At 70.5% G+C, this 43,070-nt stretch carries 39 protein-coding genes and 9 tRNA genes; 23 read left to right on the top strand and 25 right to left on the bottom strand.

All coding sequences use genetic code 11. From position 1 onward, the window contains the following. The 5 genes from ACIBCU_RS18035 to ACIBCU_RS18015 form a co-directional block, all read right to left on the bottom strand. On the bottom strand, positions 1-1,979 hold a 1,979-nt coding region (locus ACIBCU_RS18035; protein ID WP_399232273.1), incomplete at its 3' end, for a DEAD/DEAH box helicase. 239 nt (positions 1,980-2,218) lie between these two features. Further along, positions 2,219-2,776, bottom strand: a complete 558-nt coding sequence (locus ACIBCU_RS18030; RefSeq protein WP_362936192.1) for a hypothetical protein — start codon at positions 2,774-2,776, stop codon at positions 2,219-2,221. A gap of 117 nt (positions 2,777-2,893) precedes the next feature. Further along, positions 2,894-3,277 carry a CrcB family protein gene (locus ACIBCU_RS18025; RefSeq protein ID WP_362936189.1) on the bottom strand — a complete coding sequence of 128 codons (384 nt, stop codon included), beginning with the start codon at positions 3,275-3,277 and terminating at the stop codon, positions 2,894-2,896. After that, a complete protein-coding gene (crcB, locus tag ACIBCU_RS18020; protein ID WP_399232271.1) occupies positions 3,274-3,771 on the bottom strand; it encodes a fluoride efflux transporter CrcB in 498 nt (165 codons plus the stop codon). Before crcB ends, ACIBCU_RS18025 begins: the two co-directional genes overlap by 4 nt. After that, positions 3,768-4,121, bottom strand: coding sequence for a metallopeptidase family protein (locus tag ACIBCU_RS18015; RefSeq protein ID WP_015578045.1), 354 nt, complete (start codon positions 4,119-4,121; stop codon positions 3,768-3,770). Before ACIBCU_RS18015 ends, crcB begins: the two co-directional genes overlap by 4 nt. A 123-nt stretch (positions 4,122-4,244) precedes the next feature. On the opposite strand from ACIBCU_RS18015, the gene ACIBCU_RS18010 reads away from it, so the two are divergent. The 4 genes from ACIBCU_RS18010 to ACIBCU_RS17995 all read left to right on the top strand — a co-directional run bounded on the left by ACIBCU_RS18010 (position 4,245) and on the right by ACIBCU_RS17995 (position 6,152). Further along, on the top strand, positions 4,245-5,780 hold the full coding sequence (locus tag ACIBCU_RS18010) for a metallophosphoesterase (protein WP_362936183.1): 1,536 nt from the start codon (positions 4,245-4,247) through the stop codon (positions 5,778-5,780). Positions 5,781-5,860: 80 nt separating this feature from the next. Next, positions 5,861-5,933: transfer RNA gene (locus tag ACIBCU_RS18005), tRNA-Glu, on the top strand. Between the two features lie 43 nt (positions 5,934-5,976). Further along, positions 5,977-6,051, top strand: a tRNA-Asp gene (locus ACIBCU_RS18000). 27 nt (positions 6,052-6,078) lie between these two features. Next, positions 6,079-6,152: transfer RNA gene (locus ACIBCU_RS17995), tRNA-Phe, on the top strand. A gap of 191 nt (positions 6,153-6,343) precedes the next feature. Here ACIBCU_RS17995 and ACIBCU_RS17990 read toward each other — a convergent pair. From ACIBCU_RS17990 to ACIBCU_RS17975, 4 genes are all read right to left on the bottom strand, one after another. Then, entirely contained in the window at positions 6,344-6,526 is a 183-nt protein-coding gene (locus ACIBCU_RS17990; RefSeq protein WP_399232268.1) for a DUF6087 family protein, read from the bottom strand. 37 nt (positions 6,527-6,563) lie between these two features. After that, positions 6,564-6,896: a helix-turn-helix transcriptional regulator gene (locus ACIBCU_RS17985; RefSeq protein WP_362936177.1), complete on the bottom strand. Its 333-nt coding sequence runs from the start codon at positions 6,894-6,896 to the stop codon at positions 6,564-6,566. A gap of 82 nt (positions 6,897-6,978) precedes the next feature. Next, positions 6,979-7,941: a hypothetical protein gene (locus tag ACIBCU_RS17980; protein WP_399232266.1), complete on the bottom strand. Its 963-nt coding sequence runs from the start codon at positions 7,939-7,941 to the stop codon at positions 6,979-6,981. A gap of 154 nt (positions 7,942-8,095) precedes the next feature. After that, on the bottom strand, positions 8,096-8,542 hold the full coding sequence (locus ACIBCU_RS17975) for a hypothetical protein (protein WP_362936171.1): 447 nt from the start codon (positions 8,540-8,542) through the stop codon (positions 8,096-8,098). Positions 8,543-8,792: 250 nt separating this feature from the next. Here ACIBCU_RS17975 and ACIBCU_RS17970 point away from each other — a divergent pair, with 250 nt between their 5' ends. The 6 genes from ACIBCU_RS17970 (at position 8,793) to ACIBCU_RS17945 (ending at position 13,001) form a co-directional block, all read left to right on the top strand. Further along, positions 8,793-9,278 (top strand): hypothetical protein, encoded by a 486-nt coding sequence (locus tag ACIBCU_RS17970; protein WP_399232264.1) that lies wholly within the window; start codon positions 8,793-8,795, stop codon positions 9,276-9,278. 225 nt (positions 9,279-9,503) lie between these two features. Beyond that, complete coding sequence (locus tag ACIBCU_RS17965; RefSeq protein ID WP_362936165.1) at positions 9,504-10,793, top strand: peptidoglycan-binding protein; 1,290 nt, start codon at positions 9,504-9,506, stop codon at positions 10,791-10,793. Continuing rightward, a complete protein-coding gene (locus ACIBCU_RS17960) occupies positions 10,790-11,473 on the top strand; it encodes an ABC transporter ATP-binding protein (protein WP_362936162.1) in 684 nt (227 codons plus the stop codon). Before ACIBCU_RS17965 ends, ACIBCU_RS17960 begins: the two co-directional genes overlap by 4 nt. Further along, positions 11,470-12,717, top strand: a complete 1,248-nt coding sequence (locus ACIBCU_RS17955) for an ABC transporter permease (protein WP_399232261.1) — start codon at positions 11,470-11,472, stop codon at positions 12,715-12,717. The genes ACIBCU_RS17960 and ACIBCU_RS17955 overlap by 4 nt, the downstream gene beginning before the upstream one ends. Positions 12,718-12,827: 110 nt before the next feature. Further along, a tRNA-Asp gene (locus ACIBCU_RS17950) sits at positions 12,828-12,902 on the top strand. Between the two features lie 22 nt (positions 12,903-12,924). After that, positions 12,925-13,001, top strand: a tRNA-Phe gene (locus tag ACIBCU_RS17945). A 40-nt stretch (positions 13,002-13,041) separates the two neighbouring features. Here the strand turns inward: ACIBCU_RS17945 and ACIBCU_RS17940 are convergent. Then, entirely contained in the window at positions 13,042-13,872 is an 831-nt protein-coding gene (locus ACIBCU_RS17940; protein WP_362936159.1) for a cytochrome c biogenesis CcdA family protein, read from the bottom strand. Then, positions 13,869-14,645 (bottom strand): thioredoxin domain-containing protein, encoded by a 777-nt coding sequence (locus ACIBCU_RS17935; protein ID WP_362936157.1) that lies wholly within the window; start codon positions 14,643-14,645, stop codon positions 13,869-13,871. The genes ACIBCU_RS17940 and ACIBCU_RS17935 overlap by 4 nt, the downstream gene beginning before the upstream one ends. A gap of 215 nt (positions 14,646-14,860) precedes the next feature. Between ACIBCU_RS17935 and hrpA the strand changes: the two genes are divergently transcribed. The 3 genes from hrpA to ACIBCU_RS17920 all read left to right on the top strand — a co-directional run bounded on the left by hrpA (position 14,861) and on the right by ACIBCU_RS17920 (position 19,438). Beyond that, positions 14,861-18,781, top strand: coding sequence for an ATP-dependent RNA helicase HrpA (gene hrpA / locus ACIBCU_RS17930; RefSeq protein ID WP_399232258.1), 3,921 nt, complete (start codon positions 14,861-14,863; stop codon positions 18,779-18,781). Positions 18,782-18,897: 116 nt separating this feature from the next. Then, positions 18,898-18,972 (top strand) — tRNA-Asp (locus ACIBCU_RS17925). A 142-nt stretch (positions 18,973-19,114) separates the two neighbouring features. Further along, positions 19,115-19,438 carry a DUF6274 family protein gene (locus tag ACIBCU_RS17920; RefSeq protein ID WP_399232256.1) on the top strand — a complete coding sequence of 108 codons (324 nt, stop codon included), beginning with the start codon at positions 19,115-19,117 and terminating at the stop codon, positions 19,436-19,438. A gap of 547 nt (positions 19,439-19,985) precedes the next feature. Here ACIBCU_RS17920 and bldC read toward each other — a convergent pair. After that, positions 19,986-20,192, bottom strand: coding sequence for a developmental transcriptional regulator BldC (bldC, locus tag ACIBCU_RS17915; protein ID WP_003949541.1), 207 nt, complete (start codon positions 20,190-20,192; stop codon positions 19,986-19,988). A 659-nt stretch (positions 20,193-20,851) separates the two neighbouring features. Then, positions 20,852-21,694, bottom strand: coding sequence for a hypothetical protein (locus ACIBCU_RS17910; RefSeq protein WP_399232254.1), 843 nt, complete (start codon positions 21,692-21,694; stop codon positions 20,852-20,854). 177 nt (positions 21,695-21,871) lie between these two features. Here ACIBCU_RS17910 and ACIBCU_RS17905 point away from each other — a divergent pair, with 177 nt between their 5' ends. Both ACIBCU_RS17905 and ACIBCU_RS17900 read left to right on the top strand, forming a co-directional pair. After that, positions 21,872-22,963 (top strand): Glu/Leu/Phe/Val dehydrogenase dimerization domain-containing protein, encoded by a 1,092-nt coding sequence (locus tag ACIBCU_RS17905; protein ID WP_362936145.1) that lies wholly within the window; start codon positions 21,872-21,874, stop codon positions 22,961-22,963. Between the two features lie 346 nt (positions 22,964-23,309). Then, the gene (locus ACIBCU_RS17900) at positions 23,310-23,567 is read left to right on the top strand and encodes a DUF3073 domain-containing protein (RefSeq protein WP_031097368.1); all 258 of its coding nucleotides are present in this window, start codon (positions 23,310-23,312) and stop codon (positions 23,565-23,567) included. A 144-nt stretch (positions 23,568-23,711) separates the two neighbouring features. Here ACIBCU_RS17900 and purM read toward each other — a convergent pair whose 3' ends face one another. Further along, positions 23,712-24,785, bottom strand: a complete 1,074-nt coding sequence (gene purM, locus ACIBCU_RS17895) for a phosphoribosylformylglycinamidine cyclo-ligase (protein ID WP_362936142.1) — start codon at positions 24,783-24,785, stop codon at positions 23,712-23,714. Between the two features lie 60 nt (positions 24,786-24,845). Next, positions 24,846-26,372 carry an amidophosphoribosyltransferase gene (purF, locus tag ACIBCU_RS17890; RefSeq protein ID WP_356714856.1) on the bottom strand — a complete coding sequence of 509 codons (1,527 nt, stop codon included), beginning with the start codon at positions 26,370-26,372 and terminating at the stop codon, positions 24,846-24,848. A 194-nt stretch (positions 26,373-26,566) separates the two neighbouring features. On the opposite strand from purF, the gene ACIBCU_RS17885 reads away from it, so the two are divergent. Next, positions 26,567-26,908, top strand: coding sequence for a putative leader peptide (locus ACIBCU_RS17885; RefSeq protein ID WP_362936138.1), 342 nt, complete (start codon positions 26,567-26,569; stop codon positions 26,906-26,908). A 200-nt stretch (positions 26,909-27,108) separates the two neighbouring features. Beyond that, complete coding sequence (locus ACIBCU_RS17880; RefSeq protein ID WP_362936135.1) at positions 27,109-28,560, top strand: sulfatase-like hydrolase/transferase; 1,452 nt, start codon at positions 27,109-27,111, stop codon at positions 28,558-28,560. A 33-nt stretch (positions 28,561-28,593) separates the two neighbouring features. Here the strand turns inward: ACIBCU_RS17880 and ACIBCU_RS17875 are convergent, their stop codons facing one another. From ACIBCU_RS17875 to purS, 7 genes are all read right to left on the bottom strand, one after another. After that, a complete protein-coding gene (locus ACIBCU_RS17875) occupies positions 28,594-29,445 on the bottom strand; it encodes an META domain-containing protein (protein ID WP_399232250.1) in 852 nt (283 codons plus the stop codon). A 31-nt stretch (positions 29,446-29,476) separates the two neighbouring features. Beyond that, positions 29,477-30,277: a sterol carrier family protein gene (locus ACIBCU_RS17870; RefSeq protein ID WP_362936129.1), complete on the bottom strand. Its 801-nt coding sequence runs from the start codon at positions 30,275-30,277 to the stop codon at positions 29,477-29,479. A 198-nt stretch (positions 30,278-30,475) separates the two neighbouring features. Then, positions 30,476-31,300 carry a M23 family metallopeptidase gene (locus ACIBCU_RS17865; RefSeq protein ID WP_399232247.1) on the bottom strand — a complete coding sequence of 275 codons (825 nt, stop codon included), beginning with the start codon at positions 31,298-31,300 and terminating at the stop codon, positions 30,476-30,478. A gap of 30 nt (positions 31,301-31,330) precedes the next feature. Beyond that, the gene (locus ACIBCU_RS17860; RefSeq protein ID WP_362936123.1) at positions 31,331-31,858 is read right to left on the bottom strand and encodes a helix-turn-helix domain-containing protein; all 528 of its coding nucleotides are present in this window, start codon (positions 31,856-31,858) and stop codon (positions 31,331-31,333) included. A 104-nt stretch (positions 31,859-31,962) separates the two neighbouring features. Further along, positions 31,963-34,212 (bottom strand): phosphoribosylformylglycinamidine synthase subunit PurL, encoded by a 2,250-nt coding sequence (purL, locus tag ACIBCU_RS17855; protein ID WP_362936120.1) that lies wholly within the window; start codon positions 34,210-34,212, stop codon positions 31,963-31,965. Next, positions 34,209-34,889: a phosphoribosylformylglycinamidine synthase subunit PurQ gene (purQ, locus tag ACIBCU_RS17850; RefSeq protein ID WP_104787613.1), complete on the bottom strand. Its 681-nt coding sequence runs from the start codon at positions 34,887-34,889 to the stop codon at positions 34,209-34,211. Before purQ ends, purL begins: the two co-directional genes overlap by 4 nt. Beyond that, positions 34,886-35,137, bottom strand: coding sequence for a phosphoribosylformylglycinamidine synthase subunit PurS (gene purS, locus ACIBCU_RS17845; protein WP_033296931.1), 252 nt, complete (start codon positions 35,135-35,137; stop codon positions 34,886-34,888). Before purS ends, purQ begins: the two co-directional genes overlap by 4 nt. A 384-nt stretch (positions 35,138-35,521) precedes the next feature. On the opposite strand from purS, the gene ACIBCU_RS17840 reads away from it, so the two are divergent. From ACIBCU_RS17840 to ACIBCU_RS17815, 6 genes are all read left to right on the top strand, one after another. Continuing rightward, a complete protein-coding gene (locus tag ACIBCU_RS17840; RefSeq protein ID WP_362936116.1) occupies positions 35,522-35,857 on the top strand; it encodes an Lsr2 family protein in 336 nt (111 codons plus the stop codon). A 151-nt stretch (positions 35,858-36,008) separates the two neighbouring features. Continuing rightward, positions 36,009-36,080 (top strand) — tRNA-Gly (locus ACIBCU_RS17835). A 79-nt stretch (positions 36,081-36,159) separates the two neighbouring features. Further along, a tRNA-Gly gene (locus tag ACIBCU_RS17830) sits at positions 36,160-36,232 on the top strand. Positions 36,233-36,415: 183 nt separating this feature from the next. After that, on the top strand, positions 36,416-37,657 hold the full coding sequence (locus tag ACIBCU_RS17825; RefSeq protein WP_399232245.1) for a sensor histidine kinase: 1,242 nt from the start codon (positions 36,416-36,418) through the stop codon (positions 37,655-37,657). Next, positions 37,654-38,277, top strand: coding sequence for a response regulator (locus tag ACIBCU_RS17820; RefSeq protein WP_399232244.1), 624 nt, complete (start codon positions 37,654-37,656; stop codon positions 38,275-38,277). Before ACIBCU_RS17825 ends, ACIBCU_RS17820 begins: the two co-directional genes overlap by 4 nt. Before the next feature lie 22 nt (positions 38,278-38,299). Continuing rightward, a tRNA-Gly gene (locus ACIBCU_RS17815) sits at positions 38,300-38,375 on the top strand. A 41-nt stretch (positions 38,376-38,416) separates the two neighbouring features. Here ACIBCU_RS17815 and ACIBCU_RS17810 read toward each other — a convergent pair. From ACIBCU_RS17810 to ACIBCU_RS17800, 3 genes are all read right to left on the bottom strand, one after another. Beyond that, positions 38,417-39,343 carry a phosphoribosylaminoimidazolesuccinocarboxamide synthase gene (locus tag ACIBCU_RS17810; RefSeq protein ID WP_362936107.1) on the bottom strand — a complete coding sequence of 309 codons (927 nt, stop codon included), beginning with the start codon at positions 39,341-39,343 and terminating at the stop codon, positions 38,417-38,419. A gap of 150 nt (positions 39,344-39,493) precedes the next feature. Continuing rightward, the gene (locus ACIBCU_RS17805) at positions 39,494-40,957 is read right to left on the bottom strand and encodes a N,N-dimethylformamidase beta subunit family domain-containing protein (RefSeq protein ID WP_362936104.1); all 1,464 of its coding nucleotides are present in this window, start codon (positions 40,955-40,957) and stop codon (positions 39,494-39,496) included. Between the two features lie 219 nt (positions 40,958-41,176). Then, positions 41,177-42,892, bottom strand: a complete 1,716-nt coding sequence (locus ACIBCU_RS17800) for a hypothetical protein (RefSeq protein WP_399232241.1) — start codon at positions 42,890-42,892, stop codon at positions 41,177-41,179. Between the last annotated feature and the right edge of the window lie 178 nt (positions 42,893-43,070).

The following is a 43,070-nucleotide window of genomic DNA, read 5'->3' as shown; positions in this document are numbered from 1 at the left end:
ACGCGCTCGCGGTTGAACGACGGACGGTCGTTGTCACGACGCTCGAACGAACGGCCACCCCGGTCGTCACGACGGTCGCCGCCACCGGAGCGGAAGCCGCCCGAGGGACGGTCGTCACGACGCTCGCGGTTGAACGACGGACGGTCGTTGTCACGACGCTCGAACGAACGGCCACCCCGGTCGTCACGACGGTCGCCGCCACCGGAGCGGAAGCCACCGGACGGACGGTCGTCACGACGGTCGTTGCTGCCGCGGAACGACGGACGGTCGTTGCTCCCGCGGTAGCCGGACCCGCCCGAGGGACGGCCGCTGCGCTCGCCGACGCCACGGTCGTTGCCGCCGCGGTAACCCCCGCGGTCGGAGCCACGGTCGTCACGGCGGTTGAAGTTGCCCCGGTCGTCACGACGGTCGTCGCGCGCGGCCGGCTGCTCCGGGACGGACACCGCTGCGATGAGCGCCGCCTCGGCTTCGGCGGCCACCTCGGCCACCGCCGCCTCCGGGTCGTCGCCCCGCTCGCGGGCGGCACGGGCGACCAGACGGTCGGCCTCCTCGCGCAGCTCGACGGCCCGGCGCTGGACGCGCTCCAGCTGCTTGGTGAGGTCGGCGGCCTCGCGCTCGGCCTGCTTGGCCGCGTTGTTCGCGGAGTCGGCCTGGACCTCGGTCAGCGACCGGGCACCGGTGATCTCGGCGACCTCGGGCTCGAAGACGCCCGCGCCCTGCACGATGTGACGCGAGGCGTCGACGCCCGCGTCCTCCATGAGGCGGAAGATCTGGCGGCGCTGGTGCGGCAGCGCCAGCGACACGACCACACCGGACTTGCCGGCACGGGCGGTACGGCCCGAGCGGTGCAGGTAGTCCTTGTGGTCGCCGGCCGGGTCCACGTTCAGGACCAGGTCGATGCCGTCGACGTGGATGCCGCGGGCGGCGACGTCGGTGGCGACGAGCGCGTTGACGAAGCCCTTCTTGAAGTCCTCGAGCACGCGGGTACGGGCACCCTGCGTCATGCCGCCGTGCAGCGCGTCGGCCTTCACGCCGGACTCGATGAGCTGCTCGGCGATGCGGTCGGCGCCCAGCTGGGTGCGGACGAAGATGATCGTGCGGCCCTTACGGGCGGCGATCGCGGCCGTGACGGGCGCCTTGTCCTTCGGCTTCACGACGAGGACGTGGTGCGACATGGTCGAGACGTTGCCCTGGGCGCTGTCGACCTCGTGGGTGACCGGGTTGCTCAGGTAACGCTTGACGAGCGTGCCGATCTCGTTCTCCATGGTCGCGGAGAAGAGCATGCGCTGGCCGCCACCGGGGATCTGGTCGAGCAGCTCGGTGACCTCGGGCAGGAAGCCCAGGTCCGACATCTGGTCGGCCTCGTCGAGGACCGCGACCTGGACGTTCTCCAGGGAGCAGGCGCCACGGTTGATGATGTCGCGCAGCCGGCCCGGGGTGGCGACGAGGACGTCGACACCGCGCTCCAGCGCGTAGATCTGGTTGCCCATGGACGTACCGCCGCAGACGACCTTCATCTTCAGGCCGAGCACGTCGCCGTAGGGCTGCAGCGCGTCCGCGACCTGCATCGCGAGCTCACGGGTCGGCGTGAGGATGATCGCGCGGGGCTTCTTCTTCTCGGTGTGACCGCCGGCCAGCGCGGCCAGGGTCGGCAGACCGAAGGAGAGCGTCTTGCCGGAGCCGGTGCGGCCACGGCCCAGGATGTCCTTGCCGGCCAGGGCGTCCGGGATGGTCGCGGCCTGGATCGGGAAGGGGGCCGTCACACCGTTCTGCGCGAGCTTGCGGACGATGCCCTCAGGCAGTCCGAGCGAGGCGAAGGTGATGCTCGGCTCGGCGTCCTCGTCGGACGCGGCCTCGACGGAGGTCTCCGCGGTCGGGGCCTCCGTCGCGGGGGTCTCGTCGGCTGCCTCGGGGGCCTGGGCCACTACGGCCTCGGCGGCCTCCACGACCTCGATGTTCTCGACGTCGTTCTCGGACATGACGGTGTGGTCAGAACTGGAAATTGACATGCGAAATGCGAAACCTTCCGGAGTCTCGGCACGCGCCCGTAACTCCGTGTTTTCGCAATTTCGACCGCCTCAATGCGGTCCAGCCACGGCAAGGGAGAGTACGCGCCACACGGCGCTCTTCTGTGTCGGCGCCGGGCATAGGATCAAACGATCTACTACCATACGCACCCTCCCCCCATTCATGCAAACCGGCCCCCTCCCGACCCTGCTCACACCGGCGCGACCTGCGGTGATACCCGGGGAGTGGGCCACACCTCGATCCTCCCCGGCGCCCCTATCGCATCCGTACGGGACTGCGCGGCCGGCGAGGCGGAAGGCTGCTCCGGCGGCGACGAGGGTTCCGGCTCGGGCGAGGGCGGAGGCTCCTCGGGAATGACCGGCGGAGGCGGAGGCTCACCCGGTCCGGGCTCACTGGGCTCCGGGGTGGGCAGAGGGCCGCCCCGGGTCGGCTCCGGGGTGCCGGGGCCACCGGCCTCCGGGCGGGTGCCCTCGGGCCCGGCCGACGGGGCACGGCCCGACGCCTCGGCGTCCGGCTTGCGGGAGGCGCCCCGGTCGGACTGCGCCTCGGCACGGCCGCCGCCCGAGCCGGACCGCCCGGTGCCGGACACGGTGCCGCCGTCCGGACGGTCCGGCGCACCCTTCTCGCCGGCGGCACGCGAAGGAGCCGGCTTCCCTGCGTCGTCGCCGACGCTCACACAGCCTGTGGACGCGGCGATCGTCAGCACGGTGACGGCTGCCCAGCGGACGCGGGCGGACAACTGGCGCACGGGGTGGCACCTCCGGGGAGGGGAGACGGCGGGAAGGGAGAGCGATGTGTCCAACTCCCCCGCACCCGCCGGGGACACGCCCCGACACAACACCCGCACACACGCGGGCCGGCACGGTCACCCGCCGGGACCCCCGAAGCCCCCCGCGAGCTCCGCCCCCAGGAACACGGCCCCGAGCCCCACCAGCAGGGACGCCAGCAGATTGGCGCCGGCCAGGAAGCCGCGGCCCGTCTCGGCCAGCCGCAGAGACTCGTACGAGAACGTCGAATACGTCGTCAGCGCCCCGCACAGCCCCGTACCCAGCAGCGCGTACACCGGTGTGGACACCGCGGCTCCCGTGAGTACGCCGAGCAGCAGGCTGCCCGCCGCGTTCACGGTGAAGGTCCCCCACGGGAAGACGTACGGCGTCCCCGCACCGTGCCGCGCCTGCACCGCACGGTCCGTCAGATAGCGCAGCGGTGCCCCGGCCGCGCCCCCGAGGACGACCAGCAGCCAGTTCACGCCCGCCGCCCCCGTCCGTCCACCAGAGCCCGGGTGAGCGCGGCCGCCCCCCACACCGCGCCGAGCGCCGCCACAGCCGTCGCCACCATGTACGCCATGGCCGTCACCGCCTCCTGACGCGCCAGCAGCTTCGACACATCGGCCGCGTACGTCGAGAACGTGGTGAACCCGCCGAGCACCCCGACCCCCAGGAACGGCCGTACCAGCGGATGCGTGAGCCTCCCCCGCTCGGCGGTCAGCACCATCAGCACACCGATCAAGGCGCAGCCGACCACATTGACGGCGAAGACCGCCCAGGGGAAGCCGTCCTCGGCGGTGGGCCAGGCGAGGGACGCCGCATACCGCGCCGTGGCCCCGGCCGCGCCGCCCGCGGCGATCGCCGCCAGGACCCGCCACTTCCCCGCGCCCGCCGTCTCGGCGCGCTGCGCGGGTACGGAGAGGTCGACGTCCGGGTCGACGACGGGCCGCCCGGGCGGTGGATCCTGGGTGCTCACCCGTACCCCAGTTCGTGCAGCCGTTCGTCGTCGATGCCGAAGTGGTGGGCGATCTCGTGGACCACGGTGATCTCCGTCTCGGCGACGACGTCCTCGCGGGTCTCGCACATCCGCAGCGTCGGCCCCCGGTAGATGGTGATCCGGTCCGGCAGCACCCCCGCGTACCACTCACCGCGCTCGGTGAGCGGCGTGCCCTCGTAGAGTCCGAGCAGCTCCCGGTCCTCCGGGTCCTCCGGCTCCTCCTCCACGAACACCGCGACGTTGTCCATCAGCCGCATCAGCTCCGGCGGGACCCGGTCAAGAGCCAGGCTCACCAGCTCTTCGAACTCCTCGCGCGTCATCTCCAGCACCCGGCCATTGTCACGTACGCAGGGCGGGAACGGGCGGGCCGCACCCGCCCCGGCGGCACCCGCCCGGCCCACACCTCCCCGCCCGCCCGCATGTCCGCCGCCCGATCGGGGCATACGCGCCCAATGGCCCGCCCGTTCCACGCCGCAGCCGTCCGTGTCCGCCGCCTCCATCGCTCCCGCTCGCGCGCCACCGCCCCGACCGGCGGGCTCCTCCCCTCCGCGCACCCCTGGAAACGGGCCTTCGGCCTGCTGGCCGTGGTCGTGCTGGGCGCCTGGCTGGGGCTGCTGGTCGTCGGCAGCGTGCGTACGCCGGTGGGGCCCATGGACACCACCATGACGCTGCGGCCGTCGGCGGTCGGCGGCACCAAGATCAACGTGTCACCGCTCGGCGCCCTGGAGCTGGACTCCCACCACGCCCCGGTCCGCCTGGACGTGGACGTCGACCAGCTCGACCCGGAGCGCTCCCAGGCCCTGGTCAAGCACCCCGAGCGCCTCTCGGGTCTCCAGGACGAGGTCACCGACGACGTCGCCTCCGGCACCCGGGAGCTGGCCGTCCGCTCCTGCGTGGCCGTGGTCTCCGGCGCCACCGCACTCGGCCTCGTCGTCTACCGGCGCCCGCGCCGCGCCCTGGCCGCCGGAGGCCTCGCCCTGGCGCTGCTGGCCGCCTCGGGCGTCAGCGCCTACGCCACCTGGAACCCGAAGTCCGTCCTGGAGCCGAAATTCTCCGGGCTGCTCTCCAGCGCCCCCTCGGTCGTCGGCGACGCCCGCTCGATCGTCACCGAATTCGACGTCTACCAGCAGGAGCTGGCCCGGCTCGTCACCAACGTCACCAAGCTGTACGACGCCACGTCCACGCTCCCCGTGTACCAGCCGGACCCGGCGACCATCCGGGTTCTGCACGTCTCCGACATCCATCTCAACCCCGCCGCCTGGCACATCATCGGCTCACTGGTCGAGCAGTACGAGATCGACGTGATCATCGACTCGGGCGACACGATGGACCACGGGACGGCCGCGGAGAACGGCTTCCTCGACCCCGTCCGCGACCTCGGCGCCCCCTATGTGTGGGTGAGGGGCAACCACGACTCCAAGCAGACCCAGGCCTATCTGAAGAAGACCAGGAACGCGTACGTACTGGACGAGGGCCACGCCGTGAGCGTGGCCGGGGTGCGGATCGCCGGCACCGGCGACCCCCAGTTCACCCCCGACCGGTCACGTCCCACCGGCGGCAAGGCCTCGGAGGAGCTCGCGGGCATGCGCCTCGCCTCGGCGCTCCGCGACCAGAAGCGGGCGGGCACCCCGGTGGACATCGCGGTGGCGCACGACCCGAACGCGGCGCGGGAGACGGACGGCACGGTTCCGCTGGTCCTGGCCGGCCATGTGCACCACCGGGTCAACGAACTGCTGCCCCTGGGCACGCGGCTGAAGGTCGAGGGCTCCACGGGTGGCGGCGGACTGCGCGCCGTGCAGAACCAGAAGCCCGAGAAGGTGCGCGCCTCGGTGCTCTATCTGGACCGCGCCACCCGGCATCTGCAGGCCTGGGACGAGATCACCCTGGGCGGTCTGGGCCTGACGACGGCCGAGGTCAGCCGCCATCTCCCGGAGGAGAACCTGAAGAGTCCTGCACCCTCCCCGAGCGTCCCGACGCCCTCCCCGTAAACCGTTTTGGCGATACCTCCCCGCATCCCATATGCTTCTCACGTCCCCGACGCGCTGGAAGGCACGCAGGTGGGCCCTTAGCCCTCATCGTCTAGTGGCCCAGGACGCCGCCCTTTCAAGGCGGTAGCACGGGTTCGAATCCCGTTGGGGGCACGTAAAACGTTACGTATGCGAATTCGTTCGCATACGTAAATATGGTCCTGTGGAGCAGTTTGGAGTGCTCGCCACCCTGTCAAGGTGGAGGCCGCGGGTTCAAATCCCGTCAGGACCGCTTGCAGATCGCCTCGGCGAACTGCGTGGCTGGGTAGCTCAGTTGGTACGAGCGATCGCCTGAAAAGCGATAGGTCGCCGGTTCGATCCCGGCCCCAGCCACTGCACTGAAAACGCCCCGGACATGCCGTCCGGGGCGTTTTCGTGGCGCCTGAAAGCGCCCGGAGGGTGTCCTCTGCTGGGAGGAGGCGGTGCGCTCGTGGACCGGTGCAGGTACGCCATCATCACCAACTGGGGGCTGACGGCATGGCCTGCCCGGCCGTCGGCTCGCCCGGAAGGGCCGGCCTGCCGCGTCACGCGGCGGAGTCGTCGTCGAGCGCCCGCTCAGCGACCCCGTCCCGGGCGGCGGCGAGGTTCGGCGCGGTGCCGACCACCCGGTAGGTGAAGTCGTCCCACTCCTCCAGGGCCCGTGGCCCGTCGGGCCGGAGGTGGCCGACGCCGCCGTGCACCGACCGGTGACGCCGCCAGATGTCCATCGGCGCCGGATGTGTCGCACGCTGCGGACCCCGTTGCTCAATTCTGACCGGTTGGTCCCACGGCGGTCCCGGCCGCCACAGGGTCCAGTCGGCGCAACGTGGCCAGCAGGCAGAGCTGGAGGCGGGAGAGCCCGAAGTGCTTCACCCGGAGGTTTGACACATGGAACTTCACCGTACGGGTCGTGATACCCAGGTGGGTGGCGATCTCCGCATTGGTCGGCCCACCCCGCAGCAGGTCGAGGACCTTCTCCTCGGTCTCGGTGAGAGGGGGATCGAGGGCGAGCGCGCGGAGGAGTAAGTCCGCGGCTGCCGAGGTACCACCGTCCCCGTCCAGCAAGCAGTCCCCGTCCACCTGGTCAACAGAACGCATGAATCCCCCCCCGGGGTTCAACAGCCGCGCGGGTGGCCAGAGCCCGCGCAATCCTGATGTGAAGGAATCGTAACTGATCCGATCAGCCGTTGAGTTGCGCTGCGAGGCGGAGCCGGTCTTGGGTCTGTTGCTTGAACAGGGCGAGGGTCTCGGCGTGCTCTTCCACCAGAGACTTCTCGTACGCGCTCTGCACGGCGTAGCGGATGCCGATGTAGTTGACCTGCGTCTTGCAGGCGACGTCCGCTGTGGCGATGGTGACGGCCTCGGGGCTGGAGAGCTCGCCCTGCTCCAGGCCCAGGTCCGACTGGATGTTGTCGGGACTGGAGGTGGTGAAGCCGGAATCAGCCATGCACTGTGACCACTTGGCCGTGGCCTTCCTCACCCTGGAGTCCTCCAGCGCCCTGGACTCGGCCTCACCACCCAGATTGAAGACGAAGAGGATGTCGATGGATCCCGGATTCGGGGCGTACAGCTTCAGAGCCGACTCCCGACCGCAGCCGCCGACGGGCACTTCCTCGCCGTTGACGATGATGCCGCTGCCCGGCGCCTTCTCCGCCTCGGCCTGCGACATGGGTTCATCGGTGGGGGCGGCTGCCTTGCCCTTTGCCTTCGCCGCAGCCTCGGCAACGGGGTCCACCCCGTTCAGCACCGTCTCGCCGGTCCTGCTGAGAGGGGGTGGCGACTGTCTCGTGGCGGGTGCCGGGTCGGTTGCTCGGCCAGGGCTCGCGTAGCCGAACTGGGCGGCATCCTCCGCGCTGGCCAGCCCGAAGACCCGTGATTTCGAGTCGTCCCTGCTCGGAGGTGTCGGGGCTGGGCGGGCGTACTCGAAGCCGAAGCGCTTCATGCATTGCTCGACCAGACGATCCTGGGCCTTTTTCACCTGATACTGCTGATCGGAGGTGGCCTCGTATGCTGCGATCGGGAATTCCAGGCCTTCGGTGCTGCTCAATTTCTCGATGCTGCCGATGGCCGGCTCCTTTCCCGCGCCGTCGGCTGCGGTCTCCTCGCCTGCGCAGCCGCTGAGGGTCAGTGCGGCAGCGCTCACCAGACAGGTGGCAGCCAGGAGTCGGGCTGGGAGAGCCATGGCGGGGATCCTCGCGGTCGTCGTGCGGGTAGCGTGGAGAAACCGCTGTCCCGCTTGATAACGGCAAACGGGACAGCGGGCAGTGAGAGCTCGGGCGTGTGCCGCCCGGTGCGATCTAGTAGGGGGCGCAGTACTCGACCAGATAGCAGGTCGACTCGATGTTGTTCTTGAAGTTGGCGGTCGCGTTACCGACGTAATAGGCGGGAATTTCGCCGTGGTACGTACCTCCGCTGTTGGGGCCGGTATGGACGTACCAGGATTCGCCGGTGCGGTTCTTGTAGGAGGCGGTGTTGTTGCCGACGACCTGTCCCTTGCCGTTGCACGAGCCAGAGCTCGGGAAGGCCTTGAAATAGTCGTTGTTGAAGTTCTGGTCCTTGTCGTACAGGTCGAAGACGCAGCCGGCCTGGTCCGAGTTGTAGTAGAAGCCGATCTCCTCTGGGTCCAGGTAGCCGTCGTAGGCGACCTGCTCGGCTGCCGCTGTGCCGGCAGTAGCCAGACCGAAGCCGCCGAGGGCGGAGATGGCCAGCGCGACTGTGGCTACGCGGCGGGTGAGGTTCGTCATGAACAGAACTCCTTGCTACAGAGGTGCTGTTGCGTGTGCAGCCGTTCGACGTGCCGCGTCATTACAGATCGTCAATTAATCGCCGTCTACTGTCCCTTGGGCCAGTAGACGGCGACTCTCACCACGTGGTGGGGTCAGTCGCGGTTGGACCCGTTCTGCGGCGGACGGTCCCGGGGGAAGACGGCTGGGCGTGACGTGCCGCAGAGCGGCTACGCCACCCCCCCCTCCCCTCAGCAAAACGGAGTTACTCATGCCCTCCCCCACTCGCGTCACGCAATCACTGTGCGCAGCACTGCTGGCAGCCGCCGTCCTGGTCGGATGCGGCGGTGCCGAGAAGGACAGCGCGGGCAGCGGGAGTGATTCCGGCACGAGGCCCGCAGCGGGTGGGAAGCCCTCGGCGGCGAGTGACTCGGACCGTGACTACTACGGGTGCCTGGAGAAGAACGGGGTCGAGATCGAGACCACCTCCGACGGTGAACTCCGTGTGGTCAAGGCCGGTGGGAAAGAGGCGGTGCTGACCAAGGCCGAGGGGAAGTGTGCGGATCTCCTGCCTGCGCGGGACACTCCCGCGGACGAGGGTGGGACGGCGGGGGCAGACCCGGCCTTCGTCGCATGCATGAAGGCCAAGGGCTTCACCACATACGACAGGGCCGAGATGGACGATAACGACGCCCTCGTCGCGGCCCTGAAGAAGTGCAGCCCTGGCAAAAACGGCAAAGCCGTCGTCGGCGGCTGACCGACCCCGGCAGGACACGGTCAAGCAGATCTGCAGGGTACGACGAGGAAATGTGATGACGTGACCGCACAACCGGATGCTGCTGACGAACCCGTTGTAAAAACGATGCAGGAGGCCGGAGAGACTGCCGCCGCAGACGGAGGTCCCGCCGGCGGGCTTGCGCGTAGGCGCCGTTGGATCGCCGCTGTCGCGGGTGGGGCGGTGTTGCTCGCGGGGGCCGGGGTGGTGGCCTCCACCCTGATCAAGTCGCCTTCGCAGGCGGCGGCGGAGGCGAGGCCGCCGGAGCGGTCGGTGTTGACGTCACCGGTGGAACATCGGGTGTTGACGTCGTCGGTGATCGTGCGCGGGCAGGTCGTTGCCGGACAGAGTGTGGATGTGGCGCCGCAGGTGGCCGGCGGGGAGGACGGTGCCGCACCCGTCGTGACCAAGTTGCCGGTCAAGCAGGGCGATCGGCTGAAGGCCGGGCAGGTGTTGCTCGAGGTCTCCGGGCGGCCGGTGTTCGCCCTGCCCGGGCGGATACCCGTCTACCGCGATCTCAAGCCCGGCGCGGAAGGCGACGACGTGAAGCAGCTGCAGGAGGCGCTGCAAGACCTGGGGCACGGCACGGGCGGCGATACCGCCGGGACCTTCGGAGCAGGGACCAAGGCCGCCCTCAACGCCTTCTACGCCGGCATAGGTTACGACCCGCTGCAGGCTGTGGACGACAACGGGGAAGGGCTGAAGACGGCCGAGGGTGCGGTGACGGCGGCTGAGCGGGCGGTGGAGGAGGCCCAGGACGCCGAGGGCAAGGGGTCGGCGCGTGGCGTGCAGTACGCGCGGGATGATCTGGCTGAGGCGCGGGATGATCTGGCTGCCGCGCAGGCCGCGTCGGGTCCTCGGCTGCCGGCCGGCGAAGTGGTCTTCCTACAGGGCTTTCCCGCCCGGGTGGATGCGGTGCCGGGGCGCGTGGGTGCGCCCGTGGACGGGACGATGCTGACGGTGTCCGGCGGGAAGCTCGCGGTACAGGCCTATCTGCAGGAGCATCAAAAGGGCCTGGTGCGCAAGGGGCAGCGGGTGCAGATCTACTCGGAGCTGACCGGCATCGAGGCGCAGGCGAAGGTGGGTTCGCTGGCCGATTCGCTGACTGCGCCGGACAGCGGCAGCGGGGGTGGTGGCGGCGAGGGCGAGCCGGGCGGTGGGGTGCCGGCGGCGGCGGGGCAGAGCGGCTATCTGCTGCGGGTCGATCCGGACAAGGCGTTGGATGCCCAGTTGGCCGGGCAAGATGTGCGGCTGACCATCGAAGCGGCCCGTACCGACGGCAAGGCGCTGGTCGTGCCGATCACCGCGCTGACCGCGGGCGCCGACGGCCGGACCACGGTCACGGTGCTCCAGCCGGACGGCGAGCAGCGTCGGGTGGAGGTGCGCACGGGCACCGCGGGCGACGGCTTCGTTGCCGTGGAGCCGGTGGGGGCTGCCCGGCTGGACAAGGGCGAGCAGGTCATCACGGGCGTGAAGAAGGGGGCGTTGGGGCAGTGACGCCGGTCATCGAGTTCCGCCAGGTCGGCCTCACCTATCCGGGGCCGCCGCCCGTGCCTGCCCTCAAGCCGTGTGAACTGCTCGTCGAGGCGGGGGATTTCGTTACCGTCGTCGGGCCTTCGGGCTCGGGCAAGTCCACCTTCCTCAACATAGCCGGGCTACTGGACGCCCCCACCCATGGCACGTACCTCCTCGACGGCTACGACACCGGCGCGCTGTGTGACGCCGATCGCACCGCGCTGCGCGGTCGTCGCATCGGCTTCGTCTTCCAGGCCTTTCATCTGCTGCCGCACCGCTCGGCGTTGGAGAACGTCACCCTGGCCATGGTCTACAACGGCGTACCCCACGCCGAGCGGGCCCCGCGCGCCCGCGACGCCCTGGTCCGCGTGGGCCTCGGCCACCGCATCGACTCGCTGCCCACCCGGCTCTCGGGCGGTGAACGCCAACGCGTCGCCATCGCCCGGGCGCTGGCCGCCGGCCCCTCTCTGCTGCTGTGCGACGAGCCCACCGGCAACCTCGACACCGCCAACGCCGGGGCGGTCCTGGGGCTCCTGGACGAACTGCACGCCGATGGGATGACCATCTTGCTGATCACGCACGATCTGGAGGTGGCCGCCCGCGGTGCCCGCACCGTAGTCATCCGCGACGGTGTCCTTCGTGAGCAGCAGGTGGCCGCGTGAAGCTGCGCATCCGGCGTGGACGCGCCCCCGCCGGCGTCATACCCTCCGCCTTCGCCCCCCGCGACCTGCTCGCCGAGGCCACGGCCGGGGTCCTGCAGCGGCCCGCCCGCTCCGCGCTGACCGCGCTCGGCACGGTGCTCGGCGTCGGCACGTTCGTGGCGATACTCGGGCTGACCGCGACCACCTCGTCCCAGATCGACGCCCGGTTCAATGCGCTGACCGCCACCGAGGTGACGATCGAGGAGACGGTGGACGACCCCGACCAGCTCACCGGGCCCGTCTTCCCCGCGGACGCCGACGCCCGGATGCGCAGGGTCAACGGGGTCAAGGCCGCGGGGGTCTACTGGACCGTACGAGACGACCGGGCGGGCAGCGCCCGCTCCGCGCCCATCGGCGACAGTGCCGGAGGCGAGCGGATCGATGTTGTCGCAGCCTCGCCCGGCGTCCTGAAGGCCGCCGTGCCGACCCTGGCCGAGGGGCGGCTGTACGACGAGCGGATGGCCCAGGCCGGCCGGGTCGCCGTGATCGGCGCAGGAACCGCGAGCCGGCTGGGCATCACCACCCTGGAGACCCATCCTGCGCTGTTCATCGGCGAAGAGTCGTTCACCGTCGTCGGCATCGTCGACGACGTGGAGCGCAAGGCCGACCTGCTGCTTTCCGTCGTCGTCCCGCGCACCACCGCCGAGCAGATCTGGGGCGCCCCCGGCCCCACCGAGTCCGGCATGCTGATCGCCACCGAACTGGGCGCCGCCCAGCAGGTCGCCACCGAAGCGGCCACCGCGCTGCGCCCCGACCACCCCGAGTACTTCAAGGCTGTCCCGCCTCCGGACCCCAGGACCCTGCGCTCGACCGTGGGCTCCGACCTGAGTCAGCTCTTTTTGCTGCTGGCCGGGATCTGCCTGATCATCGGTGCGGTCGGCATCGCCAACACCACCCTGGTCGCGGTGCTGGAGCGGACCGGCGAGATCGGGCTGCGCCGCGCCTTGGGCGCCCGCGCCCGGCACATCACCGCCCAGTTCCTGGCCGAGTCCGGAGCCCTGGGCGCCCTTGGCGGCCTGGTGGGCACCAGCCTGGGCACCGTGACGGTGGTCGCCGTATCTCTGGCCCGGGACTGGACGCCGGTCGTGCACCCCGCAACCGTCGCCGCCGCCCCGCTGATCGGGCTGGTCACCGGTGTGCTGGCCGGCCTCTATCCGGCCTGGCGGGCCTCGCGCATCCAGCCGGTGGAGGCCCTTCGGCGCTGACCGGTGAGGCCTGCGGACCCTACCCGGAATGCCGACCGCGCCGATTTCGGGTTCGAATCCCGTTGGGGGCCCGCTCGACCGTGTGCGAGACTTGTCTCGCACATCAGCTTGGTCCTGTGGAGCAGTTTGGAGTGCTCGCCACCCTGTCAAGGTGGAGGCCGCGGGTTCAAATCCCGTCAGGACCGCTGCAGCCCGTATGAGCTGCGTGGCTGGGTAGCTCAGTTGGTACGAGCGATCGCCTGAAAAGCGATAGGTCGCCGGTTCGATCCCGGCCCCAGCCACCACCCGAAAGCCCCGTCCCCCCGGACGGGGCTTTCGCCGTACTCACTCGGTGTCACGCCGCCGCCGCACCGCCTGCACGGTCAGTCCGAGCAGCACCACGGCCGCGACGGCCGTCAGCGCCGCCCCGTCCGGCACCCGCCCGCCGAGGCTCTGGGCCCACTGCTCGACGGCGAACGAGTCGTCCACGTCCAGGAGTCCGGGCAGCGCGGTCGTCCCGTCGTACACGAGGAAGAGCACTCCGAGCCCGATGAAGAAGAGGCCGGAGAGCAGCGTGGTGCTGTGCAGCTCGAAGCGGCCGGCCCGCAGCGGCCTGCCGCGCAGCCAGGCCCGGCGGCCGAGGTCGAAGCGTTCCCAGAGCAGGGCGAGCACGAACAGCGGCACGGCCATGCCCAGCGCGTAGACGGCGAGCAGCAGTCCGCCGTAGACGGGGCTGCCGCTGACGGCGGCCACCGTGAGGACGCTGCCGAGGATCGGGCCCGCGCAGAACCCCGCCAGCCCGTAGACCGCGCCCAGGGCGTAGACGGAGAGGGCGGTGGTGGGCCGGATCCTGCCGCTGATGGCGGCGATCCTCCGGGAGGCGAAGCCCAGCCCGACGATCTGGGCGAGGCCGAGCCCGATGATCAGCCAGCCCGCGCCGAGGACGAGCGCGTCACGGTGCCCGTAGAAGAGCCGCCCGGCGTACGAGCCCGCGGCGCCGAGCGGGACGAGCGTGGTGGCGAGACCGGCGTAGAAGATGCCCGTACGCGCCAGCAGCCGGGAAGCGGAGTCCACGGAGTACGCGAAGAAGGCCGGGAGCAGCAGGGCGCTGCACGGGCTGACGAGGGCCAGGAGGCCTCCGAGGAGGGCGGCGAAGTAGCCGAGGTCCGGGGTCACTTCGCGGGGTCCCCGGCGCTTCCGACGTTGGCTTCCTCCGCCGCCGCGTCCTCGATGGCCTCGGTGAAGACGGCCATGGGCTGGGCCCCGGCCAGGGGGCGGCCGTTGATGAGGAAGGACGGGGTGGACGTGGCGCCGATCCCGTAGGCCTGCTCCCGGTCCTCGCGGACCGCTTCGGTGGCGGCCGCGCTGTCGGTGTCGCGCGCGAAACGGTCGAGGTCCTTCACGCCGGCCTGCTGGGCGAGGGCCCTGAGGCGGTCCTCGCCGAAGCCCTTCTCCTTGGCGCCCTCGGCGTAGGCGGCCCGGTGGAAGGCCCAGAAGCGGTCCTGCCGGCCGGCCGCCCAGGAGGCACGGGCGGCGGCCTCGGAGGCCTCGCCGAAGATCGGGAAGTTGCGCCACTCGATGCGCAGGGTGCCGTCCTCGACGTACCTCTTGATCAGTTCGGGTTCGGTGTCCCGGGCGAACTTCCCGCAGTAGCCGCACTGGAAGTCGGCGTACTCGATGAGGACGACGGGGGCGTCGGCGCGGCCCTGGGCGAGCTTGTCGCCGGCGTCGCGCCGGGCCAGTCCCGCCAGCTCCTCGTAGACGTCGGGGTCCGGCCCCGCGGTGGCGGCGGCCGGGGTGTCGGAGGCGGGTGCGTCCGGGGCGGTCGCCCGGTAGGAGACGAAGCCGAGCAGCCCGGCGGCGAGCACGACGACGAGGCCGAAAAGGATCGGCTTCCTCGCGGAGGACGGCTTCTTCGCGGAGGGCGAGAGGCGGGCGGGCGTGGGCATACGGCGCTCCGTGCGGGTGCGGTGCGGAAAAGGGCGAGCGGGGGCCGCCCTGCGACGGGGAACGGATGATCAGTTGCCCGAAATGGTACGTCCTGTGACGCCGCCCTCCCGCTCGGTCACCGGCCGTCGCGGGACCCGGTCCGGGAGAGGTGTGACACGGCCCGGACGAAATAGGTTCGCCACTCCTCGCGCCCGGGTGAGATCCTGGGATCCGTATGTCTACTTCCTTCGCCGATCTCCAGTCCCAGCTCGGGCAGCTCTCGCTCCGCGACGCGCACCGGCTCGGCCGCCGTCTCGAGGGTGCCCGCCGCATCCGCAAGCCCGAGGCCCGCCAGTCCGTGCTGGACGAGATCTCGGCCGAAGCCGGAAAGGCAGCCGAACGGCTCGCGGGACGCGCCGCGCGGACGCCCGCCCTGTCGTACCCGGAACAGCTCCCGGTCAGCCAGAAGAAGGACGAGATCCTGGAGGCGATACGCGACCACCAGGTCGTGATCGTCGCGGGTGAGACCGGCTCGGGCAAGACCACGCAGATCCCCAAGATCTGCATGGAACTGGGGCGCGGCGTCCGCGGCATGATCGGGCACACCCAGCCCCGCCGGATCGCGGCACGCACGGTCGCCGAGCGCGTCGCGGACGAGCTGAAGACCCCGCTCGGCGAGGCCGTCGGCTGGAAGGTGCGCTTCACCGACCAGGTGAACCCGGACGCGACCTTCTTGAAGCTGATGACGGACGGCATCCTGCTGGCCGAGATCCAGACGGACCGCGAGCTCCTCGCCTACGACACGATCATCATCGACGAGGCCCACGAGCGGTCCCTGAACATCGACTTCCTGCTGGGCTATCTGGCCCGGCTGCTGCCCAAGCGCCCCGATCTGAAGGTCGTCATCACATCGGCGACCATCGACCCGGAGCGCTTCGCGGAGCACTTCGGCGAGGCGCCGATCGTGGAGGTCAGCGGGCGCACGTATCCGGTGGAGGTCCGCTACCGTCCGCTCCTCGAAGAGGACGGCGACGACTCCGACCGCGACCAGATCACCGCGATCTGCGACGCCGTCGACGAGCTGGACCACGAGGCCCCCGGCGACATCCTGGTCTTCCTCTCCGGGGAGCGGGAGATCCGCGACACCGCGGACGCGCTGAACAAGCGCAACCTCAGACACACCGAGGTGCTCCCCCTCTACGCCCGCCTCTCCCACGCCGAGCAGCACCGGGTGTTCCAGCGCCACACGGGGCGCAGGATCGTTCTGGCGACGAACGTCGCCGAGACGTCCCTGACGGTCCCCGGCATCAAGTACGTGATCGACCCGGGCAACGCCCGCATCTCCCGCTACAGCCACCGCACCAAGGTCCAGCGGCTGCCGATCGAGCGGATCTCCCAGGCCAGCGCCAACCAGCGCAAGGGCCGCTGCGGCCGCACGTCGGACGGCATCTGCATCCGGCTGTACTCCGAGGACGACTTCGTCACGCGCCCGGAGTTCACCGACCCCGAGATCCTGCGGACCAACCTCGCCTCCGTCATCCTCCAGATGACCGCGGCCGGCCTGGGCGACATCGAGAAGTTCCCCTTCATCGACCCGCCGGACCACCGCAACATCCGCGACGGCGTCCAGCTGCTCCAGGAGCTGGGCGCGCTGGATCCGGCCGAGAAGGACCCGAAAAAGCGGCTCACCCCGCTGGGCCGCAAGCTCTCCCAGCTGCCCGTCGACCCCCGTCTGGCCCGCATGGTCATCGAGGCCGAGAAGAACGGCTGCGCCCGCGAGGTCATGGTCATCGCCGCGGCGCTCTCCATCCAGGACCCGCGCGAGCGGCCCTCGGAGAAGCAGACCCAGGCCGATCAGAACCACGCCCGCTTCAAGGACGAGACGTCCGACTTCCTGGCGTTCCTCAATCTGTGGCGCTACATCCGGGAACAGCAGAAGGAGCGGGGCTCCTCCAGCTTCCGCCGGATGTGCAAGCAGGAGTATCTGAACTTCCTGCGGATCCGTGAGTGGCAGGACATCTACGCGCAGCTGCGCACGGTGGCCAAGCAGATGGGCATCGAGCTCAATGAGCAGGATGCGCCGGAGCAGTCGGTGCACACCTCGCTGCTGGCGGGGCTGCTCTCGCACATCGGGCTGAAGGACACGGAGAAGAACGAGTACGTGGGCGCCCGCAGCGCCAAGTTCGCGATCTTCCCGGGCTCCGCGCTGTTCAAGAAGCAGCCGCGGTTCGTGATGTCGGCCGAGCTCGTCGAGACGTCCCGGCTGTGGGCGCGGGTCAACGCCAAGGTCGAGCCGGAGTGGATCGAGCCGCTCGCCCAGCACCTGCTGAAGCGCACCTACAGCGAACCGCACTGGGAGAAGGACCAGGCTGCGGTGATGGCGTACGAGCGGGTCACGCTCTACGGGGTGCCGATCGTCGCCCAGCGCAAGATCAATTTCGGCCGTATCGACCAGGAGGCGTCGCGGGATCTGTTCATCCGCAACGCCCTGGTCGAGGGCGACTGGCGGACCCACCACCAGTTCTTCCATGACAATCGCAAACTCCTCGGCGAGGTCGAGGAGTTGGAGCACCGGGCGCGGCGTCGCGACATCCTCGTGGACGACGAGACGCTCTTCGACTTCTACGACCAGCGGATTCCGGAGCACATCGTCTCCGGGGCGCACTTCGACTCCTGGTGGAAGCACAAGCGCCGCGACGAGCCGGACGCGCTCGACTTCGAGCGCTCGATGCTCATCAACGAGAAGGCCGGGGCCGTCACCAAGGACGACTACCCGGACTCCTGGCGGCAGGGGAAGCTCAAGTTCCGGGTGACCTACCAGTTCGAGCCCGGCGCGGACGCCGACGGTGTGACCGTCCACATCCCGCTCCAGGTGCTCAACCAGGTCATCTCCGAGGGCTTCGACTGGCAGATCCCCGGCCTGCGCGAAGAGGTGGTCACCGAGCTGATCCGCTCGCTGCCCAAGCCGATCCGCCGGCACTACGTCCCCGCCCCGAACTACGCGACGAAGTTCCTGGAGCGCGCGGTGCCGCTCCAGGAGCCGCTGCCGCTGACGCTCGCCCGTGAGCTCCAGCGGATGGTGGGCGTCCCGGTCACGGCCGACGACTTCGACCTGTCCCGGATCCCGGACCATCTGAAGATCACCTTCCGGATCACCGACGAGCGGCGGCGCAAGGTCGCCGAGGACAAGGACCTGGAGGCGCTGAAGATCCAGCTGCGCCCCAAGGCCCGCCAGGCCCTCTCCAAGGCCGCCGCGGCCACCGCGGGGCCCTCGGGAGAGTCCATCGAGCGTTCGGGCCTCACGGACTGGACGATCGGCACCCTGGACAAGGTCTTCGAGACCCGTCGGGCGGGCCAGCCGGTCAAGGCGTATCCGGCCCTCGTCGACCAGGGTGAAACCGTCGCCGTACGGCTCTTCGACACCGAGGCCGAGCAGCAGCAGGCGATGTGGCGCGGCACCCGGAAGCTGATCCTTCTGAACATCCCGGTGAACCCCGCGAAGTTCGCCTCGGACAAGCTCACCAACCAGCAGAAGCTGGCGCTGTCGCGTAATCCGCACGGCTCCATCCAGGCGCTCTTCGACGACTGCGCGACGGCGGCGGCCGACCGCCTGATCGCCGCGCACGGCGGCCCCGCCTGGGACGAGGCGTCGTTCCGGACGCTGTACGACAAGGTGCGCGCCGACCTCGTGGACCTCACCGTCCGCACGATCGGGCAGGTGCAGCAGATCCTGGCCGCCTGGCAGGCCTGCGAGCGCCGGCTGAAGTCCACGAACAGCCTGGTCCTGATCAACAACGTCACGGACGTACGGGACCACCTCGCCCGCCTCGTGCCCTCGGGGTTCGTCACCAGGACGGGGCTGCGCAGACTGCCCGACCTGATGCGCTACCTGGTCGCCGAGGACCGCCGGCTGCAGCAGATGCCGACGAACGTCCAGCGCGACACCACGCGCATGGAGAAGGTCCACGAGATGCAGGACGAGTACGCCTGGCTGCTCGAACAGCTGCCGCAGGGGCGGCCCGTGCCGCAGGAGGTCCTGGACATCCGCTGGATGATCGAGGAGCTGCGGGTGAGCTACTTCGCGCACGCCCTGGGCACCGCACAGCCGGTCTCCGACAAGCGGATCGTGAAGGCGATCGACGCGGCCGCACCGTGAACCGGCCCTCCACGGAGCCGTAGCGGCACCCCCACTGTGAGTGAGTTCGACCTGGCCCTCGGACCTCCTGTACAGTCTGTCTTCGCAGCAGGCCGCAAGGCAGGCAGCGAAAACCTGGTCCTGTGGAGCAGTTTGGAGTGCTCGCCACCCTGTCAAGGTGGAGGCCGCGGGTTCAAATCCCGTCAGGACCGCAGTAGACGGAAGCCCGGATCCTCTGGATCCGGGCTTCCGTGCTTCTTGACGCCGGCGCGCGCCGCGGGTAACTCCGTAGGACGGAGTCCGCCCCTCTTTCCCCCGACACGGGGTGGCCGGGTCCACCGGGAGGCCGCGCGTATGTCTGCGCCCACGGAAAGGCACGAGACCCGCGCGCTGCTGCGCGCCCATCTGGCGGCCGCCTCCGGGTACCGCCACCTCACCCGGCACTGTCCGATCTGCCACCGCCTGCTGCGGCTCGCCATGGAGCCACTGACGGCCCCACAGGAGCCGCGTACGGCGCGGCACACCGACAACCCGGCCGAGCCGCCACCGGCCCCGGAGGCCGCCGCCGGCGCCCTCGTGCCGGGCGCCCCCGCCGGGGCGTCGGCGACGGACGACGACACGGCCGGTACGGACCCCCGCACGCGTCACCCTGTGGACGAAAGTCCTCCCACGACATGACCATCTGCCGCAGCCGGACGCCCTCCCACAGTGGCAGGCTCGTAGTTGGCAAGACCGCACAGGTGTGACGGGAGTCACCGAATCAGTTTTGCGCGAGGGGCACTTTACGCACTTCCTACAACTGAAGAATTTAATATGTGCAATTGCACTGCCCTGGAAGTACATCCCGGACCGTTCCACCCGAGCTGCCCCACGACGCCCGGGACCCGGGCGAACAGTCCCGAACAGCCCCGACCGCAGTCGCACACGGGCGCCCCGCAAACCGACCCGTCGGCAGGTTCGGGCGCCCTCCGGGACCGTTCGGACACCCTTCGGGCGCCCTCCGTACGCCGGCGGCAGCCCCTCCCGAGCGGCCCTCCCGCACCGCTCCGGGCACAAAAAGATCGCGCTGGACCCGGCGGAGTCCAGCGCGATCGAACGACGTACCCGCATCTCGCCGGGATGGCGCCCGTTGGGGCAGGCGCCCGTCGTGTGGAGCTATGAGTGGGGCCACCGAGGGTTGGGGGACCCTTCAGCGCCCTGTTGTGGCTGCGGCGACAGGGGTGTGTCAGGCCTCGCTGCGCTGCTGCGGAATACCCGCAAGCAGTGCGCGGACCTCTGCCTCGCGGTACCGGCGATGCCCACCGAGCGTGCGGATGGACGTGAGCTTGCCAGCCTTTGCCCAACGGGTGACCGTCTTCGGGTCCACGCGGAACATCGTGGCAACCTCAGCCGGGGTCAGCAGCGGCTCGGCATCAGGGGTGCGAGCGGTCATGAGCGGCCTCCTCGGGAGAACCGAACCATCTCGGTTCTTTCCTCTAAATTCTGCACCTTGACCCGCGTTGCCCGAAATGGCGGACGCGGGCCGAGTCGGTTATAGGACGAACGGCTTGTCTTCGGCACTACAACTACACCATCCGTCCAGCCACGTCGGCCAAACCGATGGAATTGCCCTCCCAGGTGTTCATCAGCGACGGAAGCCGATGGACCATGCCATAGCGGACAGTCACGCCCCCGTGACGATCAGTCACAGGACAACCAGGAGTCGTCAGAAGTCGTCAGACCCCCCATAGCGTGCAATGCTGAGCATTCCGCCCATAGTTGGACGGACAGAGTCCTCCCCGGACTCCTTGTCCTATTTTGGCATGAGGAGTAGGGAAGGGCGCAAGGGCCCCGTTAGTGCTATCCATCACGCTTGAGGCAAAGGCCCGGTTCGGGACGTAGGTCCCGGGCCGGCGGGCGGTCTCCCGCCCCACCTGTCGCACGCGTCACACCGGGCGCCGGTTCACGACCCGTCAGTTCCCCTCAGGACATCTCCGTTCACCTCCGCCGGGCTCCCTCGGCGCCCACGGATGTCGGACACCTCACAGGATGTCTCTTCCCTGCGGATAGCCCCTCTATGCGGCGTTGCGGTCCAATTCACACCACTTCGGGCTAGTTGGAGGATTGTAGGTCACGCACCGCTCGCCAGCGGTCGGCGAGACGTCCGTACGCCACACCCGCCGCGTCACTGTCCCCGGAGCGCAGCGCCGCGATGCCCTCGGCCACGTCCGCGGCCGAACGGTCCGCGGCGAGCTGCTCGCCGCTCAGAGCGTGGACCAGGCCGCCGTAGTCCAGCTCGACCATGGCGCGCGGATGGAACTCCTCCAGCCAGCGCCCCACCTCCACCAGTCCCTCGGTCAGCGGCCCCTCGTCCACGGTCTCCCGCAGCGTCCGCAGCGCCCTCGCCAGCCGGCGGCGTGCCTGCACCATCGGAGTCCGGTACCGCAGCAGCCGGTCCCCGGCCGCGCCCGCCGTCAGGTACTCCCGCTCCTCGTCGTCGAACAGCACGAACCAGCGCACGGGGACGTGCCACACCGTGGTCCGGATCCAGGGGCGGGCGTCGGGATTCCGCTCGGCCCACCGCTCGTAGTCCGCCGCCGCCTGCCCCCGCACCACCGGGGGCAGCACCGCGTCCAGCACTGTGGCCGGAAACAGACCCCCCAGTTCGCTCATTGCCATCCAGCCGCGCATCCGGGTCCGCCACGGACAGACGCAGACCACGCCGTCGACCAACGCGACGAAGGCGTCCCCGCTCTCGTGCACCGGTACGGCCACCGGAGGGGTGGGGACCAATCCGGCGAGCGAACGGCGCAGCTCGTCCTGGGCCGTGGGGAGCTCGGAGCGCTGCGCGTAGCGCGTCCAGTGGCCCCGCTCGGGTTCGCGGAAGGCGGCGAGCGGTTCGTACACCCGCAGGTAGGACGCGTAAGGGATGAGCACCGAAGACACCACCGACATGCGGTAAATCGTGTCACGCCGGTACTCCACAGGGGGGTGATCCCGGGCACGGGAACAGATCTACGTGTCACGAGGACTTACGCTCTTGCCCAGTCGGACCGTCCCGTCGCGGTCGGTCCGGGGCCCTCCCCACCTTCAGGAGGGTCTTCCGCCGCTTCGTACTTGGGAGTCACCACAGTGACCGATGTGACCGGCGTGCCTGTCGACGTACTGCACACCCTGTTCCACTCGGACCAGGGGGGCCATGAGCAGGTCGTCATCTGCCAGGACCGTGCCAGCGGCCTCAAGGCCGTCATCGCCCTCCACTCCACCGCCCTGGGCCCGGCCCTCGGCGGGACCCGCTTCTACCCGTACGCCTCCGAGGCCGAGGCCGTCGCCGACGCCCTCAACCTGTCGCGCGGCATGTCGTACAAGAACGCCATGGCCGGCCTGGACCACGGCGGCGGCAAGGCCGTCATCATCGGCGATCCCGACCGGATCAAGTCCGAGGAACTGCTCCTGGCCTACGGACGGTTCGTGGCCTCGCTCGGCGGGCGCTATGTGACCGCCTGTGATGTGGGCACGTACGTCGCCGACATGGACGTCGTCGCCCGGGAGTGCCGCTGGACCACCGGCCGCTCCCCCGAGAACGGCGGCGCGGGCGACTCCTCCGTCCTCACCGCGTTCGGTGTCTTCCAGGGCATGCGGGCCTCCGCGCAGCACCTCTGGGGCGACCCCACGCTGCGCGGCCGCAAGGTCGGTGTCGCGGGCGTCGGCAAGGTCGGCCGCCACCTGGTCGAGCACCTGCTGAGCGACGGCGCCGAGGTCGTCGTGACCGATGTGCGCGAGGAGTCCGTACGCCGGATCACCGACCTGCACCCCGAGGTCGCCGTGGCCGTGGACACGGACGCGCTGATCCGCACGGAGGGGCTCGACATCTACGCCCCGTGCGCGCTCGGCGGCGCGCTCGACGACGACAGCGTTCCCGTGCTCACCGCCAAGGTGGTGTGCGGCGCGGCCAACAACCAGCTCGCACACCCGGGCGTCGAGAAGGACCTTGCCGACCGATCGATTCTGTACGCACCGGACTATGTGGTGAACGCCGGCGGCGTGATCCAGGTCGCCGACGAGCTCCACGGTTTCGACTTCGACCGGTGCAAGGCGAAAGCCACGAAGATCTTCGACACCACGCTGGCCATATTCGCACGTGCGAAGGCGGACGGTATCCCGCCGGCCGCGGCGGCCGACCGGATCGCCGAACAGCGGATGGCGGACGCCCGGCGTCGCTGACCCGTGAACCCGGAGTCGAGCACCCGTCACCGGACAGTGAGGAAGGCCCGGTGGCGGATGCCCCGCACGGACAGGGGATCAGCCGGCGGGGCCACAGGGAGACAAGACTCACTCCGGTCGGCGGGTCGGCCGCCCACAAGAGGTTAAAATCGGGGTTGACCAGCGAGGACGGGCTCCTCTGCGGTCCTGCACCGAGGTGCGTGATGCGGGCGGCGTACCGTATGGCCGAGGAAGCAGGTACCGTTAAAGCCACGGGCGCGGTCTCTCTGCTGAGAGTCCGTCCTGAAACATGAACGCGTGTCAAGACTCTGGGGCCGTCGAGCCCCGTCACCGAGGGGGTCGAGCCATGGGGCGCGGCCGGGCAAAGGCCAAGCAGACCAAGGTCGCCCGCCAGCTGAAGTACAGCAGCGGCGGGACAGACCTGTCGCGTCTGGCCAATGAGCTGGGCGCATCGCCTTCGAGTCAGCCACCGAACGCCGAGCCGTTCGAGGACGACGACGAGGAAGATGACCCGTACGCACAGTACGCGGATCTGTACAACGACGACGAGGACGCGGACGAGGACGGCCAGTCCGGTCCGTCGTCACAGCGCCGCGGCGCTTGACCTCGCGCTGACACATCAACCCGGTCCGGGCCTGCCCGGACCGGGTTCTGTGCTGTCCCGGTACGGATGCGCGGAGTTCCTCGTGACGGGCCCGCCGGCCCCCGCCGGTCCGGTGGTGTGCCGGACCGGCGGTGACCGTGCGTTCTACCGTGCGTAGCTGCCGGTCAGCTCGGCGCCCGTGGCGTGGTCGCCGCGCTCGGTGATCTCGCCGGCGACCCAGGAGTCGACACCCCGGTCGGCCAGCGTCGTCAGCGCCGCGTCCACCGAGTCGGCGGGGACGACCGCGATCATGCCGACGCCCATGTTGAGCGTCTTCTCCAGCTCCAGCTGCTCGACCTGCCCGGCCTTGCCGACCAGGTCGAAGACGGCACCCGGCGCCCAGGTGGACCGGTCGACCGTGGCGTGCAGCCCGTCCGGGATCACCCGGGCCAGGTTGTTGGCCAGGCCGCCCCCGGTGACGTGGCTGAAGCCGTGCACCTCGGTCGTGCGGGTCAGCGCCAGGCAGTCCAGGGAGTAGATCCTGGTGGGCTCCAGGAGCTCCTCACCGAGCGTCCTGCCGAACTCCTCGACCTCACGGTCCAGGGTCCAGCCGGCCCGGTCGAAGACCACGTGGCGCACGAGCGAGTACCCGTTCGAGTGAAGACCGGACGACGCCATCGCGATCACGGCGTCACCCTTCCGGATACGGTCCGGACCCAGCAGCCTGTCGGCCTCGACCACGCCCGTCCCGGCGCCGGCGACGTCGAAGTCGTCGGGGCCCAGCAGGCCGGGGTGCTCGGCCGTCTCGCCGCCGACCAGGGCGCAGCCCGCCAGGACACAGCCTTCGGCGATGCCCTTCACGATGGCCGCGACACGCTCGGGATGAACCTTGCCGACACAGATGTAGTCGGTCATGAAGAGCGGCTCGGCGCCGCAGACGACCAGGTCGTCGACGACCATGCCGACGAGGTCGTGCCCGATGGTGTCGTACACGCCCATCTGCCGGGCCAGGTCGACCTTCGTGCCGACGCCGTCGGTGGCGGAGGCGAGCAGCGGGCGCTCGTAACGCTTGAGCGCCGAGGCGTCGAAGAGGCCGGCGAATCCGCCGAGGCCGCCGAGGCCCGCGACCTCGGGGCGCTGCGTCTTCTTCACCCACTCCTTCATCAGCTCGACGGCGCGGTCACCGGCTTCGATGTCGACGCCCGCCGCAGCGTAGGAAGCACCTGTTGTCTCAGACATGGCCCGGGATCTTTCGTGTGGGAATACGGGGCTGGTGGGGAGGCAGCCGGTCGGTCCGGGTCACGGACGACGCAGCGCGTCGGCCGCCGCGGTCGCGGCGGGACCGGCCGCCAGCTCGGTCTCCAGCAGCTGCTTGCCGAGCAGCTCCGGGTCCGGAAGCTCCATCGGGTATTCGCCGTCGAAGCAGGCGCGGCACAGATTCGGCTTGGCGATCGTCGTGGCCTCGACCATCGCGTCGAGCGAGATGTACGAGAGGGAGTCGGCACCCATGGAGGTGGCGATCTCGTCCACGGACATGCCGTTGGCGATCAGCTCGGCGCGCGTCGCGAAGTCGATGCCGAAGAAGCACGGCCACTTCACGGGCGGGGAGGAGATCCGGATGTGGATCTCGGCGGCGCCCGCCTCGCGGAGCATCCTCACCAGGGCGCGCTGGGTGTTGCCGCGGACGATCGAGTCGTCGACGACCACCAGGCGCTTGCCCTTGATGACTTCCTTGAGGGGATTGAGCTTGAGCCTGATGCCCAACTGGCGGATGGTCTGGGAAGGCTGGATGAAGGTCCGGCCGACGTAGGCGTTCTTGACCAGACCCGATCCGAACGGAATTCCGCTCGCCTCCGCGTAGCCGATGGCCGCGGGGGTTCCCGATTCCGGCGTCGCTATGACCAGATCGGCCTCGACGGGGGCCTCGGCCGCCAGCTTCCGGCCCATCTCCACGCGGGAGAGGTAGACGTTCCGCCCGGCGATGTCGGTGTCGGGACGGGCCAGGTAGACGTACTCGAAGACGCAGCCCTTGGGCTTCGCTTCTGCGAAGCGGGTGCTGCGGAGCCCGTTCTCGTCGATGGCGACGAGCTCGCCCGGCTCGATCTCGCGGACGTAGCTGGCACCGCAGATGTCGAGGGCGGCGGACTCGGAGGCCACCACCCAGCCACGCTCGAGCCGGCCGAGGACCAGGGGGCGGATGCCCTGCGGGTCGCGGGCCGCGTAGAGCGTGTGCTCGTCCATGTAGACGAGCGAGAAGGCGCCCTTGACCTCGGGGAGCACCTTTGCGGCGGCCTCCTCGATGGTGAGCGGCTTGTCGTCGTCATCTCTCTGGCCGGCGAGCAGCGCGGTCACCAGATCGGTGTCGTTCGTCGCGGCGACCTGGGTGGCACGGCCGTCCTTGCGGGGAAGGTCGGCGACCATCTCCGCGAGCTGGGCCGTATTGACCAGATTGCCGTTGTGACCCAGGGCGATCGAGCCGTGCGCGGTGGCACGGAACGTCGGCTGCGCGTTCTCCCACACCGAGGCACCGGTGGTGGAGTAGCGGGCATGACCGACCGCGATATGGCCCTGGAGCGATCCCAGAGACGTTTCGTCGAAGACCTGCGAGACCAGTCCCATGTCCTTGAAGACCAGGATCTGGGACCCGTTGCTCACTGCGATGCCCGCGGACTCCTGTCCACGGTGCTGCAGGGCATACAGTCCGAAATAGGTGAGCTTGGCGACCTCTTCGCCCGGAGCCCAGACACCGAAGACGCCGCAAGCGTCCTGGGGGCCTTTCTCTCCGGGGAGCAGGTCGTGGTTGAGTCGTCCATCACCACGAGGCACGCCACCGAGTGTAGGCGAGATCGACCACCGGTCCGAATTGGGTGGCCGTCCGCCCGGAGCCACGGGCGGGACGGTGGGGGCCTTTCCACGGGCGCCCGAGCAGGCACCGTTCGATCACTCCGGGTGATCACGACCGCCTCGGCGCTCCGCCTCCACCATGACCCCGGAGTGCCCTGAAGCCGCCGACGTCCGGGATGGACGGCTGTTACCGCCGAGTCGGGTGCCTCGGCCGTTCCTCGTCGGCGCCACCTCCGTCGTGGCGCTCTGTGAGCCGGTACGGCTCGTGGAGCAGACGGTGGGCGAACGCTCGTTTCGTGGCGAGCCTCACACCGCGCGAGCCCGGCCGGGCCCCACCGACCGCGTCCGGCGGCGCATGGGACAGCTGTCCGCAGTGCGAGACCACCGTTGACAGGCTCATGGCCCGTTGGGCAGGCTCCTTCCCCATGCAGCCCCTCGGTGATCACTCGGTCACGCTCGTGGAGCGCCGCCACGTCGATCTGGGACGTGTCGCGAGCGCCATCTGTCGCTGCGCCTGAGCCTGCCGCACCCCCGGAGCCTCCCGTAGGGCTTCCGCCCCGAACTCCGGCACGCGTGCACGCATTTCCGCTCTTCTTCCGCACTGCCCCGTCATGCCCGGGTACGCCCGCCCGCGCACCCTTTCCGACGGATCACCGCACCCGCCCCCTCGCGCGCCACCCTTCCCCCACCGGCACGCGGGGCCCGCCCTGGAGCCCTCATGACGTCTCGTAATTCGAATACAGGTTCGGATAAGCCTTCCGGCTCACCGCTGAGCCGACGCGCCTTCACCACCGCCGTGGGCGCGACCGCCGCGACCGCCGCCGTCGGGATGCAGGCCGCCGCCCCGGCGGCCGCGTCCGACGGCGTGACGCGGGAGCGGCCGTTCCGCGCCGCCCGCGGCAAGCACTCGCGCCGCCCCAACATCTTGTTCGTCCTCGGCGACGACCTCGGCTGGGCGGACCTCTCCTCGTACGGCGCTCCGCACATCCGCACCCCCAACCTGGACAGGCTCGGGCGGCAGGGCGTGCGGTTCACGGACGCCTACTCCGGCTCCGCCACCTGCTCACCCACCCGGTTCAGCCTCTACACGGGGCGCTATCCGGGGCGTACGAAGGGCGGGCTCGCCGAGCCCATCGCCGACAGGTCCGTGGGACTGGAGCCCACCCACCCGACGCTGGCCTCCCTGCTGCGCGGCGCCGGCTACTCGACCGCGCTGATCGGCAAATGGCACTGCGGATACCTGCCGGACTTCAGCCCCACCAAGTCCGGCTGGGACGAGTTCTTCGGGAACTTCGGCGGAGCCCTGGAGTACTACTCCAAGCTCGGTCTGGGCGGCGAGTACGACCTCTACGAGGGCGATGCCGAGTACAAGGACCTGCGCTACTACACGCGGATCCTGACGGAGCGCGCGAGCGAGTACGTGCAGCGTGACCACGACAAGCCGTGGCTCCTCAACCTGAACTTCACCACCCCGCACTGGCCGTGGATCGCCGACGGCGACACGGAGACCTCCGCCGAGATCGTCCGCCGGATCAAGGCCGGCGACCGGGGCGCACTCCGGAACGCCGACGGCGGCTCGGTCGAGAAGTACACGGAGATGGTCGAGGACCTGGACCGCTCCGTCGGCGAGGTGCTGAAGGCGCTGAAGCGGTCGGGGCAGGAGGAGGACACCCTGGTCTTCTTCGCCAGCGACAACGGGGGCGAGCGGTTCTCCTACAACTGGCCGCTGTCCGGCAACAAGAGCTCCCTCCAGGAGGGCGGTATCCGCGTGCCCTCGGTGCTGCGCTGGCCCGCCCGGATCGACGGCCACCAGGTCAGCGATCTCCCGGTGTTCTCGCCCGACTGGACGGCGACCCTGCTGGAGCTCGGCGGGGCACGGCCGGACCCCGCCCACCCGCTGGACGGCGTCAGCCTCGCGGGATATCTGCTGCGGGACGAGACACCGAAGGAGCGCGACCTGTTCTGGCGGGTGCGCGGTGAGCGGGCGCTGCGGCGCGGCGACTGGAAGTACTACAGGGGGAAGGGCGGGACCGACCAGCTCTTCAACCTGGCCGACGACCAGCGCGAACAGGCCGACCGTGCGGCGGCCGAGCCGGAGCGGCTGGCCGCGCTGCGGGCGTCGTGGGAGAAGACGGACTCCGGCCTGCTCCCGTATCCGACCGGTTCCTGAGGAATCCGTTCCGGGCGGATCCGCCCCGGCCGGTCAGCCCTCGGCCGCCGGGGCGGCGGCGTCGAGTCCTTTGCCGTCCTTGCCCTCGATCGACAGGGAGCGGTGATCGATCTCGTACGTCGTCCTCCCCTCCAGCACACCCTGCAAGGCGCGCTCCAGCTCCATCTCCGGGCCCGCGCACATCTTCCGGGTGGAGGCGAGCGGACCGAAGGTGAGGGTGGCGCCGGAGACCGCCGCCTTCCCGTGGAAGGAGTTGCAGCCGAGGTTCCCCTCCACCGAGCCGTCCTTGCCGAAGGTGAGATGCGCCTTCTTCTCCGTACCGGCGGGCAGGGAGGTGGCGACACTGCCGGACACGAGTCTGGTGACCTTCCAGGTGGTGCCGGTGAGCGGGGCCGGCGGCTCGGAGCTGAGGGCGATGGAGTCGCCCTGCGCGGTGGTCAGGGTCAGGGCCTTCCCGCCGCTCCGGTCCGCCACCGCGGCCTTGAGCTCGCCGCTGAAGGCACGGCCCATCGCCTTCTCGAACTGCTGGACATCCTCCTCGCACCCCATTTCCGTGGTCGTGCCCGGTCCGACGGTCACCTTGTCGCCCTCGACCTGGACCTCGGCGGTGAAGCGGTTGCAGCCCAGATTGCCGGTGGCCTTGCCCTCGGGGCCGATCTCGACATGGGCACCGGCGGGGGCGGTGGTCTTCTTCCCGCCGACGGTCAGGGAGGACACGTTCCAGTGGACACCGGTCAGGGATGGGCCCGTCCGTACGGTGCCGCTGCCGTCCCCGGAGTCTCCGGAGTCCCCGGAACCCGCTCCGGAGCCCGACTCCGTACCGCAGGCGGCAAGGGTGAGGAGGGCCAGGACGCTGACAGCCATACGTTGTTTGCGCATGGCCATGGGACGGATCGACCAGCCGATCCGGTTCCCCTCAGCCCATCAGCGGAAGCAGCGGGGCGAGGTCGGCCCGCTCACCACTGGCGCTGACCCGCGCCGCTTCGAGCGCGTCCGCCCACCGCGTACGTCCGGTGGCCAGCCGGATCCAGGTGAGCGGGTCCGTCTCCACGACGTTCGGCGGCGTACCCCGGGTGTGCTTGGGGCCACCGATGCACTGGACGACGGCGAAGGGCGGCACGCGCACCTCGACGGAGCCACCGGGCGCCTTGTCCGCGAGCGCGTCGGCGAGCAGCCGGGTGCAGGCGGCGAGCGCCTGCCGGTCGTACGGGATGTCGAGGCCGGTCGCCCGGTGGAGATCGTCGGTGTGGACGACGAGTTCGACGGTGCGGGTCACCAGGAAGTCGCCCAGCCGCATCGTGCCCGCCCGGGTCGTCACCAGCCGGTCGCCGGCGCCGGCGGGCACCAGCTCGGCGAAGCGGGCGGCCGTCTCCTCGTACAGCGCGCCGAGGTCGGGGTGGGCCCCGGCGAGGTCCCGGGTGTGGTCGGCGATTCCCGCGGCGTTCCCCGCGGTGGAGAAGGGCCACTCCAGCAGGGCGATCTCCGGCTTGGGCCCACCGGCCGGCTCCGGCAGTTCCATGGACCGGCTGACCCGCTCCAGCGCCATCGTCATGTGCGCCACGAGCTCACGCACGGTCCACTCCCCCGGCCCGGGCAGGGCGAGCTGCTCGGGCGTCAGCGTGCGGACGGTGTCCTGTACGTGGGCGAACTGGGCCAGGACCGCCGTCCTGGTCCGGGAGACGTCGTAGGCGCGGGGGCGCTTCTTGGCCGGTGGCATGGGGCGAGACTAACCGGCGCCTCCGACAGTCCCCCCACGCGCCGCCGGACTCAATTCCGCGCGAAGTCCGCCGCGTCGGGACGGACGATGTCCGTGCAGCCGCGACGCCCGGTGGCGTCCGACGCCGTCCTGTCGCGCACTTCCCCGATCGTCCACCGTCGCCCCCCGGACGGTCCCACGCCGACGATCGCCGAGTCATCAGCCGGTACTGACAGCCCGCTCGGCCGTGAACGCCTCGCCGTTGGCCGGTACGCCGACGCCCCGCCAGGTGAAGGGGATCCCCCGCGCCACGTCGAGATCCGGGTGGTCCATCAGCTGGAAGTGCACATGCGGCTCGGTCGAGTTGCCGGAGTTCCCGCAGCGGGCCAGCACCTGCCCCTCCCGGACGGTGTCCCCCGCCTTCACCTGGAGGGAGCCGTTCCGGACGTGCGCGTACGCGGCGTAGGTCCCGTCGCCGAGGTCGAGCACGACGTGGTTGCCGACGATCCTGTGGGCGCCGGTCATGTCACGTACGGAGGCCTCCACCAGCATCAGATACGCCAGGGCAGGGCCGGAGTTCCGGCTGAGGTGGTCGCGCTGGCCGTCGCTCGCGTGCACGACCGTGCCGTCCGCCACCGCGACGAGCGGGGCGTCGAAGGCCGGGAAGTCGCGGTTGGGCCGGGCGACGGGCCACAGCCACCGGAAGGGGGGCCGGCCGCCCTCCTCCGGTTCGGCGACGATATCGATCGCGTACGTCTGCCCGTAGCCGTGGGTGCCGTGGCTGGGGACCTTGTCGGCCGGGCTGTTGACCGCGGTCCAGCGCCCGGTCACCGGCGGCCCCACCTCGACGGCCGGCCGGTCCTTCGCCAGGTCCTCGGCGCTGCGGCGGCCCATCAGGAGCCCGATGAGGATCGCGGCCGCCGCGGGCACGAAGGTCAGCCCGAAGGGCACCAGCGGCTCGGCGAAGAGGCCGGCCAGCACCAGCGCGACGAACACGAGCCAGCAGCAGCGGTACGAGACCATCGCGGCCTTGCGTGCGGACATGAGGTCCCCCTCGGTCTCGGCGTACAGGTCTCAGGGCCGGGCGGCCGTGAGCACCACCAGCAGCGGCACCACCCGGGCGCCGGGCACCTCGTAACGCCCGCGGCCCGTCGTGTGCAGCCAGCCCGCGCCGGTCAGCAGGCGCAGATGGTGGTAGATCTGGCCGGTCGTGCCCGTGTCGTCGAGCTCGGCCAGTTCGGCGGCCGTGCGGCGGCCGCCGAGGATCTCGCGGAGCAGCCGCAGCCGGACCGGATGGCCCAGCGCCGCCAGGGGTTCGGCGGCTTCCGCCCAGTCGGGACGGTCCTCGTCCGTGCTCCCCAGGAGGCCCACGGTGAGCGCGCCGTACTGCCACTCGTACCGCTCGCCGGCCGGCAGCTTCACCGCGCCCGTGAACAGCACCCCGCCGTCGGCCGCCGCGTCCCCGACCTGGCCGAGCTGTTCCTTCAGCCCGTCCAGCGCCCAGAAGTCCCCGACGCCCAGCTCCGGCTTCTCGCTCCCGGCAGCCGACTCCAGCACCGCGAGGCGGCGCTCCAGTTCGGCGACGCGCTCCTCGAGCTCCATGGCTTCCACCTTACGTAATTACGTAATCTCAATCAACGGGTACGGCAGGAATGCCGAAGCCCCCGTCCGGTCGACCCGGACGGGGGCTTCGGCACAGGCAGAACCTAGGCGAACAGACCCGTCAGGGTCCCCTCGTGCGCGGTGCGCAGCTCGCTCAGCGGGATGCTGAACTCGCCCTGGATCTCGATCTCCTCGCCGTCCACGACACCGATCCGGGCGACGGGCAGTCCCCGCGCCCCGCACATGTCGTTGAAGCGGAGCTCCTCGCTGCGCGGGATCGAGACGACCGCGCGGCCGGCCGACTCCGAGAACAGGAAGGTGAACGCGTCCAGACCGTCCGGGACGACCAGCCGGGCACCCTTCCCGCCACGCAGGCAGGACTCGGTGACCGCCTGGATCAGACCACCGTCGGAGAGGTCGTGCGCCGCGTCGATCATGCCGTCGCGGGAGGCCGAGATCAGGATCTCGCCGAGCAGCTTCTCGCGGCCCAGGTCGACCTTCGGCGGCATGCCGCCGAGGTGCTGGTGGATGACCTCGGACCAGGCCGAGCCGCCGAACTCCTCACGGGTGTCGCCCAGGAGGTAGAGCAGCTGGCCCTCTTCGGCGAAGGCGACCGGCGTGCGCCGGGTGACGTCGTCGATCACACCGAGGACGGCCACGACCGGCGTCGGGTGGATCGCCGTCTCACCGGTCTGGTTGTACAGCGAGACGTTGCCGCCGGTGACCGGCGTGCCCAGCTCCAGGCAGCCGTCCGCGAGACCACGGGTGGCCTCGGCGAACTGCCACATGACGTCCGGGTCCTCGGGCGAACCGAAGTTCAGGCAGTCGGAGATGGCGAGCGGCTTGGCGCCGGACGCGGCGACGTTGCGGTAGGACTCGGCCAGCGCGAGCTGCGCGCCCGTGTACGGGTCGAGCTTGGCGTAACGGCCGTTGCCGTCGGTCGCCATGGCCACGCCCAGGTTCGACTTCTCGTCGATCCGGACCATGCCGGCGTCCTCGGGCATCGCCAGCACGGTGTTGCCCTGCACGAAGCGGTCGTACTGGTCGGTGATCCAGGACTTGGAGGCCTGGTTCGGGGAGCTGACCAGCTTGAGGACCTGCTCGCGCAGCTCCGCGCCGTTCGCCGGACGGGCCAGCTCGCCGGCGTCGTCGGCCTGCAGCGCGTCCTGCCAGGAGGGGCGGGCGAACGGCCGGTGGTAGGTCGGGCCCTCGTGGGCCACGGACCGCGGCGGTACGTCCACGATCTGCTCGCCGTGCCAGAAGATCTCCAGCTGCGTGCCCTCGGTCACCTCACCGATGACGGTGGCGATGACGTCCCACTTCTCGCAGATCTCCATGAAGCGGTCCACGTGCTGCGGCTCGACGATCGCGCACATGCGCTCCTGCGACTCGCTCATGAGGATTTCCTCGGGCGAGAGGGAGGAGTCGCGCAGCGGCACGGTGTCCAGCTCGACGCGCATTCCGCCGGAGCCTGCGGAGGCCAGCTCACTCGTGGCGCAGGAGAGCCCGGCGCCGCCGAGGTCCTGGATGCCCGCGACGAGCTTCTCCTTGAAGATCTCCAGGGTGCACTCGATGAGGAGCTTCTCCTGGAACGGGTCGCCGACCTGGACGGCGGGGCGCTTGGTGGGCTTGGTGTCGTCGAAGGTCTCCGAGGCCAGCACGGAGACGCCGCCGATGCCGTCGCCGCCGGTGCGGGCGCCGTAGAGGATCACCTTGTTGCCGGGACCGGAGGCCTGGGCGAGGTGGATGTCCTCGTGCTTCATCACGCCGATGCAGCCGGCGTTGACGAGCGGGTTGCCCTGGTAGCAGGCGTCGAAGACGACCTCGCCGCCGATGTTCGGCAGGCCGAGGCAGTTCCCGTAACCACCGATGCCCGCGACGATGCCCGGCAGGACCCGGCGGGTGTCGGGGTGGTCGGCCGCACCGAAGCGCAGCGGGTCGACGACCGCGATCGGACGGGCACCCATGGCCAGGATGTCGCGGACGATGCCGCCGACGCCGGTGGCCGCGCCCTGGTAGGGCTCGATGTACGAGGGGTGGTTGTGCGACTCGACCTTGAAGGTGACCGCGTAACCCTGGCCGACGTCGACCACACCGGCGTTCTCGCCGATGCCGACGAGCATCGCGTCGTTGGCGGGGACCTTCTCGCCGAACTGCTTGAGGTGGACCTTGCTGCTCTTGTACGAGCAGTGCTCGGACCACATCACGGAGTACATGGCGAGCTCGGCGCCGGTGGGACGGCGGCCCAGGATCTCGCGGATCCGGGCGTACTCGTCCTCCTTGAGGCCGAGCTCCTTCCAGGGCTGTCCGGCGTCCGGGGTTTCGGCCGCGTGCTTGACCGTGTCCAGGCTCATGCGTTGACCAGCTTCTTGATGATCGAGGTGAAGAAACCCAGACCGTCGGTGCGACCGGTACCGATCAGCGGCTCGACGGCGTGCTCCGGGTGCGGCATCAGACCGACGACGTTGCCCGCGGCGTTGGTGATGCCGGCGATGTCGCGCAGCGAGCCGTTCGGGTTGACGTCGGCGTAACGGAAGGCGACGCGGCCCTCGGCCTCCAGCTCGTCGAGCGTGCGCTCGTCGGCGGTGTACCGGCCGTCCACGTTCTTCAGCGGTACGGAGATCTCCTGGCCCGCCGAGTAGTCCGTGGTCCAGGCGGTCTCCGCGTTCTCCACCCGCAGCTTCTGGTCGCGGCAGATGAAGTGGAGGTGGTTGTTGCGCAGCATCGCACCGGGCAGCAGGTGTGCCTCGGTCAGGATCTGGAAACCGTTGCAGATACCGAGGACGGGCATGCCGGCCTTCGCCTGCTCGATGACGGTCTCCATCACCGGCGAGAAACGCGAGATGGCGCCGGCGCGCAGATAGTCGCCGTAACTGAATCCGCCCGCCAGGATGACCGCGTCGACCTGGTGGAGGTCCTTGTCGCGGTGCCAGAGGGATACGGGCTCTCCGCCCGCGATCCGCACGGCCCGCAGGCTGTCCTGGTCGTCGAGTGTGCCGGGAAAAGTGACGACGCCGATACGGGTGGTCACTTCTCCTCCTCCACCTTGACGGTGAAGTCCTCGATGACGGTGTTGGCGAGGAAGGTCTCGGCCATCTCGTTAATGCGGGCGAGGGCGGCATCGTCGACCGGCCCCTCGACCTCGAGCTCGAAACGCTTTCCCTGACGAACGTCCGCGATTCCGTCGAAGCCGAGACGGGGCAGTGCGCGCTGCACAGCCTGTCCCTGCGGGTCGAGGATCTCCGGCTTGAGCATGACGTCGACTACGACGCGTGCCACTGGCACTCCCGGTGGTGTGGTGCGGCTGTGTCTCCGAGGGGTTCCCCAGATCCCCGCGGGTCCACTCAGCGTACCTGGCCCGAAATTCTACGCGGGTAGATATCGGGCGGCCCTGATCACGGCGAGATATCGGAGGCGACAACAGCCGGGAAAAATCCTGGAAAAAATCTTCGCCCGGATTGCACGCGGACACACGGCGGCAACACGCGGATGCAATTGGCCGGGCTTCACAATGCGGCGCCCACCGCTGTACAAATGAATACCGGGGAAAGCACGATTGCCCCGGAACAGTCGACAGCCGTCGATCCGTATCCGCCCAGCCGCCGGAAGGCCGGCATCAGCGCATGTCAGGCGCGACGATGCCGTAGGAAAGGACCGATATCCGTGGCTCAGCGCGTCGTGGTCACACTCTCCGACGACATCGACGGGGGAGAAGCAGCGGAAACGGTCACCTTCGCCCTGGACGGGAAGTCGTACGAGATCGACCTCAATCCCGCCAATGCAAAGAAACTGCGTAAGTCGCTGGCCCCGTACGTCGCGGCAGGCCGAAAGCAGACAAATACCGGCAAGCGCGGCAAGGCTCCGGTGGCGTACCACCACACGTCGCTCGCGCCGGACCCCGCGGCCGTGCGCGCCTGGGCGCGCTCGCACCGGATGGAGGTGCCGGCCCGCGGCCGGATCCCCAAGAAGGTCTACGAGGCGTTCGACGCCGCCAGTTGAGGCGGCGCCCGGAATGCTCCATTCCGCTCCGGCGTCCGCCGGGCCCCGGAGCGACACCTCGGGGAGCCGACTTGCACAACACCCCTGCAGGTCGGCTAGAGTCTGGAGCACGCCGAAGGGCAAGGCCGAAGAGCCGGGTCCGACGCAGCGTGCGGGTGTAGTTCAGTAGTAGAACATCCCCCTTCCAGGGGGAAGGCGCAGTGTGCAATTCCTGTCACCCGCTCTGCACTGCCTTACCGGACCACTGAGTGGATCAGGTAGAGTAGTGAGCGCTCCACCGGTGAAAGCCGAGTGGCAGCAATGCGGACGTAGCTCAGTTGGTAGAGCGCAACCTTGCCAAGGTTGAGGTCGCCAGTTCGAACCTGGTCGTCCGCTCTTGATTCAAAGGCCCCGGTCGATATCGACCGGGGCCTTTGGCGTCTCCGGTTATCGGCGCATGACGTTTGTCATGGGCAGCGGTGACAATGCGCACTGCTCGCGGCCGTGATCCTGCGGAAGTCTTGAGCGAGAGGTCCACGGGGAACAGGGGGAGCCGAAACCGTGTGGGTACGGAGACAGGTGCGCAGCTGGCAGCGGCGCGACGGATTCGACAAGATCGATCTCTACACGCGCGGGACCATGCACTCCATGGTCTGGGGGATGGTCGTGTGCGTGGCGCTCCTGTCGGTGACGCGCCCGGTCCGGCACTCGGACGCACCCACCGCCCTGATCGCCGTCACGGTCCTGACCGTGATCGCGCAGGGCGTCTTCTCGGTGCCGCTGGTCTCCCGGGCCCTCGACGGCTACCTCGGCCGCGGGGGCGTCGAACGACGGCCGATCGCCCTGGCGACCCTCCTGTTCATCGTGAACGCGGCAAGCCTGCTGGCACTCGGCGGTTACGCCGGCACCGAGACCTACCCCGAGCTCCGGTTGGCTCTGGCGGCGGTGGCGTGGCCGTTCCTGACGCCGTTCGTCCTCGCCGTCCCGATGTGGGCGTCCAGTGTGTACATCGCGGTGGTGGCGGCCGGCATGAGCGGGGGCACCCTGCTGGCCGGGGGCACCGGCTCCTTCGCCCTGACCACTCTGGCGGGGGTGGGCTTCGGCGGTCTGCTGATCTCCTCCACCGTGCGTCTCTCCGCCTGGACGCTCGGCATCATGCAGAAGCTCCGCGACGCCCAGGACGTCGAGACCCGGCTGGCGGTCGCCGAGGAGCGGCTGCGGTTCGGGCGGGACATGCATGACGTGCTGGGCCGGAATCTGGCGGTGATCGCGCTGAAGAGCGAGCTCGCGGTCGAGCTGGCGCAGCGCGGAAAGCCCGCCGCGACGGACCAGATGGTCGAGGTGCAGCGCATCGCCCGCGCCTCCCAGCAGGAGGTCCGGGACGTCGTACGGGGCTACCGGGAGGCCGATCTCCGTACGGAACTGCTCGGAGCCCAGGGGGTCTTGCGGGCGGCGGGGATCGAGTGCGCCGTCCACGGCGACGGCGGACAGCTCCCCTCCCCCGTGCAGTCGGCGCTCGGCTGGGCCGTACGCGAGGCGGCCACCAACGTGCTGCGGCACGGCGATCCACGGCGGTGCGACATCCGGCTGGAGACCGCGCGGGACCGGGTCCGCCTGGTGGTGGAGAACGACGGCGTGACACGGGACGAGGCCGTCGTCTCCGACGGCGGCTCAGGACTCCACGGGCTCCGGGAACGGCTGGCCGCGGTCGGCGGTTCGCTGGAGGCGGGGCCGACGGGCGACGGACGGTTCCATCTGACCGCGGCTGTCCCGCTGCCCTCGCCACGGAACGCCGCACCCTCCCCGCTGGAGAAGAGATGACACCCGCACCGGGCCCCGTCCGCGTCCTGCTCGCCGACGACGAGCACCTGATCCGGGGCGCGCTGGCCGCCCTCCTCGCGCTGGAGGACGACATCGTCCTGGTCGCCGAGGCGGCGACCGGGCCGGAGGCGCTCGCCATGGCGATGGCCCACCGGCCCGATGTGGCGGTCCTGGACCTGGAGATGCCGGGCGCCGACGGTGTGAAGGTCGCCACATCGCTGCGGACCGGACTGCCCGGCTGCAAGACCATGATCGTGACGAGCCACGGCCGGCCCGGGCACCTGAAACGCGCTCTGGAGGCGGGCGTCCGGGCGTTCGTCCCGAAGACGGTCAGCGCCCGGCGGCTGGCCGAGATAATCCGCACGGTGCACGCCGGAAACCGTTATGTGGACCCGGAGTTGGCGGCCGACGCCATCTCCGCCGGGGATTCCCCCCTGACCGCGCGGGAGGCGGAGGTGCTGGAGCTCGCGGCGGACGGTGCGCCGGTCGCGGAGATCGCGGAGCGGGCGTCGCTGTCGCAGGGCACCGTGCGCAACTACCTGTCCGCGGCCGTCTCCAAACTCGGGGCGGAGAACCGTCATGCGGCAGTGCGTCTCGCACGGCAGAGAGGTTGGGTATAGTAGGCACCGCGCTTCGGCGCATGCGGACGTAGCTCAGTTGGTAGAGCGCAACCTTGCCAAGGTTGAGGTCGCCAGTTCGAACCTGGTCGTCCGCTCCACACAAGAAGGCCCCGGTCATCGTGACCGGGGCCTTCTGCTGTCACACCCCCTGGGCCGGCCAGCTCGTGCCGGTCAGGAGCTCGTACGCGTCGATGTACTTGGCCCGGGTCGCGTCGACGATCTCCTGCGGCAGCGGCGGGGGCGGCTGCTCGCCGTGGCGGTCCCAGCCGGAGGCCGGTGAGGTCAGCCAGTCACGCACGAACTGCTTGTCGTACGAAGGCTGCGCCTTGCCCGGCTCCCAGCTCTCGGCCGGCCAGAAGCGGGAGGAGTCGGGCGTCAGCACCTCGTCCGCGAGGATCAGCTCCTCGCCGCCGTCCGCGGCCGGCGCGAAGCCGAACTCGAACTTCGTGTCGGCGAGGATGATCCCGCGCTCACGGGCGATGTCCCGGGCCCGGCCGTAGACGTCCAGCGTCGTCCGGCGCAGCACGGCCGCCGTCTCGGGGCCGACCTCGCGGGCGACCTCCTCGTACGACACGTTCTCGTCGTGATCGCCGACCGCGGCCTTCGTGGCCGGGGTGAAGATCGGCCCCGGGAGCTCGGAGCCGTCGACCAGGCCCTCGGGCAGACCGAGACCGCAGACGGTCCGGGTGGCGTTGTACTCCGTCAGGCCGGAGCCCGTCAGATAGCCACGCGCCACGCACTCGACCGGGACCATCCGCAGCGAGCGGCAGATCAGGGTCCGGCCGGCCCAGTCGGCGGGGGCGCCGGACGGAAGCTCCGTCGACAGCACATGGTTGGGGACGAGATCGGCGAGCTGGTCGAACCACCACAGCGACAGCTGTGTGAGCACGCGACCCTTGTCCGGGATCTCGGTGGGCAGGACCCAGTCGTACGCGGACATACGGTCACTGGCGACCATCACGAGGTCACCCGCCTCGTTCCGGTACAGGTCGCGCACCTTGCCGGTGTGCAGGTGGGTGAGCCCCGGCACCTGCACGGGCTCGGGCTTTTCTACGAAACCGGACACGCTGCCTCCGCGTAGGTTGATCCAGGAGTCGTTCCGATTGTCCCGCATGCCGGGGTGCCACGCCGCCAGGGGTCGCACCGTGGACAGGTTGGGGCCGCGGAGGGACCGGAGCGGGAGCTCGCGGGGCGGACGGCCGGCGGGTTCCGCTTCTCAGTCCCGCTTGCAGATCCGGTCGAGCAGATTGGCCGTGGCCCGCTGGATACGGGAGTCGACGTGGCCGGGGCGGTCCAGGGCCGGGGACCAGGCGAAGGTGCCCGAGGCGAAGACGAGCGCGCCCGACGGGGCGCGGTACAGCGAGGTCTCCTGGTGCCGGGTGGCCCCCTCACCGTCGGCGTACGGGGAGTGCGCGAGCAGCATGCGGCTCTCGTGTTCGGGCAGCGCCGTGCGCGGGAAGTAGCGGTCGGCCTCGCCGGCGACCAGCCCGTCGATCTCGTCGCCCTCGGCCGCGCCGGTGGCTTCCCAGAGCCAGTGGCTCGCGTTCCGCACGACCAGCGGGTGCGGATCGGGGACCCGGCCCGCGTACTGGATGCCGAGCAGCTGCTGTTCGGGGCGGTCGACCTCACGCCACAGCGCGGGCTTTCCCGGCCCGCGGCGCTTACGGCAGGTGAGCAGGCGCTCCGGAACACCGGAGGGGGACGGGCCGAGGCCGACCTGCCAGTACATGGTGTTGGCCGAGAGGAAGACGAGCGAGGTGCCGGTGTCCCTGGCCAGCTCGGCGGTGCGGCGCATCGGCACCGACCAGTACTCGTCGTGGCCGGGGAAGACCAGGCCCCGGTAGCGGCTGGGGTCCACACGGCCTGCGTGCAGGTCGCGGGCGTCGGCGTACGCGAGGTCGTAGCCGTAACGCTCGGCCCAGCGGATGAAGTCGTAGGCGTGGCCGACGTGGAGAGGCAGCCCGGCGCCCGCGTAGGGGCGGTCGAAGGAGATGGTGACGGCGGCGTCCTCCTCGCCCAGCAGCCGGCCTCGCTCGTCCCACGCGTGGTACAGGCTCGCGCCGGTGCGGCCGTCCTCCGGATAGAGGTTGTAGGCCTGCCAGGTGACGTCCGGGAGCAGGAGCAGCAGGTCCGCGGGGTGGTCGTCGCGGACCGTGAAGGGGACGTGCGAGCGGTGGCCGTCGGCGGTGGTGAGCACGGCGACGTACGCCCCGACCGACCAGTAGCTGGGGATCTGCAGCCGCCAGGAGAGCCACCAGTGATGGCAGGAGACCGTCCGCTCGGCGGTCAGCGGTGCCGGCTGGACGATGCCGGAGAGACGCGGGCTGGTGGTGATCTTGGCGGCGCCGTCGCCCGCGTAGTGCCCGATGCGGTAGACGTCGACGGAGAACTGCTGGGGCGGGTCCACCGTGATGTGGAAGTCGATCGCCTCGCCAGGTGCCGCGGCGCCGGGGGACACGAACCCCTTGATCTGCTGGTGCACGTCGTCGGCCGTCCGCGTGCCGCCGCCGGTACCGCCGCGGCCGAGCTCGGGGTCGGCGTACCAGGGGACGACCTGGCCGGTGTCGTCGAAGTAGTTCTCACTGCCTCGCAGCCAGGGCAGCGGGCCCTGCCCGAAGGGGTCGCTCACGGCATGCGCGAGGGCACCCGATTCCCATCGCCGGATCTGCTCCGCCCCCATCCCGCTCCCCTCCCTCGTCCCCCGACATGTCTGCCGCGCCGGGTCCCGGCGCCGTCCCCCAGCACATCACATTCAGCACGCACCCCGTTACCGTTCGTCGCGAATTGACGTGGCCGGAGCCCGATCTTCCGGGTATTGGGGGGATACTTCGGGCATTTCTCCATCTAAGTGGACGGACGGCCGTTCAACTCAGGCGGCCCGTCGGCCCCGGCGCACCTCTCAGCCCAGACGTACGGGTTTGTCGGTGCGCACCCCTACCGACGTGAGCCAGGAGAGCAGCGGCTCCGCGTCCCCGTCCTCGACGAGGCTGGAGACGGGGGCGCCGAGGTCCGCCCTGCGGCCGCCGTCGACCAGCAGCGCGGGGCCGTCGAGCCAGTCGAGTCCGGGCGCGGCCCCCGCCGTGTCCACGGCGGCGCAGCAGACCATCGCCACGACGTGGTCGGCGAGCAGCTCCGTGCCCGTACGGGGCGGCTGGAGGGGGAGGAGCGGGAGCGGGACGGGCCCCCAGAGGTCGAGGGGGCCGGTCTCCCCCCCGGCCTGCGTGCCGTCGGCCGGGGAGCTGCGCCCGCCGGTCCGGGGGCGCGGGGCCGTCTGCTCCTCGTCGCGGGCGACCGCGGCGCCGATGCCGGCCGCGAGAGCCTCGCTGTCGGCCCCCGGTGTGGCGAGGTGGTCGATCACACGCGCCAGCGTGGGCACCGCCGAGCCGTGGGCCGCCGCGTCCGGGGCCCCCACGGAGACGCTGGTGGCCACTCCCATGGCGTCGAGCACCCGGTGCAGGCGGGCGGCCTCCGTACGCCATTTCCGGTCCACGACCTCTTCCGGATACTGCTGCCAGTCGACCGGGGACCAGCCCGGCCCCGGCTCGGCCGGCCCCCCGTGGAAAAGCCGGGCGGCCAGCAGGGAGGCCGCCTCGTCGGCCGCACCGGGCTCCTCGATGAGATCGCAGGCGGGGCGCTCCCCCAGCCGGGAGGTGAAGCCCTCCGCCAGCCGGTCGCGCCGGGAGAGCTCGGTGAGCGCGGAGACGACTCCGGCGTCGAGCCGGGAGGGCCAGCGCCCCATCCGCCAGGCGGGCAGCGCGACCCGGGTCAGCAGCCGGTCCCAGCCCGCGTAGGCCAGGCCCACCTGCTCCTGGGCGACGATCCGCAGCCCGTAGTCCACCTCCTGGGCGCGGCCCGACGCGGCGGCGGCGACGCTGCGCTCCATCTCCGCCGCGTGACCGCGACAGCCGCGCAGCAGCACCCTGGCGGTCCACCCGACGAAGGCCGCGGGAATCCTGCGTACGCGCCCCTGCCCGGGCACGGCGGCGTCCGCGACCGCGGCGTCCAGACCGCGGACGAAACGGCGGGCGGCGGCTATGTCGGGGTGGGCGGACGGCCCGGTGCCCGCGACGACCGGGGCGAGAACCGCCCGGAGCTCGGCCACCCTCATCCACCACAGGAAGGGGGAGCCGATCACCAGCACGGGCGCCGCCGGGACCCGGCGGCCACGCCGGGACCCCGCCGGCCCCTTCGGCTGCGCGGCGGGGTGCGTACGGTCCTCCAGCCAGCTGTCGCAGTCGGGGGTCAGCGCTATGGCCGACGGCGCCGGGACGTCGAGCCGGTCGGCGAGGTCCCTGACCAGCCGGTAGAGATCGGGGGCCGCCGCCTCGGCGAGAGGCACGGTCGGGCTGACCGCCGGCCTGGCACGCGCCACCGCGACGGCGACCGCCGCGGCGACCAGCAGGACCACGACGGCGCAGGCCGCCACCGCCCAGCTGACCGTGGACCACACGCCCGGGCCGATGCGCCCCTGGGCGACCGCGACGAGCAGCACGACGGCCGCGGCCGCGGGCAGGATCGCCAGGGCCGTGGCTCTGCTGCGGATGCGCAGCAGAGCCACGGCCCTGGTCCGCGCTGCGTGCGCACCCAGCTCCTCAACCGAACCGGTACCGGACACGACTGGACGTCACCCCCTCTGCCCCCGCGACGGTGTTGGTCACTCCCCCACTGTGGCACCCGTCACCGACATCGCAATGCCGGTGGGCCAAGTGCCGGAATGCTTGCGCCGCACCCTAGTTGGGGCCTCGGCGGGCGTCATCCGGATGGCCGAGCCGTCACCCGATGGAATGGCTTTG

Origin of the sequence: Streptomyces sp. NPDC051064, from assembly GCF_044455985.1 — a bacterium.
In the GTDB taxonomy this organism is placed as follows: Bacteria; Actinomycetota; Actinomycetes; order Streptomycetales; family Streptomycetaceae; genus Streptomyces.
Note: the sequence above shows the minus strand (reverse complement) of the source record. Positions and strands in the feature narration are given on the sequence as shown.

Coding starts and splice junctions, on each gene's coding strand:
- ACIBCU_RS17880 (WP_362936135.1), top strand. CDS start 27,109: ATGACGTCTCGTAATTCGAATACAGGTTCGGATAAGCCTTCCGGCTCA.
- bldC (WP_003949541.1), bottom strand. CDS start 20,192: ATGACCGCTCGCACCCCTGATGCCGAGCCGCTGCTGACCCCGGCTGAG.
- ACIBCU_RS17870 (WP_362936129.1), bottom strand. CDS start 30,277: ATGCCACCGGCCAAGAAGCGCCCCCGCGCCTACGACGTCTCCCGGACC.
- ACIBCU_RS18010 (WP_362936183.1), top strand. CDS start 4,245: ATGGCCCGCCCGTTCCACGCCGCAGCCGTCCGTGTCCGCCGCCTCCAT.
- ACIBCU_RS17805 (WP_362936104.1), bottom strand. CDS start 40,957: ATGGGGGCGGAGCAGATCCGGCGATGGGAATCGGGTGCCCTCGCGCAT.
- purM (WP_362936142.1), bottom strand. CDS start 24,785: ATGTCTGAGACAACAGGTGCTTCCTACGCTGCGGCGGGCGTCGACATC.
- ACIBCU_RS17910 (WP_399232254.1), bottom strand. CDS start 21,694: ATGTCGGTGGTGTCTTCGGTGCTCATCCCTTACGCGTCCTACCTGCGG.
- ACIBCU_RS17885 (WP_362936138.1), top strand. CDS start 26,567: ATGGACGGCTGTTACCGCCGAGTCGGGTGCCTCGGCCGTTCCTCGTCG.
- ACIBCU_RS17900 (WP_031097368.1), top strand. CDS start 23,310: ATGGGGCGCGGCCGGGCAAAGGCCAAGCAGACCAAGGTCGCCCGCCAG.
- ACIBCU_RS17990 (WP_399232268.1), bottom strand. CDS start 6,526: ATGGACATCTGGCGGCGTCACCGGTCGGTGCACGGCGGCGTCGGCCAC.
- purL (WP_362936120.1), bottom strand. CDS start 34,212: ATGAGCCTGGACACGGTCAAGCACGCGGCCGAAACCCCGGACGCCGGA.
- ACIBCU_RS17975 (WP_362936171.1), bottom strand. CDS start 8,542: ATGACGAACCTCACCCGCCGCGTAGCCACAGTCGCGCTGGCCATCTCC.
- ACIBCU_RS17865 (WP_399232247.1), bottom strand. CDS start 31,300: ATGTCCGCACGCAAGGCCGCGATGGTCTCGTACCGCTGCTGCTGGCTC.
- ACIBCU_RS17820 (WP_399232244.1), top strand. CDS start 37,654: ATGACACCCGCACCGGGCCCCGTCCGCGTCCTGCTCGCCGACGACGAG.
- ACIBCU_RS17875 (WP_399232250.1), bottom strand. CDS start 29,445: ATGGCCATGCGCAAACAACGTATGGCTGTCAGCGTCCTGGCCCTCCTC.
- ACIBCU_RS17985 (WP_362936177.1), bottom strand. CDS start 6,896: ATGCGTTCTGTTGACCAGGTGGACGGGGACTGCTTGCTGGACGGGGAC.
- ACIBCU_RS17935 (WP_362936157.1), bottom strand. CDS start 14,645: ATGCCCACGCCCGCCCGCCTCTCGCCCTCCGCGAAGAAGCCGTCCTCC.
- ACIBCU_RS17920 (WP_399232256.1), top strand. CDS start 19,115: ATGTCTGCGCCCACGGAAAGGCACGAGACCCGCGCGCTGCTGCGCGCC.
- ACIBCU_RS17860 (WP_362936123.1), bottom strand. CDS start 31,858: ATGGAGCTCGAGGAGCGCGTCGCCGAACTGGAGCGCCGCCTCGCGGTG.
- ACIBCU_RS17970 (WP_399232264.1), top strand. CDS start 8,793: ATGCCCTCCCCCACTCGCGTCACGCAATCACTGTGCGCAGCACTGCTG.
- hrpA (WP_399232258.1), top strand. CDS start 14,861: ATGTCTACTTCCTTCGCCGATCTCCAGTCCCAGCTCGGGCAGCTCTCG.